Genomic DNA, 54730 nt, shown 5'->3' with positions numbered 1-54730 from the left:
CCCTGCGAGGAACACGGCGGCAATCGCCTCGTCCCCGTGCACATCCATCGCGAAGTCGACGCCGCTTTCGTCCATCGCATTGCGAATAGCGAGGACTTCCGGAGATCGCTCGGCGCTGGGATCGGCCCATTCGCGGTTGAGATTCACGCCATTGGCGTTGGTCCGCAGGTGGCCACGGAAGGAGCCATCCGGGTTGCAGTTGGGCACCACATGCAGGCGGCACTTCTGGCGCAGCGCACGGCCCACGACGTCGGCGGGGTCGGTGAGCACTTCGAGTGCGCCTTCCATCCACCACTCGGCCATCGATTCGCCGGGGTGCTGCCGGGCGTAGAACCACACCTGCTTGTCGCCTTCGCCCATTTCCAGGCAATCGATGGTGCGCCCGTCCAGCGTCTCGCCAAGGCGGCGATAGTCGACGCCGGGCATGGACGCGGCCTCGGAGACGAGGTCGTTGTGCCGTTCCATCGAATACGGCGCGAAATAGGCAAACCATGCGACATCGTTCGCAGGCACGTATCGGATGGTGAGCGTGCCGTTGCCCGCGTTCTTGTCGTAAGAGTTTTCGGTGCGGCCCCAGTAGGCGCGGTCTTCCGAGACGCAAGCGTTGTAGCCGGGCCAGCCTTCGGGATAGGCGCTGTCGGCCAGCTGATCGATTTTCAGCACCAGTTCCCGTCCGGCTGCGCCGGATACGCGGAAGTGGAACCACTGCGCGAATTCGCTGTTGCGGTCCTTGGGGATGCGCAGGTGCGCGGTGGCGCCGTCGATGGAGACGACTTCAATGTTGCCGCTGTCGAAAGCGGCGTCGATCACGATATCGTTGTGGGTCATTCTACCTCGATTGTTTCGCCCGAATTTCCGGGAAAGCCCGCGAACAGCGCATCGGCCATACGTGGCGCGGCGGCCGCATCGGCGGCATAATCGCTGTTGGTGGTGGCGATCATGCTGGCGCGTCCTTCCCATAGGTTCTGTGCGCCGCCCCTCTCGCGGATCGTCACAGCCAGTTCGCGCACCACGCGCTCTGCCGGCTGTCCGCCAAGGTTGATGCCGACGCCAAGGCCCACGCCGGAGCCGTAGGTGCCGGTCGATCCGCCAACGCCGACGTCCACAGGGCCGCGGCGGTGCCCTTCGTCGACCACGTACTGGTCCAGCGAAACCTGCGCGACCTGCGCGCCGTTCACCATCACCACGCGATATCCAAGATCTTCCAACTGCAAGCGCACGGCATCTTCGTAGAGGCCGTATTCTATGCTGCCGGGATCGATGCCGGATGCTGGCGTGATCTGCACCGTGCCTTGGGCAAGGAACGCAGGCTCGTCACCCACGAACCGGGTGACTTCCACAGGCGAGACATAGGCCGGTGTCGTGCATCCGCCCATCAGGGCGGCGGCTGCGGCCAGTGCCAGGGTGGACAGGAGGGGGGCGGGCTTTCTCATGGTGCATCAACGCTTAGGCCCGGCAAAAGGTGCCTACAAGCTGGCGCAAGGTTTATTGTCGTTTCACGCAAACGTGCTAACCGCGCGGCGATGGCCAACAAAGTCCCCGTTCTCGTCACCGGCGGTGCCGGTTATATCGGCAGCCACGCAGTCCTCGCCCTGCGCGATGCAGGCTGGCCGGTGGCGGTGATCGACAATCTCGTGACCGGCTTCCGCTTTGCCGTGCCGGACGACGTGCCCTTCTACGAAGGCGACATCGCGAACGCGGAACTGCTGGCGCGCATCTTTGCCGAGCAGGGAACCCGCGCTGTCATGCATTTCGCCGGCAGCGTGGTGGTGCCCGAGAGTGTGGAGAGCCCGCTCAAGTATTACGGGAACAACACGGTAAAGAGCCGCGCCCTGATCGAGGCCATCGTGACAGCAGGCGTGCCGCACATGATCTTCTCTTCCACGGCGGCGACCTACGGCATTCCCGAAGTTTCGCCCGTCACCGAGGATACGCCGAAGCAGCCGATCAATCCCTACGGCTGGTCGAAACTGATGACGGAGCAGATGCTGGCGGACACGGCGGCAGCGCACGGCCTCAACTATTGCGCCCTGCGATATTTCAACGTCGCGGGCGCCGATCCGCAGGCCCGCACCGGACAGTCCACGGCGGGCGCAACGCACCTCATCAAGGTCGCGGTGGAAGCCGCGCTGGGCAAGCGGGAGAGCGTCGGCGTGTTCGGCACCGACTACGATACGCCCGATGGCACGGGTGTGCGCGACTACATTCACGTCAGCGACCTTGCAGCCGCGCACGTGCTGGCGCTGGAGGCGTTGATCGAGCAGCCCGAGCGGAGCCTGACGATGAACTGCGGTTACGGTCGCGGCTTTTCGGTGCTGGAAGTGCTGGACGCGGTGGACCGGGTGACGAACCGCAAGATCAACCGCGTGCTCGGCCCGCGCCGCGCGGGCGATCCCGATTCGCTCGTCTCCGATCCCTCGCGCATCATGGCGACGCTGCCGTGGCAGCCGCAATATGCCGACCTCGATCAGATCGTTACCCACGCGCTGGCATGGGAGCGCAAGCTGGACGAGATACGGGAATAGGTTGACTCGAGGCAAGGCCCGGATTATCCGCGCGCCAACTTGTCAGCATTGAATTTCCGGCATCGGGGGCTATCTCCGGTGCCGATTATTTTTCGGGAACAGACCAATGAAGATCCGCAACAGCCTCAAGTCGCTGAAGAACCGCCATCGCGATTGCCGCGTGATTCGTCGTCGCGGTCGCACCTACGTGATCAACAAGACCAACCGTCGCTTCAAGGCCCGCCAGGGCTGATGAACGCCGTGCCGCTGCAACGCGGCACCGGTCTTTTGCAAAGCCCCCGCCACCACGGGGGCTTTTTGCATGTCTGACACAAACAAACCTACTGCCGTCGTTTTCGACATTGGGCGCGTCATCATTCGCTGGGACCTGCGCTATCTTTTCGCCAAGCTGATCGACGATCCGGCGGAACTGGACTGGTTCCTCGCCAATGTCGTGACAGAGCAGTGGCACCACCAGCAGGACGAGGGCCGTCCGCTGTCCGAAATGGTGCCCGAGCGGATCGCCCGCTTTCCCGAGCACGCCGCGCTGATCGAGGCCTATGCCACGCGCTTTGCCGAAACCTATCCCGAGCACATTCCCGGCACGCTGGATATCATCGTGCGGCTGAAAGCGGCGGGCGTGCCGCTGTTCGGCCTCAGCAATTTCGGCGCCGATTTCTGGCCCGAATTCATCGCGAACCAGCCCGTGTTCGGGGGGTTTCGCAATATCGTCGTTTCCGGCCACGAGAATGTCGCCAAGCCCGATCCCGCGATCTACGCGATTGCCGAGGATCGCTTCGGGCTGCCGCCATCGAACCTGTTCTTCATCGACGACAAGCCCGAGAACATCGCCGCCGCAAAGGCGCGCGGCTGGCACGGCCATGTGTTCACAGGGGCGGACGGTCTGGAAGCCGAACTATCGGCGCTGAACCTCTTGCCACCGCGATAGAAAAAGGCCCCGGCAGTCGCCTGCCGAGGCCTTGCTGAGTATCCGCCCTGATGGAGAGAGCGGGCGGAGAAGGTGTCAGCCGTTGCACCGCGCGAGGTGCTGATCGGAAAGCATCGTGCCACCCGCATTGAAGCTGGCGATGGTGCCCACTTCGCGACGCAGTTCGCTGCAAACGCGCAGGTCCCGGTCGCGGCTGCGCGGGGCCGTGCAGGTGGTGCCTTCGCAGCGGAACAGCACTCCGCCTGCAATAACCTCGTCATCGCTGGCAGGCTGGGCCAGTCCCACAGTGTAGAACGAGGCGCCCGTGCGCGCTTGGATCGAGGCAGGGGTCAGCGTGGCGGATACGGCGAGGGCGGCGAGCATCGCCGAGGAAACGAGACGGGTCATTGCATGGCTCCTATCGAGAGAATATGCGTTTCGATCAGCAACTAGTTGCAAATCGCCACCTAGATGCCTAGGTTTCATAACGCAACCCTTCTCGCAAATATTTTGGCATTCCCGCGTTTCGCTGTACGACACGCAAGGGACTACAGGATTCTTAATGGGCATCAGAGAACCGCTGAGAGAAATGGGTTGCGGCCTGCCGCATGCTCTTGAAGTGATGGGAGAACGCTGGTCGTTCCTTATCCTTCGCGCGGCTTTCAACGGCCTCTGCCATTTCGAGGAGTTCTCGCAGGAACTGGGCATTGCCCGCAATATCCTGTCGAACAGGCTGGCCAAGCTGGTGGAGAACGGCGTTCTCGTGCGAACCCCGTGCGAGGCGGATCGGCGCAAGATCGAATACCGCCTGACGGAGAAGGGCCTCGGCCTGCTGCCCGCCATGCTGGCGCTGCGCCAGTGGGGGGAGCGATACGTCGAGGATATCACGCCCAACCTCGTGCTGGTGGACTGCCGCGACGGCCAGCCCGTGCAGCCGATCACGATCCGCGCAAAGGACGGCCGCGAACTGAGCTGGCACGAACTCGGCTGGCAGACGCCCGACAAGATCGGCCAGCCGGTGGACCGCCACGACGGTGCCTACGTCAAGAGCGGCTTTCCTGACGAACCCGAAGGTTCCTGCTGAGCGCACCGCCTCTCAAGACGCCGGATGGCCGCTACATCGTGGTGCGCGGGCGATTGTGGCGCGCCAGCAATCCCGCATTGCCCGAACAGAAGCGGCAGGCGCTTGTCGACGAATTGATGGACGCACGCCGCGCCGTCCGCGATGCAAAGGGTGACAACACTGCTTTGCGCAAGGCCCGCGACAGGGTGCAGGCGGCCAAGGAAGAATTGGGCGAACGCGGCCCCGTGTGGTGGAACGACGGCGCGCCCGACTTCAACCGGCACCTCGCCAGGAACACGCCCTATGCGGACTGGTTCGTGGCGCAATCCGATTGACGGTCAGGTGGCCGCCACGGCGCTGGCGTGTACGCTGGTGGCCAGTTTGCGCGCAAGGTCCTCTCCCAGCAGCGCAGATAGGGCGATACCGATAGCGGGCTTCCTGTGCGAGAGGCGCGTGAGGTCGGCCACGTTCCAGGAGACATAGCGCGTCCCTTCCGGCGCGCGCACGGTGCCTGTCGCCGCTTCGCCCAGTACATAGCCGATCTCTCCGATGAAACGTCCCTCGCTCATCGGGAAGGTCGTGCCGTCCTTCTCGATCAGCACGTCGCCATCGAGGACGTAGTGAAGCTTCTCCGGTTTCTTGCCCGCTTCGGTGAGCACCTGGCTTCCGTCGGAATCGTGCCATTCCGCCAGTTTCAGCAGCCTGCGGAATTCGCCCGGCGTCAGCGTGTCGAAGCCGGCGAACAGGCGCTTCTCGTCGTCGCTCATCTGGAAGGTCGTCCGCTCCAGCAGGATCATGAAGATCACCACCACGTTGGCGGCGAGGAAGATCGTGCTGGTGATGATCGGGTCCCACAGCGGCTCGGGCGGGTACCAGAAATAGTATCCCATGTAGAGCAGCGTCCCGAGCACGGAGAAGCCCCGGATCAGCGCCTCGTCGCGGAAAAGGAATGCGATCACGTAGACCACCGCCCCGGCGTGGAGCAGGATTGCAGCGTCGAACAGGTCCATCGGCCCCTCCCTGTGCGAGCGGCACCCCCTGTCGCGCCGCCTTACGGCATCACAAGGTGCGCCGCGACGCGAGGCTCGTCAATCGCTTTCCCCGGCACCTTCATCCAGCGAAGTCGAGTCCCACTTGGCCGTGAACGGGCCGCTGGCGATCAGCAGCAACAGCACCAGCGCCGCCATGATCGCGCCCAGCCAGACCTCGCCCATGCCACAGGCAAGGCCGATCGCGCCAGCCGTCCAGATCGAGGCTGCGGAGCCTGCGCCCTGCACGAAGTTCCCCTGCCGGAACATGGCCCCTGCACCCAGGAAGCCGATGCCGGTAATCACGCCTTCCACCACGCGCGTCGGGTCGATGCGCGACTGCGGATCGGCGGTGGAGTGCAGCAGTTCGATAGAGGCCATCACCAGCCCCGCTGCGCCGACGGCGATGATGACGAAGGGCCGAAAGTCGATCGGCTTCTTGCGCAGGAATCGCTCCAGCCCGATCAGGAACGGCAGCAGAGCAGCCGCTGCCAGGCGAACGAAGACCTGTGTCCAGGTGAGGGTGTCGGGGCCGCCAAATTCACTCATGCGGCATCAATGACCGGCGCGTGCGAAGGTTTCTCTCAAAGCCATCCGGTGTGATCGGCGAGGATTTTCACGCCGAGGCCGATGAGCACCGCGCCGCCGACAATCTCCGCCTTCTTGCCCAGCGCCGGCCCGATGCGGGCGGCAAACCAGTAGGCAGGGGCGCACAGGGCCAGCGTGACAAGGCCGATCACGAGGCACGACAGCAGGACCGGCGGGCCGAACAGGTCGAGCGTGAGACCGGCAGCAGCGGCATCGATGGACGTGGCAACGGCGGCAACGAGCAAGGCTGCGAAATGCGACCTGCCCGAGATCTCCGCTGCATCTTCCGCGTCATCCGGATCAAGCCCTTCGCGGATCATGCGGTAGCCGAGGAACGAGAGCAGGACGAATGCCACCCAGTGATCGACGGCCTCAAGCCAACCGGCGAACAGCGCACCAAGCCCCCAGCCGACCAGTGGCATCACCCCTTGCGCGACGCCGAAGGCAAGGCCCGTCTCCAGCGCCCGCCAGCCCGAGTGCGGACCAGCCGCACCGCGCACCAGCGCGACGGCGAAGGCATCCATGGCGAGGGCCAGGGCAAGTATGAGGACAGCGATCATGCGCCGCGCCTTTGCCGTTCACAGCGGCAGGTGCAAGCCTTGCCTTATGCGCGTGGTGCCTGCCTGCGGTAGCTGAGCGCTTCCGCCACGTGGATGCGCCCCACCTCACGTGCCCCTGCAAGGTCCGCAATGGTGCGCGCCACGCGCAGCATCCGGGTATAGGCGCGGGCGGACAGGCGCATCCTCTCCGCCGCCTGCATCAGCAGCGTTCTGCCCGCCTCGTCGGGGCGGGCGTAGTTCTCCAGCGCCTCGCCTTCCAGTTCGGCGTTGGACCGCACGCCGCGCGCCACCTGCACCGCGCGCGCTGCGGCGACGCGGGAGGCGACTTCTGCGCTGCCCTCGGCAGGCGGGGGCAGGGCAAGATCGGCGGCGCTTACGGGATCGACCTCCACGTGCAGGTCGATCCGGTCGAGCATTGGGCCGGAAACCTTGGACTGGTAATCCACCGCGCATTTCGGTGCACGGCTGCACGCCAGCGCGGGATCGCCCAGATGTCCGCAGCGGCACGGGTTCATCGCCGCCACCAGTTGCACCCGCGCCGGGTACGCGACGTGGGCATTCGCGCGCGCCACGTCCACCTTTCCGGTCTCCAGCGGCTGGCGCAGCGAATCGAGCACGGCGCGCTGGAATTCGGGCAGTTCGTCGAGGAACAGTACGCCGAGGTGCGCGAGGCTCACTTCGCCGGGGCGCACGCGCAAGCCGCCGCCCGTCAGCGCTGCCATGCTGGCCGACTGGTGTGGCGCGCGGAAGGGACGGGTGCGGCTGATGCGCCCGCCCTCCAGCAGGCCCGCCACCGATTGCACCATGCTGACTTCCAGCGCTTCGGGCGGAGAGAGCGGCGGCAGAATGCCCGGCAGGCAGCTTGCGAGCAGGCTCTTGCCCGCACCGGGTGGGCCATTCATCAAGAGATTGTGACCGCCTGCCGCGGCGATCTCCAGCGCGCGCTTCGCGGTTTCCTGGCCTTTCACCTGTTTCAGGTCCGGCCCGTGGTGATCGTCATCCACTTCGCCAGGCTGCGGCTGTGGCAACTGCGTCTTGCCCGAAAGATGCGCCAGCAGGTCCACCAGGTTGGGCGCGGCGCACACGCGCACGCCGCTGGCCCAGCGCGCCTCCGGACCTTGCGTCGCCGGGCAGATCAGGCCGAGATCGCTCTCGCTGGCGTGGAGCGCGGCCAGCAGCACGCCGGGCGAGGCGACAACGCGGCCATCGAGAGCCAGCTCGCCCACGGCCAGCCACTCGCTGAGTTCCTCTGCATCCACCACGCCCATTGCACCCAGCAGCGCGAGCGCGATGGGCAAGTCGTAATGGCTGCCCTCTTTCGGCAGGTCCGCAGGCGAGAGGTTGATGGTGATCCGCTTGGGCGGCAGCGACAGGCCCATGGCGGCAAGCGCGGACTGCACCCGCTCCCTGCTTTCGGCCACGGCCTTGTCCGGCAGACCGACCACGGTGAAGCGCGGCATCCCGGCCGCAAGCTGACACTGCACTTCCACCTTGCGCGCGTCGAGGCCAAGGTAGGCAACCGTCTGTACTAAAGCGACCACGTGAAAACCCCCAATTTCAGAACGTGATAGCGCGCTTGGCCGCCATGTCGAGAGGCGCAGGGTGCGAACCCGTTGGCAATATCTTCCTCTGGTGAAATTTCAGCGGAGCAGGCTATGAGGCTGCCAATGGGCGGTAACGGGCAAGGCTCATGTCCCGCTTGCGAACCTTGACTCGGTGCCGGTCCTTCAGTAAGCGCGCGCTCCATGTGAGGCCGCCTCTCGATTGGCGGCCCTTTTTGTTCTGACTTTTGAAGGTTTGTACCATGAAGCGCACTTTCCAGCCGAGCAACCTCGTGCGTGCCCGTCGCCACGGTTTCTTCGCCCGCAAGGCTACCCCGGGTGGCCGCAAGGTGCTGCGCAACCGCCGTCGTCGCGGTCGCAAGAAGCTGTCTGCTTGATTCGCTCTCCGCTCGCCCCTCCGGGCGAGCGTCCTCGCTAGGCGCGCAGGCAAGCTGCGCCCGCTGCGGGCGGCCATTTGGCCTTGCGGGCTCCTTTCGGAGCCCGTTTTCGTGCCTGCCATCTTCCCGGGGGCGGGTGTTATCCCTATCTAATACACCATGACGATTTCCGTCCTCACCAGACGCGCGGATTTTCTCGCGGCGAATCGGGGGCTGCGCAATGCGCGGCCCGGTTTCGTGCTGTTGACGCGCCCGAATGAAGGGCAGGGTGTTCGCTACGGCATCACCGTCACCAAGAAGATCGGCAATGCCGTTGTGCGCAACCGGATGAAGCGCCGTTTCCGCGAATTGCTGCGCGCTGCCTTGCCCGAACACGGCCTGCCCGATCACGATCACGTGCTGATCGGACGCGAGGGCGGGGTCGAGCGCGATTTCGCGCAGATGGGCGTGGAACTCGGCTATGCCCTTGAAGCCGCACGCGAAGGGAAGGGCGATCCGGCCCGCCGCCCACGCCGCGGCAATAAGCAGAAGCCGCGATGAAGCGCATTCTCATCCTGATTGCGCGCGGTTGGCAGCTTGGCCCAAGCCGCATTCTGCCACCCACCTGTCGCTTCCAGCCATCGTGCAGCCAGTACGCGATAGAGGCGCTGGAGAAACATGGTGCAATCAGGGGTGGATGGTTCGCCATCAAGCGTATATTGCGCTGCCAACCCTGGGGGGGACATGGCCACGATCCTGTTCCTGAACGCGGCGCGCCGCACAACGATTAGACGCGACGGAAAATCACTTGGACAACCAGCGTAACCTTATCATCGCCGTCGTGCTGAGCGCGATCCTGCTGTTCGGCTTCGATTTCGTGATGCGGACCTATTATCCGGAACCGGAAGAAGCGCCCGCAAACATGGCGAGCCGCGAGGATGCGCCGGTAGCCCGCGTGGACGGCGAGATCACGCCCGATGCGCCGATCGTTCGCGACCTCGACACCGAACTGGCGACGACGGGCCGCGTGGCCATCGATGCGCCGGAAATCGCTGGCTCGATCAACCCCGTCGGTGCGCGGGTGGACGACATCACGCTCAAGACCCACCGCCAGACAGTGGAGGAAGACAGCGGCCCGATTCGCCTGTTCGCGCCGGGCGGCACCGATATCCAGCAGTTCGCCCAGTTTGGCTGGGTGGGTGAGGGTGTTTCGGTGCCCGATGCGCAGACCCCCTGGCAGGTTGTCGAAGGTGGCCAGCTTACGCAGGAAACGCCCGTCACGCTCGCCTGGGACAACGGCCAGGGCCAGGAGTTCCGTCTGACCTTCCGCGTGGACGAGCACTACATGTTCGATGTCACGCAAAGCGTCGCCAACACCGGCGACGGCTCGATCGCGCTGCGTCCCTATGCCTTCGTCAGCCGCACCAGCGCTAATGCCAGCCCCAGCACCTTCACCGTGCACTCCGGCCCGATTGCCGAGGGCAACGGGAGTGTGAACTTCGACTGGGATTATGACGAAGTGGCCGAGGAAGGGCCCGTCAATCTCAGCGGCAGCACGCAGTGGCTGGGCTTTACCGATATCTACTGGATGAGTGCACTGGTGGCCGACGATGCCAGCGCGGCTGAAGGCACGTTCCGCTCCACCGGTGCCGACACCTTCCGCGCCGACCTGATCTACGACGCCGTCACCGTGCCCGCGGGCGAGACCGTGTCGCGCACCACGCGCCTGTTTGCAGGGGCCAAGGAAAGCGCCGTGCTGGACCAGTACGAGGACCAGGGGATCGAGCGCTTCGGCCTCGCCATCGACTGGGGCTGGTTCCGCTTCATCGCCTGGCCGATGTGGCAGGTGCTGATCTTCCTGTTCGGGCTGGTCGGCAATTTCGGCGTGGCGATCATCTGCCTCACGCTGATCATCCGACTGCTGCTGTTTCCCATCGCGCAAAAGCAGTTTCACTCGATGGCGCAGATGCGCGCCGTGCAGCCGAAGATGAAAGCGCTGCAGGAACGCTACAAGGACGACAAGCAGCAACTGCAGCAGGAGATGGCGAAGCTCTACAAGGAAGAGAAGGTCAATCCGCTGGCAGGCTGCCTGCCGATCTTCGTGCAGATCCCCATCTTCTTCGCGCTCTACAAGGTGCTGTTGCTGGCGATCGAGATGCGGCATGAGCCGTTCTTCGGCTGGCTGCGCGACCTTTCCGCGCCCGATCCCGCGACGATCCTCAACCTGTTCGGACTACTGCCATTCGATCCTCCGGGCTTCCTCGCCATCGGCGTACTGGCGGTACTGCTCGGCTTCACCATGTGGCTGCAGTTCAAGCTGAACCCTGCCGCGATGGACCCGATGCAGCAGCAGATCTTCATGCTGATGCCGTGGATCCTGATGTTCGTGATGGCCCCGTTCGCCGCCGGCCTGCTGCTCTACTGGATCAGCAACAACATCCTCACGCTGGCGCAGCAGTGGTATCTCTACTCGCGTAATCCGGAGCTGAAGGCGCAGATGGCGAAGGAGCGCGAGGCGAAGGAGCGCGAGCACGAACGCAAGAAGGCAGAAGAAGGGTGACGCCCGAACAGGAAGAGCTGGCGAAAGAGGCGAGCAGGCTGTTTTCCGGCCGCGTGGAGTTCTTGCTCTCCGCGCCGCAATTGAAGCACCTGCCCGACCCGGACTACCCTGAGGTCGCCTTTGCCGGGCGTTCGAATGTTGGCAAGAGCTCGCTGATCAACGCGCTTACGGGCCGTAAGGCGATTGCGCGCACCTCTGTCACGCCGGGGCGCACGCAGGAACTGAACTTCTTCGAAGTGGGTGATCCCACGCAGTTCCGCTTCGTCGACATGCCCGGCTACGGCTTTGCCAAGGCGCCGCTGAAGGTGGTGGAGAATTGGCGCAAGCTGGTCCGCACTTTTCTGCGCGGACGCGTGCCGCTGAAGCGTACGCTGGTGCTGGTGGACTCGCGTCACGGCCTGAAAGATACCGACCGCGACATGATGACCATGCTCGACGAGGCGGCCGTCGGCTATCGCATCGTCCTGACCAAGGCGGACAAGGTGAAGGCGAGCGAACTGGAAACGGTGCGGGCCAAGGTGGAAGCAGAGGCGCGCAAGCATCCTGCGGCCTATCCGCAGATTCACGCGACGAGTTCCGAGAAAGGCATGGGCCTGGAAGAACTGCGCGCCGCCATCCTGAGCGATATCCGCGCCTGACGAGCGACTACGCCTCGCATTGCAGACACAAAAAAAGGCGCCGCGAGGGCGCCTTTTTTACTCTGTATGCTGGTTTCAGCTTAGCCGCTGCGGCCGCCGAAGAGCCAGTCCCAAATACTACGACCCATGACAAATCTCCTGTTGCGTCAGGTGATTCGTGCATTAACCAACAATGTTTGTAAAGTTTAAACCATATTTTTTAACCTGCCTATTTCCTTAGCCTTATGATATTGCAGGATTTTCTCGAAACGGACGGGTCGGGAAATCGCAAATCCCTGGGCTACGATGCAACCGGAATCACGCAAAAGGGTTAACGTTCCGGCGTCTTCAACCCCCTCTGCAACAACGATGATTCGCAGATCGCGGCCCATCTGGAGGATGTTCTTAACGATCCCCAATGCCTTCGCATCAGTGATCATCGGCGCAATGAACATTCGGTCGATCTTGAGTTCGGAGAAGGGCAATTTCAGCAATGCTTCGAGGCTGGCAGCGCCGACGCCGAAATCGTCCATCGAGATTTTCGCGCCCAGTGCTTTCAATTCGCCGAGAATCTCGGCCGCGAGGTCGAGGTTGGAGATGCGGAAGGTTTCGGTGATTTCCAGCGTCAGGCGACGCGGGTCGTAGGCGTGCCGGTCCAGCACGTCGGATACCATTGAGACAATCGAACGCTCGTGCAGCAGGGTGGCCGAAATGTTGACGGCGATCGGCAATACCAGCCCCTCTTTCTCGAAGGCGTTGCCAGCCTTGCAGGCTTCTTCCAGCACGAACCGGGTGAGCTGGCTCATCCGGCCTGCCGTCTCGCACTGGCGGATGAAGAAGTCGGGCGGGATGTGACCCTTCACCGGATCTTTCCAGCGCACCAGCGCTTCGGCTCCCACGATCTCACCCGTCTGCACCATGATCTTGGGCTGGAAAGCCAGGTAGATCTCGCCGTTGCTGAGCGCGGCATCGATCCGCGCCTGTAGCGAGATGTTCCAGATGAGGTCTTCCTGTGATGCGGAGTCTGCAATGCAGATCGGCTCGAAAGTCTCGTTGGTCTTCTCTGCGACAGCGACCGCGGAAGCGAGGCGACGCGCGACATTGGGGCTGGGGGCGATATCGATGCCAAAGGTAATGCCTACGTCGACCTGCTCATCACTCACCTTCAGCGGAGAGGCGAACAATGCGCGCAGGCCCTCCAGGTGTTCGCGCAAAAGGGCCGGATCTTTTTCGTGCATCGTCCAGGCGATCATGTGACCCTGGCCGATATAGATCTTGGCCTCCTGCGTTGCCGCACTCAGCCTGCCGGTGATCGCCAGCGTGTATTCGGCATGCAGTTCGACAGGCAGGGTGCGGCGCACCTCTTCGAATCGATGGATTCTCGCAACGATGATCGCCGGCACGTTCTCGCTGATGTCCTTTTCGGCTTCCAGCGCGGCGAAAGTCGGCAGGTTCGTATCCGGATCGACAAGCCGCAGCTTGCGCCGCATGGAAGTGCGCGCACGGTAAGCGCCAAAGACGATCAGGAGCACCAGTGCATCGGCTACGCTCATCCTGACTGCCACCACGGCGCTTGCCATGAGAGCAGCCGGGATCGCGGTGACAATGATTGCGTATGCCGCGTAGCGCAGCCCTTGCCTCGTAAAGGTGCTGGTCAGCAGCAGGGCAGCGAACGTCGCTATCAGAACCAGCAGTCCGTTTATGAATTGCGTGTACCCTGCCTTCAGCGTCTCCGCCCCGTAGATCGAGACAATTGATGCAGGAACCGAGATATGCCCCGGAATGTTGCGCCCCGCTGCCTGTCCGAGACCAGCTTCGCCTATGACGACGGATTTGCCGGCGAACTCTGAAAGGTCCGCACTGGCCGTTTGCAGATCAGCAAAGCGGTATGTCGGAATAGAGCTGCGTGAAAATACGTAGCTGACCGGATGCCTTGTCCCGACAGGCTTTGTGTCGCCGGCGAGATGGGCGGCGAGATTGGGAAGGGTGCGGCCTCCGGATGTAACCTCGTAAGGCATGTCCCAGGTAAAACCGGCAATGTTCATCCACGTATCTGCCGCGACTTCGCCCACTCCCTCTGCCACTTCAGGCGCATTGCCGACCAAGCGAAGTTCTCCGTCGAGCCCGGAACGAAGCGGCAGGCTCATGAAGCTGTCGCCCGAGAAGTTGCGAAGGCTTTCGTTCAGGCGGCGGTCGGTTGCCGGATCGGAGGCCTGTTCGAACGTGATGTCGATGTAGATCGCTTTCGCCCCGGCAGCATCGAGCCGGTCGACAAAATCGGCGAGCTGCCGACGCCCGAAGGGTTCTTCGGGGTCGGAGAGATCCGTCATGGTGCCGACGAACACGATATCGCCCGAAGCGGGCTCCGAAACGGCACGCGACTGGATGGTCCAACCGAGTTGGTCGAGTGGAACGAAAAGGGTAAGCACGTGCAGCACCAGCGCGATCAGGCCCGCCCACGCTACGTGGCGGACCCGTTCGAGCCACTTGGCCTTATGCCCGGTTTTCGAGGTCTTCTCGACCACTCCTGCCCTTTCGTCGCGCCGATCCAGTTTGCGGCATTCAACCTCCTGCCAGAGGATGGTTAACAAACCGGCAAGACAAAGCCTTTGATTTGGAATTTTGCGCCAGCCGCGATCTCGCCGGGGCAAGCGCGGCGTTCAGGCTCGACAGCTTCAGGCTGAACCGGTAGGCCCCGCATCAGACAGGGAAACCAAACGCCTATGAAGCTGATCATCGGTAACAAGAACTATTCCAGCTGGTCGCTGCGCGGCTGGTTGGCGGCGAAGCAGAGCGGCCTCTCGTTCGAGGAGCTGACTGTCCATATCGACGGTGACGACTGGCAGGCGATGAAGACCCAGGGCGGTGAATTCCAGCCCTCGGCTGGCAAGGTGCCGGTGCTGTGGGATGGTGACGTGGTGGTGTGGGACAGTCTCGCCATTCTCGAATACCTGGCAGACAAGGTGGGCCGCGACAGGTTCTGGCCGAAGGACGACGCCGCGCGCGGCATGGCGCGGGCGATGGTGGCGGAGATGCACTCCTCCTACCTGCCGCTGAGGCGCAATTGCCCGATGAACATCCGCGCCCGCGTGGCGGTGGACCTGACTGACGATTGCAAGGCGAACATCGTGCGTATCCTGGGCCTGTGGGCAGAGGCGCGCGCCCGCTTCGGCAAGGGCGGTCCGTTCCTGTTCGGGACGTTCAGCGCGGCGGACATCTTCTACGCGCCCATCGCCAGCCGCTTCATCACCTACGGCATCGGCGTGCCCGGCTTCGCCCAGGCCTACATGCAGGCGCTGTGGGAGCATGACTGGATGCAGCAATGGGTGGAGGCCGCAATGGCAGAGGAATGGACGATTTCCCAGTTCGAGGTGGGCAGCCAATCGTGAGTGCTGATCCGCTCGCCAACGCCCGCCACCTGATCGCCTGCGAAAGCGTGACGCCGGCGCGCGGGCCAGTATTCGACATGCTCGAGGAAATGCTCGTTGGCCTCGGCTTCGAGGTGGACCGCTTTACCCGCGGCGAAGGGCCGGAGGGCAGCGACGAGGAGCCGGTCGAGAACCTGTTTGCCATCCGTCGCGGCCCGGCAGGATCGCCGCACTTCGCCTTTGCGGGCCACGTCGACGTGGTGCCGCCGGGCGAGGGGTGGTCGAGCGCGCCGTTCGGCCCCGAAATCCGCAGCGAACCGGGCGGCGACCTGCTCTACGGACGCGGCGCGGTGGACATGAAGGGCGCGATCGCCTGCATGGTCGCCGCCGTCGCCGAAATTCCGACAGATGCGGGCACGCTCAGCTTCGTCATCACCGGCGACGAGGAAGGCCCGGCGCTGCACGGCACCCGCGCCCTGATCGACCGGATGCGGACACGCGGCGACATCCCGGACCTGTGCCTTGTCGGTGAGCCGACGAGCGTGAACCGGCTGGGCGACATGATGAAGATCGGGCGGCGGGGTTCGGTGAACATCTGGCTGGAGGTGGAGGGCACGCAGGGCCACGTCGCCTACCCGCATTTAGCCGACAACCCGATGCCCAAGATGGTCGCCATCCTGGCAGAGCTGGATGCGCTGGAGCTGGACGCCGGCACCGACTGGTTCCAGCCCAGCAATCTCGAGATTACCGAATTCGACGTGCCCAACCGCGCGCACAACGTGATCCCCGGCAAGGCGACGGCGCGCATCTCCATCCGTTTCAACGATCAGCATTCCGGCGCCTCGCTGTCCGAGAAAGTGATTGCCGTTGCCGAAAAGCACGGCGGCACCGCGCGACCCGTGATCAGCGGCGAACCGTTCCTGACGCCGCCCGGCGCGTTCTCGCAGATGATTGCCGATGCGGTAAAGGCGGAGACGGGCATCGATCCCGAGCCGTCCACCACCGGCGGCACGTCGGACGCGCGGTTCCTGAAGGACCTGTGTCCGGTGATCGAGTTCGGGCTCGTCAACGCAACCATGCACAAGACCGACGAGGCCGTGGCGGTTGACGATCTCGCCACGCTCACGGCAATCTACCGCCGTGTCGCAACGGCCGCGCTTGCGGCCCCCGTCCCGGCGACCAAGGAGAATTCGCCTACATGAAACGCTGGCTTGCCATTCCGCTGTGGCAGCGGGTTATCGCTGCCCTGATCCTTGGCATCATCGCCGGGCGCATGTGGGGGCCGGGTGCGGAAAGCATCAAGATCATCGGCGATATCTTCGTCGCCTTCATCAAGATGCTGGTAGTGCCGCTGATCTTCTTCAGCCTGGTGGCGGGCGTCGCCTCCATCGGGGACATCCGCAAGCTGGGCCGCATCGGCTGGCGCGCGCTGCTGCTGTTCGTGGTGACGGGGCAGATGGCCGTGTGGCTGGGCCTGTTCCTGGGCACCGTGATCGCGCCGGGAGCGGGGGTGGACACCTCCTCCATCGAGATGGGCGCGGTGCCCGAACCCAACGAGACGACCTGGCGCGAGATGCTGCTGGGCATGGTGCCGCAAAGCCCGGTGCAGGTGATGGCGGACGTCAACGTGCTGCCGCTGATCATCTTCTCGCTGCTGCTGGGTATCGGCATCCTGATGGCGAAGGAGCAGGGCGAACCCGTTCTCAAGGTCTTCGATAGCGGCTCCATCGTCATGCAGAAGGTGACGATGGTGGTAATGGAACTCACCCCGTTCGGCGTTTTCGCGCTGATGGCCTGGGTGGCAGGCACGCTGGGGCTGGAGGCGTTGGCCGCGCTCGGCAAGCTGGTGTTCCTGAACTACCTCGGTTGCCTGCTCATCATCCTTCTCATCTATTCGGGCATGATCAAGTTCATCGCCCGCCTGCCGGTGCGCGATTTCTTCCGCGGCATCGTGGATGCCATCGCGGTGAGCTATTCCACTGCCAGTTCCAACGCCACGCTGCCCGTCACCCTGCGCTGTGCGGAGAGGAACCTGGGCATCAGCAACTCGGTCGCCAGCTTCGTGATTTCGCTGGGCGCGACAATCAACATGAACGGCACGGCCATGTATCTAGGCCTCGCCACCCTGTTCGGCGCGCAGATCTTTGGGGTGGACCTGTCGTGGGGCGACTACTTCATGATTTCCATCCTTGGCACGCTGGGCGCCGTGGGCGCGGCGGGCATTCCGGGTGCGGGTCTTATCATGATGGCGCTGGTGTTCGGCGCGGTCGGCGTGCCGCTGGAAACGATCGCTTTTGTGGCAGGCGTGGACCGGATCATGGACATGATGCGCACCACCACCAACGTTTCGGGTGACGCGGCGGTGGCAACCACGGTCGCCAGCCTCACCGATGATATCGACCGCGAGGAAATGATCAGTGCAGACGATGTGTAGGAACGACCGTTGACCCTGGATTGCCTTTGCGGCGATATTCGCATCACCGTGTCGGACAGGCCCGACTTCGTTCACGCTTGCAACTGCACGCTGTGCGCCAAGACCGGTGCGCGGTGGAGTTATTTCCACCCCGATCAGGTGCAGGTCACGGGTTCCACGAAGGGCTATCGCCGAACGGACAAGAACAGGCCAGCCGCGGAAGTGCATTCCTGCACCAACTGCGGGGCCACCACCCATTTCGTGCTGACTGAAAGCGCCATCGCCGCGCACGGCAACACCATGATGGGCGTGAACATGCTGCTGGCCGAGCCTGCCGACCTCGCCGGAGTGGAGCTACGCTATCCAGATGGGCGCAACTGGCAAGGCGCGGGAGAATTCGGTTACGTGCGCGAGGCGGAGACGCTCTAGCGCGCACCGCGTCGGTCAAATCTTCGGTCGCCCTTCTTCCTTGCGCTCTTCCTCTGCTTCCTGACGGCGCATTTCCTCCGCCTCCTTGCCCTCTGGCGTGTCCATGGGATGGCGATTGGATCGCTTGCGCAAGAAATAGAGGAAGAGACCCGCAGCAATCACAAGGATTGCGACAAGGGTTACGATATTGAGTGACGATACGAGGCCGGTCTCGGTCATGATGCTACCTTCCGACGGCGGAGCCGTCATTTCGGTTTGCGGCTAACGGTCTGATAACGTTCGGGTTCCGGCATTGTTCCCAGAGCGCCCGTGGGCGCAATGGTCAGGGCGACGCCGTGATCGTCCTTCGGTAAAGGTGCCATGTCGCATGGCCGAGCACCGGCAGAACGATCAGCAGGCCGATGAACAGCGGTATCATCGCGGCGAACAGGCTGGCTGCGATGATCATTGCCCAGGCGAGCATCACGCCGGTGTTGGCGCGTACCACGCGGATGCTGGCGATGATGGCGGTGATGAAATCGACGTCGCGGTCCACCAGCATCGGCAGGCTGATCACGGTGATGCAGTAGAAGCCCCAGGCCAGCAGTGCGCCGACCGCCGTCCCCACCGCCAGCATCCACAGGCCCGCCTGCGTCTGGAAGACGGCTAGCGATTCCCCTCCCATGCTCTCGGCCATGAAGATGGAAAAGATGGCGTGGGCGATGATCACCCAGAAGCTGAAGGCGACGAAAACGAAACCGCCCATCATCAGCAGTTGCTCGTCCCCGCGGCCGCGCAGCGCGCCAAACACCGAACCCCAGCCAATAGGCTCGCCCAGTTCGCGGCGGCGGCTGACTTCATAAAGGCCGACGGCCGCAAAGGGCGCGATCAGCGGAAAGCCTGCCGTCACGGGCACCAGCCAGCCCGCTTCACCACGCCAGAACAGGGCGTAGGCAACGGCCAGGCCCGTCACGACGTAGATCGCGCCGAAGAAAAGGCCATAGAGCGGGCAGGCCAGGAAATCTCGAAGGCCAGCGGACAATGCCGCGCGCAGGTCTGCGGCGGTCAGTTTGTCAGCGACGATCGGCGCCGCATTTGCCGGATGTGTTGCCATGGTAATCCTCCCCGGACCTTTCATGGCGCGGGGGAGGGGCGGAGACCATGCGCCAGATCAAATTTGCGCGCCTATCGCCCCTTGGGCTTCTCCAGTACCTTCTTCCGGTAGCTGCACAGGTCCACGACCTTGCAGCGCCAGCATTCCGGCGTGCGCGCCTTGCACACGTAACGCCCGTGCAGGATCAGCCAGTGATGGGCGTGCAGGCGGAAGGGTTGCGGCACGCGCTTTTCCAGCTTGGCCTCGACCTGTTCCGGCGTCTTGCCCTTGGCGAGGCCTGTGCGATTGCCGACGCGCAGGATATGGGTGTCGACTGCGAAGGTTTCCTGCCTGAACCAGCAGTTGAGCACCACGTTGGCCGTCTTTCGCCCCACGCCGGGCAGGCGGACGAGGTCTTCGCGGGTATCGGGCACGTTGCTGTCGTATTCGTCCACCAGCAGTTGCGAGAGCGCTATGACGTTCTTCGCCTTGGAATTGAACAGGCCGATGGTCTTGATGTGCTCGATCAGTCCATCGAGGCCCAGTTCCAGCATCTGTTCGGGCGTTTCCACCTTGGCGAACAGCGCGCGGGTGGCCTTGTTCACGCCCACGTCGGTCGCCTGCGCGGATAACGCCACGGCGACGACGAGCTGGTAGGCGTTGCCGTATTCCAGCTCTGTTTCCGGCTCGGGATTGTCCTCCGCCAGACGGCGGAAGAATTCGAAGATTTGGTCCTTGGTCATGCGGCTGCGGTCATGGCCCCGGATTGCGCGTGCGTTCAAGCGCGGCAAGCTTCGCTTCCACCGCTTCGTCCACTTCGTCCAGCCGTTCGAGGTGCTGGCGCATCTCCTCGATCCGCTGGTCGCGGCGGCGCTGCATGGCCTCGGAAAAGGCGGCGGCGATGATGCCCGTCGGCATGGCCACCAGCGCGATGCCCGACAGCGCGACCATGGAGGCGAAAACCTTGCCGAGCGCCGTGATGGGCGCGGCATCGCCATAGCCCACCGTGGTGAGCGTGATGACCGACCACCACAGCGCGCGCGGGATGGAGCCGAACTCCTCGGGCTGGAGCTCGCCTTCCGTCAGGTAGAGCGCGGTCGCGCCGAACAGCAGCAGTACGCCCGCCAGCGCCATGGTCACGATGAGATCGTCCGCCCTGTCCGAAACTGCCCCCCAAACCTCTTTCAACGCCTTGCTGAACCGCCCGAACTTCATCACCGCGAAGACGCGCAGCAGGCGCACCGTGCGCAGCATGGCCGCATTGGCCGTGACCAGCGGCATCAGGGTGGAGACGACCACGACAAGGTCGATCAGGCCGAGCGGAGACCGGATGAAACGCCACCGCTTCTTCCATGCGCCGTCTTCGCCGGGCTGATCCGCCGCAGCATAGATGCGCGCGAGGTATTCGAGCAGGAAGACGACGCCGAACACCAGCTCGGCCATGACCAGCGCATCGTGCCAGCGCGGCGAGAGGGTTGGCTCGGTTGCCAGCGCGGCTGCCCCCACGGCCAGCAGGATTACCAGCACCAGTAGCTTGTTCGTGATCGTCAGCCGCCCGTCAGGGTGGGCGCCGACGAACAGTTCATTGTGCAGCTTCTTGCGCAAGTCCCCCATGGTCCCCCTTCCACTCGTCCATGCAAGGTGAGGGCTATCCTGCCACGGTTTGTGCCGCCTGTCGCCCCCACCACGCGGAGGCTGGGCAATCGATCACCTGTTGGCGGCCTTCCATTCCATCGCCGCGCGGATGCGGTTCTCCACCGTGGGATGGGTGTAGAGCAGCGCCTCCTCCACCGGCCCCGCCAACGGATAGCGGTATTCGGCGGTCTTGATGAGCGCGCCGGATAGGGCATCGGGCAGGCCGACATGGGTGAGCGAATAGGTATCGGCCTCGCGCTCTCCCACCCGCGTCATGGTGTTGGTGATCGGCTGGGCAAGGATGAGCAGCAGGCTCAGCACGAACGTGAACACCGGCAGGCCGCGCGGGTCCGACAGGTCCGCATCGGTGCCGAACTTTCGCGCAAACCACGGATAGAGCCGAGCGGTCAGCCAAAAGACCGCGACCGCCAGCAGGCTGAGGACGATGATCGTGCGCCAGACGTGACCCAGCACGTAGTGGCCGATCTCGTGTCCGGTCACGGCTTTCACCTCGTCCAGCGATGCCTCGTCCATTGCCACGTCAGATATGGCGATGCGGGCATTGCTGCCGACGCCCGAGACGTTGGCGGTGAAATTGTTCGACTGGCGCGACCCGTCGAACATGAATACGCGGTCTTCCGGCACGCCGGCTTCTGTCGCCAGCTCCAGCACGGCATCGCGCACCTCGCCTTCGGGAATGGGTTCGTAGCGGTTGAACAGCGGCTCGATCAGCACGGGGCTCAAGAGCAGCATGAAAGCGACACCCGATGCGACCAGCGCGCCGCCCCAGGCCCACCACCAGCGCCCGGTCCTGCGGATCAGCCAGTAGACGCCGAGCAGGAACAGCCCGCCCAGCAGTGCGGTCAGCACCAGCGAAATGCCGCTTTGCGCAAGGTAATCGCCCAGCGGCTGGCTGGTGCGGCCGTACTGCGTCTCGCGCCACCAGCCACTGTAGATGGAATAGGGCAGCACGATCAGCGTATCGATGACGATGAACACCGCCGCGATCAGAAAGGTGCGCAGGGCAAAGCCCCGCTTGCCCAGCCGGGCGGCGAGCTTGTCCAGCACGCCGCTTCGCACGATGAACCACGTTGCGATTGCGGAAACCAGCAGGCCGACCAGGATCAGCCAGTGGTTGCCGGTGGTGTAATCGCGCGCCAGCGCCAGATCCTCGGCGCTCAAGGTGTCGATCCAGGCCCTTGTCTCGCTCGCTACCGTGCCTGCCGTCATGTTTTCCCCTCCCGACCGGGGCTGCTAGTCCAGCCCCAGAACGTCCTTCATCGAATAGCGCCCCGGCGGCTTGCCGATCAGCCAGGCCGCGCCCTTCACCGCGCCGCGCGCGAAGATCATGCGGTTTTCCGCCGAATGGCTGAGCGTGATGCGTTCCTGCTCTCCCGCAAAGATCACCGAGTGCTCGCCCGCCACGGTGCCGCCGCGCAGCGCCGCAAAGCCGATCGCGCCCTCGGCCCGCTCGCCGGTATGCCCGTCGCGCCCGCTTTCGGAGTTTTCGGCAAGCTCGATGCCGCGCGCCTCCGCCGCCGCTTCTCCGAGCAAGAGGGCGGTACCCGAGGGGGCGTCCACCTTCATGCGGTGGTGCATCTCCAGCACCTCGATATCCCAGTCCGGCCCCAGCCGCGCCGCGGCCTCGTGTACGAGGTGGGCGAGCAGCGTGACGCCGAGCGAAGTGTTGCCGGTTTGCAGGACAGGAACGTGCTGCGCGGCAGCGTCGATCGCGCCATGCTCCCGCTCACCCAGGCCGGTGGTGCCGATCAGCATGGGGATGCCCGCGCCCTGCGCGGCGGCAAGATTCTCCGCCAGTGCGACGGGAGCGGAGAAATCGACCAGCACGTCGCTCGCCTTCGCCAGTTCGACCGGGCTCTGTCCCTTGTCGACCCCGCCCGACCCCTCGTGCTCTCCGCTCGCCAGTACCTGCGCGATGGCCTGTCCCATGCGCCCCTCGCTGCCGATGATCCCGATACGTGCCATTGATACTCCTGTTGGTTGTGTGCTTCATGCGCGTCATGACAGCCATCCGCAACATCGTGATCCTGACAGGCGCCGGAATATCGGCCGAAAGCGGCCTCAGGACCTTCCGCGCCGAGGACGGCCTGTGGGAAGATCACCCGGTGGAGGAAGTAGCAACGCCCGAGGGTTTTGCCCGCGACCCGGCGCTGGTGCAGCGATTCTACGACGAGCGGCGCGCGCAGATCCGCGCGGCCTTTCCCAACCCCGCGCACGAGGCACTGGGCCGGTTGGACCGCGAGTTTGCGGGCGAGCTGCTGATCGTCACCCAGAACATCGACGACCTGCACGAGCGCGGCGGAGCGCGGCGCGTGCTGCACATGCACGGCGAGGGTCTCTCCGCATGGTGCCAAGCCTGCGACGCGCGCCATCGCTGGGAAGGGGCGCTGGGGGATGGCCCTGCCTGTCCAGCCTGCGGCGAAGTGGCCATGCGGCCCGATATCGTGTGGTTCGGAGAGATGCCCTACCGGATGGACGAGATTTTCGATGCGCTGGCATCGGCGGACCTGTTCGTCTCCATCGGCACGAGTGGCGCGGTCTATCCTGCCGCCGGGTTCGTGCAGCAGGCCAGCGCGAACGGCGCGCGCACGCTGGAGCTGAACCTGGAAGAAAGCCTCGGCAGCCGAAATTTCGATGAAACCCGGCTGGGCACGGCGAGCGAGCTGGTGCCCGCGTGGGTGGACGAGATTTTGCGAAGCTGATGCCGCCGAGCCGCCAGACGGCCCGGCGGCGCTGGGATCAGTCCATGTTAATCATGATTTCGCGCGTCAGGTAGACGCCTTGGAGCTCGCGGATCTCGTTGTAGACGTTGAGCACCGTCTGGTTGGAATTCTCCATGTTCGCTTCGCCCCAGGCTTCCATGAACGCGTCATAGCGTTCGCGCGAGGGTTGCAGGTTTTCGCCGGGAAACTCGATCACCAGCAGCAAATGGAAGTCGCCGCTGCCCGGTGCCATGTTGGCATAGATGCCGTAATCGATGACGTGGCCCATTTGCTTCGCCACCTCGTTGCTGGCCACCCAGGTCTGCCGCAAACCTTCGAGATAGGTGTCCATCTGGCCCGGATCGACTCGCACCGTGGTCAATTCCACCACCGAGTCGGAATATTCGTAGTCCTCGTATTCGCGAAGTTGCGCAGAAGCGGGCGCCGAAACGGTCGTAAGCGCAAGTGCAGCGACAATTCCGCCAAGCATCAGTTTTTTCATGGTATTCCCCTGTATGTCCGCACGCGCGCCACCATGACGCGCGTGACCATCAGGGCGAGCGACCCATACGACCCACTTGTATTGATCGCCCCTCGGTATGGTTATGTTCGCCTATCGCGGCGCGGAGTCAAATAAGGTCTGGCGGATCAGACCGCCGAGCACGCGTTGCACGCCGGATCCTTGGCGATGGCGAGCGTTCGCATTCCGGGTTTGAGGCCGTCCATCAGGTGCAGCTTGCCATATTGCGGATCGCCCATTCCACCGCTGCCGCTCACCAGCAGGCGGATCGCCTGCATCGCGGCGAAAGTGCCGACCCAGCCGACCATCGCGCCCAGCACGCCGTCCTCGGCGCAGGTGTCGCAATCCTCGGCATCGAAGGCATCGCCCACGAAGCAGCGGTAGCACGGCTGATCCGCCCGGTGCCCGGCAAAGGCGCCGACCTGGCCCTGGAACCGGCCCACGGCGGCGGAGAGCAGGGGCACGCCTGCTGCAACGCAGGCGTCGGATACGGCGAGGCGGGTGGCGAAGTTGTCGGTGCCGTCCAGCACGAGGTCCGCGCCTTCGACCAGCGCGCCGACATTGTCCGGGGTGATGCGCCGGTCGTGGATGCTGACGGTCAGCTTCTCGTCGAAATTGGCGAGCCATCGCCGCGCGGAAACAGCCTTGCCGTGGCCGATATCGCGGGTGGTGTAGATCGTCTGACGCTGGAGGTTGCTGGCCGAGACCTTGTCGTCGTCGATCAGGGTCAGTTGCCCGATCCCGGCGCCCGCAAGGTATTGCAGTGCCGGTGCACCGATCCCGCCCAGGCCCACCAGCACGACATGGGCGCGAGAGAGCGCCGCCTGACCCGCGCCGCCGATCTCGGGCAGCACGATGTGGCGCGCGAAGCGGTCGAGCCGTTCTTCGGAGAGGGGGTGGGGGGTGTCGCTCATTGGACAGCCCTGTTGGACTCTTTTTGCTTCGGCCTCAAGCGCCGGCGTTCGCGTCCGCTCACTTGGCTTTCGCCCTACCGGGCGGCGCGCAATTCGCGCGCTGTCGGTCGCTGATGGCGACCGAGACTTCGGCCAAATTTCACAATTGCGCGTGAACCGGTCGGCGATCAGCCGACCGCAAGGGCGAACGCCCGCCCGCAGCGGGCGCAGCTATGCTGCGCGTCGAGCGAGGACGAACCCGCGGATGCGGGTTCATGAGACAAACTAACTCTCCAGTTGCCGCAACAGGCTGCGTACGTCGCCGTCCATGTCGGCATCACGCTGGCGCAGGTCCTCGATCAGGCGCACCGCGTGGATCACCGTGGAATGATCGCGCCCCCCGAACTTGCGGCCGATTTCGGGATAGCTGCGCGGGGTCAGCACCTTGGCGAGATACATGGCCACCTGGCGCGGACGCACGACGGCGCGGGCGCGGCGCTTGGAGGACATTTCGGCGCGGTCGATACGGTAAAACTGGCAGACCGTGCGCTGGATCTCGTCGATGGTGATACGGCGGCGGTTGGCCGAGAGGATATCGGTAAGCTGTTCCTCAGCCAGTTGCAGCGAAACTTCCTGCCCGGTCAGCTGGGCATAGGCGATCAGCTTGTTGAGGCCGCCCACCAGTTCACGCACGTTGCGCGACACGGTGCGGGCGAGGAAATCGATCACGTCGCCGGGCACTTCGAGCGGGGCGAACTTGGTCAGCTTCGACTCGAGAATCGCGCGGCGCAGTTCGATGTCGGCAGGCTGGATATCGGCAACAAGGCCCATCGACAGGCGCGAGAGGAGGCGCGGTTCCACGCCGTCGAGCGCCTGCGGCGCGCGGTCGGCGGCGAAGACCAGCCGCTTGCCCTCGGCCAGCAGTGCGTCGATCGTGTAGAGCAGCTCTTCCTGCGCAGATGCCTTGCCGATGATGAACTGGATATCGTCCACCAGCAGCAGGTCGAACCCGCGCAGGCGAGACTTGAACTCCATCATCTCGTTGGCTTTCAGCGCCTGGACGAATTCCACCATGAACCGCTCGGCGCTGCAGTAGAAGATGCGCGCCCGAGGGTGCGTCTGCAGGTAGGCGTGACCGATGGCGTGTAGCAGGTGCGTCTTGCCCTGGCCGGTGGCGGCTTTCAGGTAGAGCGGGCTGAACTGCGGCTTTTCCGCCTTGGCCATGCGCTCCGCTGCGTTCTTCGCCAGCACGTTGGTGCTGCCGGTGACGAAGGAAACGAAGGTCTGCGACGGATCAAGGCCCACGCTGGCCGTGAAGCCATCGTCGCCGATCGATTCCATCGCCAGGCTGGCATCGTTGGCGGCGCGATGGCCGAAACCATCATGGCCGCGCAGGTCAAGGTCGGCGATCTTGCGGCGACCGGGATGCACCTTGATGGCAATGTGGCGCACGTCGCTGCTGGCGATCTTCCATGCGAGCGAGAGACGATCGTGATAGCGGTCCTCGACCCAGTCGGCGGAGAACTGCGTGGGCAGGAACAGGTCCAGCGTGCCGGTTTCGTGGTTCAGCTTGCCCAGCTGGATCGGCTTGATCCACTGGGTGAAGAGCTGGTGCCCGAGATCCTTTCGCAGCCCCTGGCTGATGTCAGCCCAGTCCGCCGCGAGATCGATCGCTTCCTGCTCTTCCATATTCTTTTCTGCATCCTCATTTTTCGCTGCGTTGCCGCGCCCGCTGTGCGGTCCCATCCGGATCATCTTTTACCAACCCCAAAAAAGAACGAATGCCGGCCTGCCCGACGTCGCGTGAATGCTACCAACAGAAGGCAAAACGACCCCCGTCCCGTGAACGCATGCTGCGCCCACCGGTGCCCCCGTTGATAACTCGTTTGTTGATGGCTGCGACGGCATGCGTCGCGGCCGGAAGACTGTTATGAAGGACTGCTTGGGAACCTCAAGACTGCCCGCCCAAATAATTTCAAAAAATGGTCATTGACAGCGCGCAAGGCCGCAGACTTCCGTTCATATATTTGAAAAATAACGATAGTTTTGTGACAGTCTCGCGAATCGCGAGATTCCCTACACTTAGCCGCAAGACCTCGCGGCTTCTTTTGCACATGCGAAAAGGGCCGGCGGATTTACCGCCAGCCCCTATCGAAATCTGTTCCGATTTCGTTCTGCTGAAAGCCTTTCGATCGGGGCGAATCGAGTCGCCCCGAAAGCGAATCAGAGAGCCGAAACGCGCTTGCTCAGACGGCTCATCTTGCGAGCCGCAGTGTTCTTGTGCAGCACGCCCTTGGAAACGCCCTTGGCGATTTCCGGCTGCGCAACCTTCAGCGCATCCTCGGCGGCCTTCTTGTCGCCTTCGGTGACGGCCGTCTCGACCTTCTTGATGAAGCCACGGATGCGGCTCTTGCGGGCACCGTTGATTTCGGCGCGCTTGTTGTTGCGACGGATGCGCTTCTTGGCTTGCAGCGTGTTGGCCATGTCTGTCCTTGTTTCGAGCAGCGGCGCCGCCCGTCTGATCCTGTTCTACGTAAAGCTGAGTCGGTGGTAGACCCACCGGAAAGCGGCGCAACTAGTGTGTCCGAGCCGAAAGGTCAAGGATTCTCCTACTTCTGGCAAGCAGGACAGAACCAGGTGCTTCGACCGCCTTGTGTTATGCGCCTGATATGGGCCTCGCCGCAGGAAAGGCAAGGCTCGCTCTCGCGCCCGTAAACGAGGAAGCGCGTGGCGAAGTAACCGAGTTCGCCCGATGGCGCAGCGTAATCTCGCAGGGTCGAGCCGCCGTCGCGAATCGATTGTGCCAGCACCTGCTTGATCGCGGGCACCAGTTTTTCGAGCGCGGGGCGATAGACGCGGCCGCCTGCCTTGCGCGGATGAATGCCTGCGCGGTGCAACGCCTCGCATACGTATATGTTGCCAAGGCCCGCCACCACGTGCTGATCGAGCAGCAGCAGCTTGATCGCCTGCTTGCGCCCCCTGATAGCGGCGCGCAGGTGATCGACCGTCAGATCGTCGCCCAGTGGCTCCGGGCCCATCGCGGCGAATGCGGGCCAGCGATCCAGCGCCGCCGTCTCCACCAGGTCGACATAGCCGAAGCGGCGCGGGTCGTTGAGCGCGAAACGGTGGTCGGCAGTCTCCAGCACGAGGTGATCGTGCCGGTCCGGCTCCTCGGGATCAATTCGCCAGCGGCCGCTCATGCCCAGATGGAAGATCATCGTCTGTTCGCGGTCGGTATCTATTAGGCCGTATTTGGCCCGCCTGCCGAGCGAGAGGACACGCGCACCCGTCAGCGATTGGCCGAGCCCGGCGGGGAAGGGGAAGCGCATGTCTGGCCGCCCCAGCGTCACGCGCTCTATCCGCGCGCCATCGAGAAAGCGCGCCAGGCCGCGTACGGTTGTCTCTACCTCGGGAAGTTCCGGCATGGCCCAGCCCTTTAACACCCTTTGCGCCGCGGGCAATTGCCCCTAAGTGCACCGGCATGAGCGAGCCAAAACCCGACACCGTCTCCTTCGGTTACGAAGATGTCGCCCCGGAAGAGAAGACCCAGCGCGTGGGCGCGGTCTTCTCAAATGTCGCGCGCAAGTACGACATCATGAACGATGCCATGTCGGGCGGGATGCACCGGCTGTGGAAGGACCAGTTCGTGCGCCGCGTGAAGCCGCAGCCGGGCGAGGCGATCCTCGACATGGCAGGCGGCACGGGCGACATCGCCTTCCGCATGGCGAACAGGGGCGCCGAAGTGGTGGTGGCCGACATTAACCAGGACATGTTGGACGTCGGCATAGAGCGCGCGATGGAGCGCGGCATCGATGGCCTCTCGTGGTCGTGCCAGAACGCCGAGACACTCACCTACCCGGACAAGCAGTTCGATGCCTACACCATCGTCTTCGGCATCCGGAACGTGACCCACATCGACAAGGCGCTGGCAGAGGCGCACCGCGTGCTGAAATACGGCGGGCGGTTCTACTGCATGGAATTCAGCACCACCGAATGGCCGGGCTTCAAGGAAGTCTACGATCTATATTCACACAAGCTGATGCCCAAGATCGGCAAGGCCATCGCCAACGACGAAGAGAGTTATCGCTACCTTGCCGAATCCATCCGCCGCTTTCCGAAGCCGCCCGAGTTCGAGGCGATGATCCGCAAGGCAGGCTTCGTGCGCACGCGGGTAGAGAAGATTCTCGGTGGCGCGGTGAACATCCATTCGGGCTGGAAAGCCTGACGAAGTGACGCGCCCCTCGACGCATATCTGGCGGCTCCTCAAATGGGGCCGCATCCTTGCACGGCACGGCGCGCTGCGCGGTATCGAGCGCGATCCCAACACGCCTGCGCCCGTCGTGCGGCTGTGCCGGATTGCCCGGTTCGGGACGATCCAGCCCGCCGAACCCGACTATGCCGGCGCCTTTCGCGAGATCGGCCCTGCGGCGATCAAGCTGGGTCAGACGCTGGCCACCCGGCCCGACCTTGTGGGCGACGAGGCGGCGAAGAACCTCCTCAGCCTGCAGGACAGCCTGCCGCCCGTGCCCTTCGCCGCGATCCGCAAGCAGATCGAGGACAGTTTCGAGCGGCCGCTTGAAGACATCTTTGTCGAAGTCGATCCGGAGCCCGTAGGCGCTGCCTCCATCGCGCAGGTGCACAAGGGCGTCACCACCGACGGGCGCACCGTCGCCATCAAGGTGCTGCGCCCCGGCATCCGCGAGAAGTTCGAACAGGACATTGCCACCTACGAATGGGCGGCGGCGCACCTTGAGGCCATGGGCGGAGAGGCCAAGCGCCTGCGCCCGCGCCTCACCATCGCCAACTTCAAGCGCTGGAGCAATTCGGAGCTGGATTTCCGGCGCGAGGCCGCCTCCGCCTCCGAACTCGCCGACGAAATGCGCGGCGTGCACGGCTACGAAATCCCCGCCATCGACTGGGATCGCACCAATGGCCGGGTGCTGACGATCGAATGGGTCGACGGCGTCAAGATCAGCAACATGGCCGCACTGGCCGAAGCCGGGCATGACCTGCCCGACCTCGCCCGGCGGCTGGTGCTCGCGTTCCTGACGCAGGCGATCAGCGGCGGGTTCTTCCACGCCGACATGCACCAGGGCAACCTGTTCGTGAAAGCCGACGGCACCATCGTCGCCATCGATTTCGGCATCATGGGCCGTATCGACCGGCGCGCCCGGCAGTGGCTGGCGGAAATCCTCTACGGCCTCATCACCGGCAACTACAAGCGTGTGGCCGAGATACATTTCGAGGCGCAATATGTGCCCAGCTATCACTCGGTGGACGAATTCGCGACCGCCCTGCGCGCCGTTGGCGAACCCATGCGCGGCAAGCCGGTGAGCGAACTGTCGGTGGGTCAGATGCTCGACGGGCTGTTCGCCATCACCCGCGATTTCGACATGCAGACGCAGCCGCACCTGCTGCTGCTGCAAAAGACCATGGTGATGGTGGAAGGCATTGCCACCCAGCTTCACCCGCAGATCAACATGTGGGACGTTTCCGCCCCCTATGTGCGCAGCTGGATACGCGACGAGCTTGGCCCCGAAGCCGCCATCGCCGATCGTATTCGTAACGATTTCGAGACGCTGCTGCGCCTGCCCGATCTCGTGCGCCGGATAGAGGATCGCTACCCGGCCAAGGGCGGCGCGCCCGAACCGCCGCCGCTGCCCGAGGTCGAACTGTTGTGGGAACGCCGCCGCCGCCGGGCCGAGGCCGGGCAGCGCGGCTGGCTGGGCTATCTCGCGGCTGCCGCTATCGGCGGCGCGGCGACCTGGGGCATGATCGCGGCGGGCCTGATCGGCTAAGCCTTGGGGAAATCCCGGCGGTGCAGTTGAGCGCCGGCGATTCCCGGTCCAGACACTTGGCATGACCAATCCGCTCACTTGGTGGGGAAGCCTCGGCCGCCCGCTGGCGCGCCTGCCGCGCTGGGGTGCGATCGCCCTGCTCTCCCTACTGACCGCGCTGATGGCGTGGAGCGCGATAGCGGTAGCGCCGGTGGACGAGGTCGAGAGCGCGAGAGTCGAGGCAAGCGTCAGCGAGGAGACTGACCCCTCTAAGGGCGACCTCGCACTTTACGCCCGCATTTCGCAGCGCGTGACGGCGGGCGAACCCTATTATGCCGTCGCGATGGAAGAACAGCGGGCCGGAAACTATCCCACGCGCCCCTTCGTCACCGTGCGCCTGCCGACGCTGGCGTGGCTGCACCGCTCCATCGGCGTGGACGGCGTAAGGATGCTGGGCGCGGTGCTGCTGCTCGGCTCCGTGCTGATGCTGCACCAGAAGCTGCCGGGCACCATGCCGATGGCGGAGCGCATCGGCGCGCTGGTGCTGCTCGCCGTCGGCGGCGCGGCGCTGGCCGTGCCGCAGGCGGGGCTGATCCACGAATTGCTGGCAGGGCTGCTGCTGACGCTGGCTTTCGCCATGTATTCGCCGCAGCGGTGGTGGCCCAGTCTGCTGGCAGCGGCCCTGGCCGTTGCCGTGCGCGAGCTGGCGGTGGCCTTCGTGCTGCTGTGGCTGGCCTTTGCCGTGTTCGAGCGGCGCTGGCGCGAAGTGGCCGCGCTGGTCGGCCTGCTGCTGCTGTTCGCCGTCATGATGGGCCTGCACTATCACTACGTCGAAATGCGCCGCGCTTTGGGCGATCCGGCATCGCAGGGGTGGGACGTGATGGCGGGGCTGGCCCTGCCGCTGATGGCGCTCTCCCGCCTCACGCCGCTGCTGGTGCTGCCCACCGCGCTGGCCGCGCCGCTCGCAATCCTGCCATTTGTCGGCTGGCTTGGACTGGGCGGGCGCATGGGCCTCTTCGCCGTGCTGTGGTTTGCCGGTTTCTTCGGCGCGATGGCGCTGTTCGCGCGCCCGGAGAATTTTTACTGGGTGCAACTCACCCTGCCCGCCTATGTCGCGGGCCTCGCCTTCGCGCCGCGCGCGCTTGGCGAACTTTTGGGAAAAGCTTGTCGCGCAAAGGAAAGGCAACCTTAACCAAGATTTGCGAAAGGGCGTGCTTGGACTATTAGCGGGCCTTGAGAACCGATGCTTGAGCAGCGGATTGATGTTTTGGAACAGGAGGGACAGTCGACCAGTCCTAGAATCCTGCTTGTGGTGGGCGGCGGTATCGCTGCCTACAAGTCGTGCGAACTCGTCCGCCTGATTGCGAAGGGCGGGGGCGAGACGAACTGCGTCCTGACGAACGGGGGGGCGCAATTCGTCACGCCCATGGCGCTGGCCGCGCTGTCGGGCAACCAGGTCCACACCTCCTTGTGGGATCTGAAGAACGAGGCCGAGATCGGCCACATCCAGCTTTCGCGCGAGGCGGACCTCGTGGTGGTCTGCCCCGCCACGGCGGACCTGATGGCCAAGATGAACGCCGGTATCGCCGACGATCTGGCGACCACGCTGATCCTCGCCACCGACAAGCCGGTGCTCACCGTGCCCGCGATGAACGTGAAGATGTGGGAGCATCCCGCCACCCAGCGCAACATCGAGATGCTGCGGCAGAGCGGTGTCCAAGTGATGACGCCGGACGAGGGCGCGATGGCCTGCGGGGAATTCGGCCCCGGCCGACTGCCCGAGCCGGAAATGGTCTGGCTGGAAATCGCCGACATGCTGGGCCTCGATCCCGGTATCGTAGGGCAGGATATCGAGGATTACCTGCGCGCCGTGGAAGCGGGTGCGGAAGAGGAAGACTACGAGGACGACAGCGACTTCGGCAGCGACAAGCCCGGCGGCCTTGCCGGAATGCTCGCCAGCATCATCCCGCGCTCCACCCCGCGCCGGATCGAGGACGACGAAGTCACCTACGATGGCGAGGAAGAGGGTTACGAGGAACTGGAAGGCGAAGTCGCCTGGGCAGGATCCGACTTGCCGGACGAGCCCGACTATACCGGCGTCGAACACCTGATGGCGACCAAGGGCAAGGCCAAGGCCGCTCCGCCGACCGACCGCGAGGCGATCAACCACGAGGTGAACGCGCGGCAGGAAGCGCCGCAGCCGTTCGAGGGCGAGGAAGCCGCAGCGCCGGTCAATCCGCTGGAGCCGGGGCACGTGCAGTCGCCCGAACTCGACCCCATCGACACTTTCGATCCGCTGGCAGGACAGCCGGGGTTCGAGGAAGATATCGAGCACCGCCCGCTCTACGGCAAGCACGTGCTCGTCACCGCCGGGCCGACGCACGAGCCAATCGACCCGGTGCGCTATCTCGCCAACCGTTCCAGCGGCAAGCAGGGCTTTGCCATTGCCGCTGCGGCGGCTGCTGCCGGTGCGCGGGTGACGCTGGTGACAGGCCCCGTCCACCTGCGCACGCCGCTGGGCGTGGAGCGGATCGATGTGGAAAGCGCCGAGGAAATGGCGCGCGCCGTGCGCGAGGCGTTGCCGGTGGATGCCGCCATCATGGCCGCTGCCGTCGCCGACTGGCGCACGAAGGAATACAACGACATCAAGATCAAGAAGCGCGGCGCCGCGCCGCCCGCGCTGGTGCTGGCCGAGAATCCCGATATCCTCGCTAGCGTTGCCGCCAATCCCAAGCGGCCCGAGCTGCTGATCGGCTTCGCGGCGGAAACCAACGACGTGGTCGACAACGCCCGCAAGAAGCGCAAGAGCAAGGGTGTCGACTGGATCGTGGCGAACGACGTTTCCGGCGATGTCATGGGTGGGGACAACAACACCGTGCATCTCGTCAAGGAAGGCAAGGTCGAGCATTGGGACCCGATGACCAAGCAGGATGTGGCAACGAGGCTCATCCAGGAAGTGGCCGAGAAACTGAACGTCGATGCCTGAGCACATCCCTGTGAAACTGAAGCGCCTGCCTCACGGGCAGGGGCTGGACCTGCCTGCATATGCCACCGCCGGTGCCGCGGGCATGGACGTGGTTTCGGCAGAGGACGTGGTCCTGCGCCCCGGTGCGCGGCAGGCCGTGGCGACTGGCTTTTCGGTCGCCATTCCCGAAGGCTACGAAATCCAAGTTCGGCCCCGCTCCGGCCTTGCACTGAAGCACGGCATCACCGTGCCCAATTCGCCCGGCACCATAGACAGCGACTATCGCGGCGAGCTGAAGATCATCCTCGCCAATCTGTCAGGCGACAATTTTTCTATCCGTCGCGGCGACCGGATCGCGCAGCTGGTGCTGGCCCCGGTCACGCTGGCGGCATGGGAAGAGGTGGATGACCTCGATGCCACCGCGCGCGGCGAAGGCGGCTTCGGCTCCACGGGCGGACACGGCGCGCTCTAGGCGCGGGTCAGTCGTAAATGATCATCATGTAGGACACGCGCAGCAGGCTGGGCACGGCCTCGCCCGTGCGGCCGCGCGCGGGCGTGAATTCGCCCTCCCGGGCAAGGGTACGGCACATGTCCTCGGCAACGTCTTCGCCGAAATTCGGAGCTTGCAGCGCGCAATCCGTCAGCTCTCCATCATCGTCGATAACGAGGCGCAAATTGATAATCTGGCTGCGGCGATTGATGACGATTGAGGGCGGCAGGCGAAGCTGGCGAATGAGGGGCAGCGGATTGGTTACGGAAGCGGGCGTCGCAACTTCAGCCTCATCGACAATGTCGAGGCCCCAGCCATCGAGCAACTGGCTCTCGCATGTCGCCAGATCGGCGAGGGCCGATTGCATCGGACCTATTTCCAGAGTGAGCGGCTCCATCCGGGGAACCGCGATCGTGAAGCTTGTGGCGAGCGGATCGAGCGGGATGGTAACTTCCGTTTCACGGTCGGAGGCGGACCATGTGAGGGCTAGGCTCAGCCCGCTGCGCCTGTTCGCCTGCAGTGCAATCTCGCCATCGTCGCCCCGTTTGCCGACAATGACGTGCAGGTCCTCTAGGTCCCCGGCATTGCCGAAGACAGCGCGGCCCTGCTGCACGGCATCGTTGTTGCGCGGTAGACCGGCACCGCTCAGCACGATCCGGTAATTGCCCTGCGGCCCGTAGGAATAGATCACCATCCGCACCGCGCTTCCGGCGTCGCCAAAGTTGCGCACTAGGCCGCAATACTCGCCAGTCTTGCCCCAGTTCCAGTCGTCGATCGGTGCGAGAACGCGCGATTGCGCTTGTGCGGGAGGTGAGATGGTGGCCAGCGCAGCGCAGACCCCGGCAAGAATCCAGAACTTCCCCATCCCGACCCCCATAATTTGCCCGGTGATGTTACGCACGCAAGGTGCGGAAAGAAAGCGGGAAATTCACAAGGAACGCTGGCGCGAGCCGTGGCGCAAAGCCAGCGAGACGCCGAGCCACAACAGGGCGAGCAAAACCAGCACGCCCCATTCGACGGCGTGACCCGGCATGGCCTGCGTGGCGGCGAGTCCGAGCCCCAACTGGCTTACGGCCATGACACCGGCAATGGCGGACATGGCGCCCCGCCGGAAACCGAATGCGGCGGCGGCCACCAGACCGCACGCCAGCACGGCTAAGAAGCCGAGATTGATCGGCTCGTGCTCGGCGCCGATGATGCCGACGGCGAGGTTGCTCCACACCGTGAGGAACGCGGTCGCAATCGCCAGGCCGAGGCCGATCAGGTCCAGCCAGCTGCGCGCCATTCTCAGCGCGAACTCCGCCGCAAGCCCGGCGGCGAGCAGCAGCAGGCCCGCGAAGACGAAGTCACCGGCGGTCCAGTCCACTTCATCGGTGAACTGCATGGCAATGGCGGGCAGCGCCAGCAGCGCGGCGGCGGCGCTCCACCCGGCGATGCGCCACCCGGCAAGGCGGCGGTGAAAGGCGATGGTATCGGTCATGCTCGATTCTCCTGCGTTTGAATGAGCCACAACCATGCGTCTTCCCCAGGGTGAGCGGCATGAGCAATTCGTGAGCAATGGCTGAAAAGCTTCCGCTGGCACGGCCACTGGCTTAGGAATGCGGCCACGATGCCGAGCGATCCCGCTATCCTGCACTTCGACCGCTTCGCGCTCGACCGTACGAATCGCCGCCTGTTGCGCGGCGAGCAAGAGGTGGAGATCGGCAGCCGCTATTTCGACGCGCTGGCCATGCTGGTGGAAGCGCGTGGTGACCTGGTGACGAAGCAGCGCTTCATGGACGAGGTCTGGCGCGGCATTCCGGTGACGGACGAGGCGCTGACCCAGTGCATCCGCACCCTGCGCCGCGCACTGGACGACGATGCCGCCTCGCCGCGCTACATCGCCACCGTCCCAAAGCACGGCTACCGCTTCGTGGGGACATTGGGCGACCAATCGGAAAAGGCGCCTGCCGGTGTCGTTAGTCTCGGACACGGCGGGCGGATTGCCGCTGCTGCCACCATCGGCGGCGCGCTGGCCGGGCTGGGCGGCGGGCTGCTCTATGCCATGCTGCTATCTGCCGGATCGACCGACGCAAGCGGTTTGGTGCTGACCGTGCTGGCGCTGTGCGTCGCCGTGGGCGTGCTGGGCGGAGCAGGCGTGGGCATCGGGATGGGCCTCGCCACGGCGCTGGGCGGGATGCGGCCTGTGATGCTGGTAGCGGGCGGCGCATTCGGCGGGCTGGTGATCGGCGCGGTCGGGCGGTTGGTGGGGCTGGACCTGTTCAACGTGCTCGCGGGCGTGGGGATCGGCCCCGTTACGGGACTTCTGGAAGGCGCGGCAGTCGGAGCATTGGCTGGTGGTGGCTGCGCTGTCGCTGTCCGTCTGCGGGGCTGGTGCGGAAGCGCGCTCGCGGCGATGCTCGGCGCTGGCGGAGGCGCGTTTGTCGCGCTTGCCGGGGGACGCCTGATGGCAGGCAGCCTCGCCTTGCTTGATGCGACGGTGGCCGACAGCCGCTTGCAGGTGGGTACGATGGGGCGCTGGCTGGGAGAGGACCGCTTCGGTCCCGCGACCCTGCTCGCCAGTTCGGCGCTGGAAGCGGCGATTTTCGTTGCTCTCGTCGCGCTGGCGGTTCGGCGGGCCTAGCAACCGGCAAAGAAAAAGGCGGGAACCTTGCGGCCCCGCCTTCCCCCGTTTGATGCTGTCGCTGCGCTTAGCGTTCGGCGCGCACCGGCTGGTCTTCCGGAGCGATGGAGATGCGCACGGTTTCGCCCGAGTTGCCGGGGAAGTCCGTGAACATCGCCTCGATCAGGTTCGGCACCAGATACTGCAGCCGGTCGGAGCGCGAGGCTGCTTCGGCCTTGCCTTCGAACAGGCGCTCGCCTGTCGAAGCGTCGTCGATCTTCAGGTCGATGCCGCTGGTATAAACGGTGTAGCTGTCGATATCCGGCCCGCCAAAGAACGGATCGTGCCAGCCGAAGCCCCATGCGCGGTCACGCACGTAGGCGACACGGACATTGCCGTCGCGGTCGCGGAACGCCACGGGGCGGACATAGCTGCGCCACGGGCTGTAGAACGGATCGCGGTAGCCGTAGCCGAAGCCGCTGGAACGAATGCGCTCGCGACCCTGGTCGACACCGTAATCGAAGCGCACCAGCAAGGTGGCCTCTTCGGGCGATGCGGCCTGGACGTAGCCAAGCTCTGCCATCTCGGCTTCGACGTGATCGGCGTAGAGCGCGAATTCGAGGCCGCCTGCCAGGGCAGGATCGTCGGCCAGCACGTAGAAGCTCTGGCCCTGCGGCGCAGGCAACTGGCTTTCGAAGCGCGACACGTCGGCGCGGAACGGCGTGGCGCAGGCGGCGAGGCCCAGCGCGAGGGCGGGCACTGCCGCCCACCTGGCCGTCTTTCGGGCGCCTTTGAGGTTGAACAGGGATTTCATCATGGCGACTCTCTCAATCATCTTGGCTGCGCGCGAGGCTCCTCAGCTCCAGCGGGCAGGAATTTCTGCGATGATTGGTGCAATAGCAAGGACAGAGTGAACCGCGGTTTAACCGCCGTCAGCGGAAAACCCTGCAAATTCAGTGAGATTGCCCAAAAATGGCGGGTTTTAGCCGCGCACCAGCCCCAGTGCCTCGTAGGCTGCATCCAGGGTCGGCGCGCTGAATTCGCGGGCCTTGGCTGCACCGCGGGCAAGGATGGCATCCAGTTCCTCACGGTCTTCCTTCAGCTCCACGAAGCGATCGCGAATCGGGCCGAGGACCTCGACCATCTTTTCCGCCAGCGCGGGCTTGAACTGGCCGAAGCCCTGTCCGCCGTGATCGGCCAGAACGGCTTCCGGCGTGGTTTCCGCCAGCGCCGCGTAGATGGTGACGAGGTTCAGCGCTTCGGGCCGCTCGGCCAGTCCCTCGATCTCGCTCGGCAGCGGTTCGGGATCGGTCTTCGCCTTCTTTACCTTCTGCGCCATGGTGTCGGCATCGTCCGCCAGCTCGATCCGGCTCATTTCCGAAACGTCCGACTTGGACATCTTCTTGGAGCCATCGCGCAGGCTCATGATGCGCGCGGCCTTTGGCGGAATGAACGGCTCGGGCAGAGTGAAGACCGGGTTCTCTTCAGAAGCGAAATCGTTGTTGAACTTCTGCGCGATGTCGCGGGCCAGTTCGAGGTGCTGCTTCTGGTCCTCGCCCACGGGCACGTGAGTGGCCTGATACAGCAGAACGTCGGCAGCTTGCAGGACGGGGTAGCCGAACAGCGCGACGGACTGGCCCTCGCGGTTCTTGCCGGCCTTGTCCTTCCACTGCGTCATCCGGTTCAGCCAGCCCATGCGGGCCGTGCCCATCAGCAGCCATTGCAGCTCGGCATGGGCGGGCACCTGGGCCTGGTTGAACAGCACGCTGCGCGCCGGATCGATCCCGCAGGCCACCAGCGCCGCGGCCATTTCCAGCGTGTTCGATTTCAGCTCCGCCGGGTCGTGCGGCATGCTGATCGCGTGCAGATCAGCGAGGAAGAACATGCACCTTGAGTCGCCGTCCATCTCGTCCTGCATCTTCACCCAGTTGCGGATTGCGCCGAGGTAGTTGCCAAGGTGCAGGTTCCCGGTGGGCTGGATTCCCGAAACGACGATCATGATACTCAGGGCTCTCTTTTCTTCGTAAGTGCAGCGATACGCTGGCGATCGATGGCGCCGACCGCGAAGGCGACGCCGAAATAGACGATGGCCGAGCACAGCACGAGCGCAAGCAGTGCGCCCAGTCGTGCCAGCAGGCCGGCGTCAAACCAGCCGGTTAGCAGGTCACGGGCGAACCACAAGGCAGCGCCCATGGCGGCGGCGGCGACAAGCTGGCGCGCGATGCGGCCCACCAGCGCCAGCGGAATGACGTAATAGTCGCGCTTCACAAGTACCGCGTAGAGGAAGCCGACGTTGATCCACGCGCCGATCACGCTGGCAAAGGCCACGCCGACGACGCCGTATTCGGTCAGGAAGGCAACGTTGAGCGCCACGAACACGAACAGCGAGATGAATGCGGCGTAGACCGGCGTTCGCGTGTCAGAGCGGGCGTAGAAATTGGGCACCAGCACTTTCACCAGCACATAGGCGGGCAGGCCCAGCACCAGCGCGGCGAGCACGTTGCCGGTCATGGCAGCGTCGGCTGCGTCGAAGCGTCCGCCCTGGAAGATCATGGTCACGAACGGCACGGCGCAGATCGCCAGCGCCACGGCGGCGGGGATCGTCAGCAGCATGGCGAGTTCGATCGCGTCGGACTGGATGCGGTCCGTTCCCTCACGGTTCTTCGCGCCGACGAACTTGGAGAGCGTCGGCAGAATGGCGGTGGACAGGGCAATGCCGATGATGCCCAGCGGCAGCTGGTTCAGCCTGTCGGCATAGTTCATGTAGCTGACCGAGCCGCTTTCCAGCTGGTTCAGGAAGTAAAGCTGCACCAGCGTGTTGATCTGGTAGGCCCCGCCGCCGATCGCTGCGGGCAGGGCGATGATGGACAGGCGCTTCACCTCCGGCGTGATGCGCGGCCACAGCAGCTTCGGTCGAAAGCCCTCGACGCGGGTCCAGTAGAACAGCCAGGCGAGCTGGATCACGCCGCCCGCCGTTACGGCCCAGGCCTGCGCATAGGCGACCTCCACCAGCGTCGCGCCCATCGTGTTCATCGCGTATTCGCCGCCCAGCAGGCTGGCGATCAGGACGAGGTTGAGGATGATCGGGAAGCTGGCGCCCGGCGCGAAGCGGCTTACCGAATTGAGCATGCCGGTGAACAGCGTCACCAGGCTGACCAGCACGATGTAGGGGAACATGATCCGCCCGAAGTCGACTTCCATCGCGAAAGTCGCCGCGTCGCTTTCCCCGCCGCCCAGCACCCTGATGACCAGTGGCATTGCCAGCATCATCACCGCGCACAGGCCGATCAGCACCGGCAGGAACACGCTGAGCACGTCGTTCGAGAAGCTGCGCGCCTCGTCGATGCCGCCCTCGCCGTGCAGGCGCTTTGAGAACATCGGCACGAAAGCGGCCGAGAACGCGCCTTCCGCGAACAGGCGGCGGAAGACGTTGGGGATGATGAACGCCTGGAACCAGGCGTCGGTCACGCCATTCGCACCGAGCACGCGCGAGAAGATCATCTCGCGCGCCATGCCCGCCACCCGGCTCACCATGGTGAGCGAGCCGATCGTCCCTACGTTCTTGAGCAGGCTCATGTTCTAACCGCCCGCCTTCTGAAAGTGGCTCAGCCTTCGCCGCCCGCAGGGGCGCTCGCTGCCGGAGCCGCGCCGCCCTGACCTTCCTCGGCGCGCTTCTGCTGCATGCGCTGGATGTAGAGGCCGTTGAAGTCGATGGGATCGAGCATCAGCGGGGCAAAGCCTGCATCGCGGATGGCATCCGACACCACGCGGCGGGCGAAGGGGAACAGGATGCGCGGGGCTTCTGCATAGATGAAGGCGTGGCTCTGCGCCTCGTTCATGTTGCGCAGGCCCACGAGGCCGCAATAGGCGAGGTCCACGATGTAGGCGGTGCCTGCCTCCGCCTTGGCGGTGACGGTGATCTTCAGTTCCACCTCAGTCACGTCCTCGCTCGCGGCCTGGGCACCGATGTTGAACTGCACGTCCATCTTCGGCGCATCCTGCCAGCGATAGGCGGCGGGCGCGTTGGGGTTCTCGACCGAGAGATCCTTCACGTACTGCGAGATGATGCCGGCCACGGGTGCATTGTCGTCACCGTTCGGGGCAGCTGCGGGATCGAGGTTCTTGAGGACGTCGCCTTCGTCGGCCATGATCTTTCGTCTTTCACTGATAGTGCGCGCAGTGGAATCCGCGCGGGGAGAAAACTGCGCGCGCGCCTATCACCCCTTGCCGCCGCCCGCAATGGGATGGACGAGGTGTGCCGTGCCCTCGTCAGGGTACCTTAAGGCGCGGTTGTTCATTTGATATTGGTGCCTATCTCGGCCACAATGCGTTATACAGCTTGCGATGCTTGCAGACTCCGCAGGCAGAATGGGAAAATTGCGTGATTGTAGAAATCGTCATCCTCGCCATGATTGCCGCCTTTCTCGGCATGCGCCTCTATTCGGTGCTTGGCCGGCGGGCAGAGCATGAAGAAGAGATTATCCCCACCAACCGGTTTGACCGGGGGGACGAACAGTCGCAGCCGCGGCCCGTGGCCCAGCAGGGCAATGTAGAGAACCCGCAGACGGAGCGCGCCCTGGCCGGTTTCCCGCCCGCGATCGAACGCGGCCTGCGCGAGATCTCCACTGCAGACCGCAGCTTCGCGCTGCTCAGCTTCCTCGAAGGCGCCCGCTCGGCGTATGAAATCGTGCTGGAGGCCTTCTGGCGCGGCGACAAGGAAGAGCTGCGTGAACTGTGCGACGACGATGTGTACGAAAGCTTCGCCGCGGTGATCGACGAGCGTGACGAGGCCGGGATCAAGATGGACAACCGCCTGATCCGGGTGGAAGACGTGACCGTCTATTCCGCCCAGCTGGACGGCAAGATCGCCCGCATCGCCGTGCGCTTCGTGTCCGACATTGCCAGCGTCAGCTACGACAAGGACGGCAACCTGGTGGCCGGATCGCTGGACGATGCCGTTGAAAGCCGCGACATCTGGACCTTCAGCCGCGACATTCGCAGCGACGATCCGCAGTGGCTCCTCGACGAGACCGACCAGGGCTGATAGCGGCCCGGCGCGTGAAACAGGCGCGCCTTCTTTCCTGCATCGCGGTGCTTGCCCTGCTGGCAGGTTGTTCGCGCATCATTCCCGAAGACGCGGGGGAGCAGCCGGTGCCGGTGGCCCCCAACGCGGCGATCCTCGGCGTGTCTGCCGGGCCATCGCTGGCCAGCCTGCCCATTCGCGACGTCGATGCCAGCCACGCGCTCGATGCCTTCGTCGCCAGTTGCCACGTGCCGCAGCAGCGCGAGGACCTCTCCGGCCTGACGCAGGTGCAGGACTGGTCCGCCCCGTGCGACGCCGCCGCGACATGGCCCCGCAACGATGCGCGCCGTTTCTTTGTCGAGAACTTCACCCCCGTCGTCGTCGGTAACGGGCGGGGCTTCGCCACCGGCTATTTCGAACCGCAGATTGCGGGCGTTCGCACGCGCCGCGCGGGTTTCGACGTGCCGGTCTATGGCGTGCCAGACGACCTGGAGCGGTGCTGGCGCGAGGATATGCCCGAAAGCGAACGCGAGGGGCGCGCGCCGCTCTCCCGCCGCCTGCCGGACGGACGCTGCGTGGAATATTACACCCGCGCAGAGATAGAGGACGGCGCGCTTGCGGGGCGCGGGCTCGAAATCGGCTGGGCGGCGGATCCGGTGGAATTCTTCTTCCTCCAAATTCAGGGCAGCGGCCAGCTTATCAGCCCCGAGGGCGACGTGCTGCGTATCGGCTATGCCGGGCAGAACGGGCAGGCGTACACAGGCATCGGGGGCCTGATGCGCGAGCGCGGCCTGCTGGGTGACGGGCCGGGGCAATACGCAGGCTCCATGCAGGGCATCATGCAATATATCCGCGAGAACCCGGAGGCGGGCGCGGCGCTGATGCACGAGAACGAGAGCTGGGTTTTCTTCCGCGTGCTGGACGGTGCCGGGCCATTGGGCTCCATCGGCGTGCCGGTGACGGCGGAGAATTCCGTGGCGGTGGACCCGAACTTCGTGCCCTACGGCGCGCCCGTGTTCCTCGATTTCGACCGTAACGAAGCCGACGGCCTGTGGGTGGCACAGGATACCGGCGGCGCGATCAAGGGGGCCAATCGCTTCGACACCTTCTGGGGCGCGGGTGAACGTGCCCGCGAGGTGGCAGGCGGCATGAGCGGGCGCGGGCAGGCCGTTGTGCTGCTGCCCACGGCTTCTGCGCGCAGGCTGGGCCTATGAGCAGGGCGCCGCGCGGCCTGTCGCCGGAAGAATCCGAGTTGTGGAACAAGGTGGCGGCAACGGTGAAACCGCTGCACCGAAACCTTCCGCGCAAGGAGCCTGCCAGCGCCCAGCCCGAACCGCCGCCGCCGGTCGCGAAGCCCAAGAAGCTGGTGCAACGAAAGCCTTCCGTGCCGCTCGCGGCGCCGAAACCGACGCCTGCGCCTATCTCCTCACCCGGTTTGGATTCGCACTGGGAGCGCCGCCTCGGCCGCGCGGACATGCATCCCGATTTCACGCTCGACCTGCACGGCCACAATCTCGACCAGGCCTACCATCGCCTCGACAGCGGGCTGACGCAGGCCAAGGCCATGGGCGCGCGGCTGGTGCTGGTGGTGACGGGCAAGCCGCGGCAGGTCGCCGCCGCCGACCGGGGCGAGAAGCGCGGGGCGATCCGCGCGAAGATCCTCGACTGGCTGGCCGCCGGAGCCCACGCCTCGGACATCGCGGCCATAAGGAACGCGCACCGCCGCCACGGGGGCGAGGGTGCGCTCTACCTCGTGCTGCGGCGGCGGCGTTAGGCTCACCCGAACAGCATCGTGTGCATCAGCCGCCCTTCCACCGCGAAGGCCCAGACGGCGGGGATCATCAGCGCGCCCAGGAACAGGCTGACGATTTCGGAGCGGTGGCCCCTGATATCGCCCCGGCGCGCCTTGGCCACGATCAGCCATGCCGCGCGGTAGGTGACGGGCACGAAGATGTGGATCCAGCTGAACGTGCCGAGACCGTGGATGAACAGCGTGCTGGTGGCGGTAATCACCATCAGCGCCACCCATAGCTTGCCCAGCTGCTTGTGCATTGCCGTGCCCTTGGGCGCCAGCAGCAGGTAAAGGCCCAGCGGCACGCAGGGGATGACCGTGGAGACGTGGAATGCAACCGCAAGGTTCTGCAGGTGCGGCAGGTCCGGCGCGAAGCCGAGCACGGCGCGGGCCACGGCCAGCAGGCACAGCGCCGTCATCGCGGTGCCAGCTACCATCACGAGGCCGCGCGTCAGCGGGCCGAGGTCGAGAGCGCCTGCGGGGCGGTGAAACGGGTTGGCAAAGGCAAGTGCGGACATGGGAAAACTCCGATTTCGGGTTCGTGTTGCCTCCTTCCTGCCGCAGGCCCGTTTGCCCGCAATCTCCTGTTCGCCAGCGGCCATACGCGTTCGCGAAACGCGCGCTTTCCCGGCGCTTTGCCACTTTACGAAGCGCGAACGGGCGCTAGTCTCCCCCTCCGATGACCGCCACCGTACAGCATAAGGCCCGCCGCTTGCGCAGCCTGATCGTAGACCTGTCGATCATGCTGGTGATCGGCGTGGTGCTGGCGCTGCTCGGGCCGTTCGGCAGTTACGCAGACCCCATCGAGATGCGGCTGGTCTACTGGGTCGGCCTCGCGCTGGCGGGCTATGCCTTCTACTCGCCCATCAGCGCGCTGGTGGTACCGTGGGGCAAGGGCCTGGACCTGCCCGAATGGGCGCTGTGGGTGGCCGCGGTGCTGACTGCCACGGTGCCGATGAGCTTGGCGATCTGGGCGCTGGGCTTCCTCGGCGGCGATTTCCGCTGGCCCCGGCTGGACGAGTTCTTCGCCCATTACGTCAACGTGCTGGTGATCGGCGCAGGCATCACCGCACTGTTCCACGTGCTGGACCGAAAGCCCGCAACGCACCCGCCAGAGCAGGTGGAGCCGCAGACAGCAGCGCCGCCGGAGCAGGCTCCCGCGCCCCGCTTTCTCGATCGCCTGCCCGCCGCAATCGGCACGGACCTGATCGCGCTGGAGATGGAGGACCATTACGTCCGCGCCCACACCGCGCTGGGCAGTGAACTGGTGCTGATGCGGATGCGCGATGCCGTGGCGGAACTTGACGGAATCGTCGGCGAGCAGGTCCACCGCAGCTGGTGGGTGGCGCGCGGCGCGGTGGCCGACGTGAAGCGCGACGGGCGCAACGTCCGGCTGGTGCTCGACAACGGACTGGAGGCGCCGGTGAGCCGGGCGAACGTATCGCTGCTGAAAGAGCGCGGCTGGATCTAGTTCCCGCCGCGCTCTCTGAAGCTTACTCCGCTGCTTCGCGCAGGCGGGACGGGCCGCCGATGCTTTCGGCGCTGGCCATGCCGGGGGCCTTGCTCTCTCCGCCGATCATGTCGCGCACCTTCTTCTCGATTCGGTCCGCAATACCATCGTCCACCGCGCGCCAGTAGGCGATGGCGCGTTGCAGGATGGGTTCGGAAACCCCGTCCGCCAGGTGGCCGGAGACGTTGGAGACGAACCGGTCGCGCGCGGCATCGTCGAACACCTCCAAAATCAGGGCACGGGCCTGGCTCACGTCATCGTCGTCCTCGCGCAGTTCGTAGGCGCGGCGCACCATGTCGCCATCGGCGTGCCACAGCCCCGCCTCGCCGCCGGTGTCGGGATAGGCCGTCGCCCCGCCGTAGGAGTTGGGCGCATAGACGGGGTCCACCGAATTCTCGACCCGCATGTGCCCTGCGCGCGAATAGCTGTGCACCGGACACTGCGGCTTGTTCACCGGGATTTGCTTGTAATTGACGCCGAGGCGCGCGCGGTGCGCATCGGCATAGGCAAAGCCGCGGGCCAGCAGCATCTTGTCGGGCGACAGGCCGATGCCGGGCACCATGTTGTTGGGCTCGAACGCCAGCTGCTCGATCTGCGTGTCCCAGTCGACCGGGTTCCTGTCCAGCACCAGCTTGCCTACCTCGATCAGCGGATAGTCCTCGTGCGGCCACGTCTTCGTCAGGTCGAACGGGTTGATGCGATAGGTCTTTGCATCTTCGAACGGCATGATCTGCCACTTCAGCGTCCAGCTGGGATAGTTGCCCTCGTGGATGGCGTTGAACAGGTCGCGGCGGTGGTAGTCGCTGTCCTCGCCTGCCTTCTTCACCGCCTCGTCCTGCGTGAAATGGGCGTTGCCGCCCTCCTCACCCACGTCGGTGTGGAAGTGGAACTTCACCCAGAACTTCTCGCCGTCCTCGTTCACCAGCATGTAGGTGTGGCTGGAATAGCCGTTCATCTCGCGCCAGTTCTTCGGCACGCCGCGATCGCCCATCAGGTAGGCGACCTGGTGCGTGCTCTCGGGCGAGAGCGTCCAGAAATCCCACATCATGTCGTGATCGCGCAGGCCGTTGTCCGCCCGGCGTTTCTGGCTGCGGATGAAGTGCTGGAACTTCAGCGGGTCGCGGATGAAGAAGATCGGCGTGTTGTTGCCGACCATGTCGAAATTGCCGTCCTCGGTGTAGAACTTGACCGAGAAGCCGCGCGGGTCGCGCCAGGTATCGGGGCTGCCGCGCTCGCCCGCCACGGTGGAGAAGCGCATCGCCACGTCCACTTTCGCGCCCGGCTGGAACAGCTTGGCCTTGGTATACTTGCTGACGTCCTTCGTCGTCTCGAAATAGCCGAAGGCGCCGCTGCCCTTGGCGTGCGGCTGGCGCTCGGCAATGCGTTCGCGATTGAAGTTGGCCATCTGCTCGATCAGGTAGTGATCGTGCAGCACGATGGGGCCATCGGAGCCGACTGTCAGCGAGTGCTCCTCGCTCTGGACGCGGATACCGGCATCGGTGGTGGTGGGGGGTGCGCTCTTGCGGTCGGCCATGGGGAATCTCCTGTGGGGGTCTGGAGACTACGGCCCGGATGATCGGCAGGTTCCGATCAAACATCCGCAGATGCGCGATTTTTCCGATCAAGCGTTGAGAGAAAACGAAAAGGCCCCCGACATCGCTGCCGGGAGCCTTCTCTGCGAGCCTCGTGGGGGGATGGCTCTGGGGGTTCCTACTTGTGATACTTGGCGCAGGTCAGATCGAAGCGATCTGCGTCCATCACCTTGATCCAGGCGGACACGAAGGTTTCGAGGAACTTCGCCTCGCCACCGTTCTCGGCAAACACTTCCGAGATCGCGCGCAGCTGCGAGTTGGAGCCGAACACCAGGTCGGTGCGTGTGGCGCGCCACTTTTCCTCGCCGGTCTTGCGGTCGGTGCCGACGAATTCCTCGTCGCCGCTGTCGTCTACCGTCTTCCACTTCGTGCCCATGTCGAGCAGGTTCACGAAGAAGTCGTTCGACAAGGTGCCGGGACGATCGGTGAGAACGCCGATCCGGTCGCCATGATCGGCATGGTGGCTGACAGCACCCAAAGCACGCATCCCCCCGACCAGCGCGGTCATTTCCGGGATCGACAGGCCCAGCAGGTGCGCTCTGTCGACCAGCAGTTCCTCGGTCTTCACGGTGGCCTTGGTCTTCAGGTAGTTGCGGAAACCATCGGCGAGCGGTTCCATCGGCTCGAAGCTCTCGGCATCGGTCTGCTCGTCCGTGGCATCGCCGCGACCGGTGGTGACGTTGACGTTTACCGAATGGCCGCCATCCTTCGCCGCCTTCTCGATTGCCGCTGCACCTGCCAACACGATGGCATCGGCCATCGACAGGTTGCCGCGGATCTCGTCCAGCTTGGACAGCACCTTGGCCAGTTCCTCCGGATCGTTGACCGCCCAGTCCTTCTGCGGAGCAAGGCGGACGCGGGCCCCGTTGGCACCGCCACGATGGTCCGAATTGCGATAGGTCGAGGCCGAAGCCCAGGCTGCCTTTACCAGTTCGGCAACGGACAGGCCGCTGTCGAGGACCTTGGACTTGAACGATGAAACGTCGCTGTCGGAAGGCTTGGTGCCAGCGGGCACCGGGTCCTGCCAGATCAGGTCTTCTGCCGGCACTTCGGGGCCGATGTAGCGAGCCTTGGGACCCATGTCGCGGTGGGTCAGCTTGAACCAGGCGCGAGCGAATGCATCTTCGAAGGCCTTGGGGTCCTTGCGGAAGCGCTCGGAAATCTTGCGATATTCCGGGTCGCGCTTCAACTGCATGTCCGCCGTGGTCATCATCGTCGGCACCTTCTTGGAAGGATCGCGGGCGTCGGGCGCCATGTCCTCTTCCTTCTGGTTGATCGGCTGCCACTGGTTGGCACCGGCCGGCGACTGGACCAGCTCGTAGTCATAATCGAGCAGCAGGCGGAAATAGTTTTCCGACCAGTGGTCCGGCGTGTTGGTCCACGCGCCTTCGAGGCCCGAAGTGGTGATGTGACCCTTCTCGATCTGTTCGGGATCGGTGGCCCAGCCGAAGCCCATCAGTTCCAGCGCCTCGCTCTCCGGAGCCTGGCTGAGCTGGTCGGCCGGAACGGCACCGTGGCACTTGCCGAAGGTGTGACCACCTGCGGTCAGGGCGACGGTTTCCTCGTCGTTCATGGCCATGCGGGCAAAGGTTTCGCGCATGTCGCGGGCCATGCCCTCATCGTCGTGCGGGTTGCCCTGCGGACCTTCCGGGTTGACGTAGATCAGGCCCATCTGGATCGCGGCAAGGGGGGTTTCCAGCGCCTTGCCCTCATCGGGAATGATGCGGGTTTCGACACCCTCGTTGACCCATTCTTCCTCGGTGCCCCAATAGACCATTTCCGGCTCGTACACGTCCTTGCGACCGCCGCCGAAACCGAAGGTCGGGCCGCCCATGCTTTCGATGGCGACATTGCCGGCCAGCACGAACAGGTCGGCCCAGCTGACGTTCTTGCCGTACTTCTGCTTGATCGGCCAAAGCAGGCGACGCGCCTTGTCGAGGTTGCCGTTATCGGGCCAGGAATTGAGCGGGGCGAACCGCTGCTGACCGCTGGAGGCGCCGCCGCGGCCGTCGCTGGTGCGATAGGTGCCGGCGGCGTGCCAGGCCATGCGGATCATGAACGGGCCATAGTGGCCATAGTCTGCCGGCCACCACTCCTGGCTATCCGTCATCAGGGCCGTCAGGTCGGCCTTCAGCGCCTTGTAATCGACCGTGTTGAACGCTTCGGCATAGTCGAAGTCCTCATCGTGCGGATCGGCCCGGCGACCGTTTTCCTTGAGGATGCCTAGCTCGAGCTGATCGGGCCACCAGTCGCGGTTGGTGCGGCCCAGCAGGCTGCGGGTTCCTCCGTCGCCGTGGAAGGGGCAACCGCCTGAAATTGAACCGGTCTTCGCGTCCATCTTGTCTCTCCTCTCGCAGATGTTCGATTCTTCAATGCGAGGAAGATGCGCCTGATCCCCTAATAGGTCTAATTGATAAGTTGGCAGTTATTGATCGGTTTTGGCGTTCACGCGACGGGCCGTTGCAGGAGGACACCGATACGAATGGCCCCGCCGCTGCGGGTGGCAGCGACGGGTCCGGGTCGTGTCAGGTTTGTGGCGCTGCGATCAGGCCGCGACGAGTTCCTCGACGGTCTCGTTGCGGATCAGGTAATCGAAGGCGGAGAGCGCCGCCTTGGAACCTGCGCCCATCGCAACCACGATCTGCTTGTAGGGCACGGTGGTGCAATCGCCCGCGGCAAAAACGCCGGGCAGGTTGGTCGCACCCTTGGAATCGATCACGACTTCGCCGTGCTGAGAGAGTTCGATACCGCTGTCCGCCAGCCACTCGGTATTGGGGACAAGGCCGATCTGCACGAACACCCCTTCGAGATCGACGGTCTGCTCGTCACCGCTCGCACGGTCCTTGTAGACAAGTGCGTTCACCTTGCCGTCGGCGCCGGTGATCTCGGTCGTCTGTGCGTTCACGAGAATGTCGACGTTCTTCATCGAGCGAAGCTTGTCCTGCAATACCTGGTCGGCGCGCAGCTTCGTGTCGAATTCCACCAGCGTCACGTGGCCCACGATGCCCGCAAGGTCGATCGCGGCTTCCACGCCGGAATTGCCGCCGCCTATTACGGCCACGCGCTTGCGCTTGAACAGCGGGCCGTCACAGTGCGGGCAATAGGCCACGCCCTTGTTGCGGTATTCCTGTTCTCCCGGCACGCCGAGTGCACGCCAGCGGGCACCGGTGGAGAGGATCAGGCTGCGCGCCTTCAGCACGCCGCCGTTTTCCAGGTGCAGTTCGTGCATGCCGCCGGGGCGGTCCGCCGGGACCAGGCGCTTTGCCGTGGCGAGGTTCATCAGGTCGATGGATTCCTGCGCCTTCACCTGGCGTTCCAGGTCCGCCGTCAGCTTCGGACCTTCGGTGTACTCGGTACCCGGCAGATTCTCGATGCCCAGCGTATCGTTCAGCTGGCCGCCGAAGCGTTCAGCCGCGATGCCGGTGCTAAAGCCCTTGCGCGCGGTGTAAATGGAAGCAGCCACGCCGCCGGGCCCGCCGCCCACAACCAGCACCTCGAACGGGTCCTTGGCGGAAAGCTTGGCCGCGGCCTTGTCGCTGGCGCCGGTGTCGACCTTGGCCAGCACTTCCTCCAGGCTCATCTTGCCGTTGTAGAACGGCTGACCGTTAAGGAAGGTCGCGGGCACGGCCATCACGTCGCGCGCGTCGACCTCATCCTTGAAGGTGCCGCCCTCGATCAGCGTTGCGGTGATGCGCGGGTTCACCAGCGCCATCAGGGTGAGGGCCTGCACCACGTCCGGGCAGTTGTGGCAGGAGAGGGAGAAGTACATCTCGAACTCGAGATCTTCCTCCAGCGCGGCGATCTGGTCGATCACCTCCTGCTCCACCTTGGGCGGGTGGCCGCCGGCCCACAGCAGGGCCAGCACCAGCGAGGTGAATTCGTGCCCCATCGGCAGGCCGGCGAAGCGCACCCACTTGGTGGCGTCGCTGGCACGGCGGATGATGAAGCTGGGGCGGCGGTCGTCGGTGCCGTCGAAGCTGGCAGAGACCTTGTCACTAAGCGCGGAAATCTCTTCCAGCAGCTCGCGGGTCTGGTGGCTTTTGTCGTCATCGCCCAGCGAGGCGACGAGTTCGATCGGCTCGCGCAAGTTCTCAAGATAGGCCTTGAGCTGCTGCGTCATCGTAGCGTCGAGCATTGGTGTCTCCTTCGAAGGGGATGGTTGAAACGTTGGAGGCCCGGAGCAGGGGGGAGGGGGGGGGAATGCTCCGGGCCTCTTCGCGACCCGAGCCAGGTTAGTGGTTCGGGAAGGATGCGGGCAGGCGGGGGAACCGACCTGCCCGCAATCGGGTCGTGCTTAGATCTTGCCGACGAGGTCGAGCGAGGGAGCCAGTGTGTCGCTACCTTCTTCCCACGCGGCCGGGCAGACCTGGCCGGGGTTCTCGCGAACGTACTGTGCGGCCTTGATCTTGCGGGTCAGTTCGTTGGCATTGCGGCCAACGCCTTCGCAGGTGATTTCCATGATCTGGATCACGCCGTCCGGATCGACCACGAAGGTGGCGCGGTCGGCCAGACCCATTTCCTCGCGCAGCACGTCGAAGTTCTTCGACAGGGTGTGCAACTGGTCGCCGAGGAACGGGAACTTCAGCTTGCCGATCTTGTCGGACGTGTCGTGCCATGCCTTGTGGCTGAAGTGCGTGTCGGTGCTGACGGCATAGACTTCGACGCCCATGTCCTGCAGCATGGCGTACTTTTCGCCCATGTCTTCCAGCTCGGTCGGGCACACGAACGTGAAGTCCGCCGGGTAGAAGAAGAACACGCTCCACTTGCCCTTCAGGTCTTCGTCGGTAACGTCGAAGAAGTCCTTGCCGGCCTGGAATGCGGTGGCCTTGAACGGTTTGATCTGGCTGCCAATGATACCCATTGCTGTAATCCCTTTCGGTTGTGTGCGTTTGTGAATTCAACGCTCCAGTTAGGGATTGTTGCGATGCGAAAAAGCGATTTTGTGCGATTGCTAACATCGAAATAATCGATCATTCGGCGGCAAGTTTCGAAAAGTGCAACAGGTGTTGCAATTTTTGCATGATCGCTTTGCTAAGCCGCCTCCGCGGCTTCATCCTCGCTAGACGCGCTCCGCTTCGCTACGCGCCCGCTGCGGGCGGGCCTTCGCCCTTGCGGCTCGCCGCTGGCGCGCCGTTGGGGTCGTCCTTCGGCTTCTCCCCGATATGCAGCCACTTGGCGATCCGGTTGATGCTCGGCCCCTGGATCACGCTGGATACCAGCACCACGAAGAACACCACGTTGAAGATGGCGAAGGCGCCTTCCACCCCTGCCACGATGGGGAAGATGGCGAGCACGATCGGCACCGCGCCGCGCAGGCCCGCCCACGATACGAACAGCATCGTGCGGGCGCTGAAACGGCGGAAGGGCAGCAGGCAGGCGAACACCGCCAGCGGGCGGGCGACAAGGATCAGCACAACCGTCACCGCCAGTCCCGCGCCCATGATCGGCAGGAGGTTGGAGGGGGTGAGGAGCAGCCCCAGCGTCAGGAACATCACGACCTGCGCCAGCCAGGCGAGACCATCCTGAAACGTTCGCACGATAGGCTTTGCGGCAAAGGTACGCGTGCCCGCGAGAACGCCCGCGACGTAGACGGCAAGGAAGCCGTTGCCGCCCAGCAGGCTCGCCGCGCCGAAAGCGAGCAGCGCAGCAGCGATGGACACCACGAAGGCAAGGCCGCCCTGGCGCAGGCTCATGCGTTTGAGCATCTCGGGGAACAGGAAACCTATGGCGAGGCCCACCAGCGCGCCGACCACCATCTGCTGGCCGAATTCCGGCAGCAGGGACAGCGGCGCGGGCTGCGTCGCGGCGGTGAAGGTGAGGAGCGCGGTGACGAGGAAGATCGCCATCGGGTCGTTGGACCCGGATTCAAGCTCCAGCAGCGCGGGCACGTCGTCCTGAATGTCGAGATCGCTCGACCGCAGGACGGAGAACACCGCCGCCGCATCGGTGGAGGCCACCACCGCGCCGAGCAGGAAGGCCTGCAACGGCGCGAAATTGAGCAGCCAGATCGCTGCCAGTGCCACCACGCCTGCGGTAATCCCCACGCCGAACGTCGCCAGCACCAGCGCCGGGCCCAGCATCGGGCGCACGGCGCGCCAGTTGGTGTCCAGCCCGCCCGAAAACAGAATGAAGGCAAGGCACACCATGCCAACGCCCTGCGTCAGCAGATAGTCGTCGAAAACGATCCCGCCCGGCCCCTCGACGCCCGCAAGGATGCCGAGGCCGAGGAAACCGACGATGGCGGGAAAGCCGATGCGCGAAGTTACCAGGCCCGCAAATACCGTCAGCACCAGCAGCAGGCCGGTCAGCAGCATGGCAAACTCGGGTTGGAAAAGGGCCTGCAACATCGATCAGCAACTAGGTGGTGAGACCACCCTTGCCAAGCTGCCAATCTACCGGGGCGCAGGCTCCGTGCGCGATACCGGCGCCGCCCGGCCCCATTCGCTCACCATCTGGTCGGCCTCCCGCAGCAGGCCGAGAAACGCGGCATAGTCTTCGTCCATGCAACCGGAATTCCAGGCGATCTCGGTCGTCGTGGCGGCGCGCGTCAGGCGGACGGTGCCATAGGCCATGTCGGTCATCATCTGTTCGCACTCGGCGCTGTCGGGCGCGGGATCGGGCAATTGCCGCATGATGTTCTCCAGCGCGATGTACCGTTCGGCGGCCGCCTCAAGCGGGTGGAATTCGAGAGTGTAGTCGCCCAGCGCGGCGCCGTCCTCGCTCACCGCCTCGATCCATACCCCGCCATACTGGGGCGTGTATTGCCAGCGCCACCGCGGCGCGCCCCAGCTTTTAACCTCGAAAGCGATCGTGTCCCAGTCCGGCGCGGGCGGCGGCGCCGCCTCGACGCCCTCCTGCGCAGCCGCGCCCATGCTGGACAACAGGGCGCAAAGGGACAAGACTACTGCACCGGATCGGATAGGCAATCGGGGGGTGTCGCTTGCCATGAAATGGGTCCTGATCATTTTCGTCGCTCTCTACGCGATTGCGCTGCTGTTGCTGGCGATCGGAACGTTCGGCTGGTTTGGCCAGGAGCGGGACCCGCTTTCCGCCGTGTTCCTGCTGCCGCTGGGGCTGCCCTGGAATATCCTGGCCGACCGCGCAGGCTTCGCCAATGCCGCCGTCGCCATTCTGGCGCCGCTGGTGAACGCCGCCATCCTCTACGCGATCTGGAAGCGCTTTTCGTGACGCAATTCGCTGCAGCGTGAGAGGGCGGACGCCCCGCGCGGCACCCGCCCCGACATTCTTCAGCCGCCCGTGACCATCGCATCGACGATGACGTAGGTTTCAGGGCCGTAGCTGATCGTTACCCTGTCACCGTCACGCGAAGTCTCGAAATCCCAGCCGGCGGAACCATCGGCCTGCGCACTGTCGGCGCCATATGGCTCGGTTCCATTGAGGAATATGGCGCGCTTGCGCCCGTCCGGCTTCTCGACCTCGATCAGGTGCGTGCCGTCCTCTCCCCAGTTGCGGACTATCCCCGCGTTGCAGCTCTGGGTCGGCGGGCCGCCGTCGAAGCCGCAGGAAAGGATCGTGGTGGCGTTGTAATTCGTACCCGCGACGAGGGCATCCTCGCTTTCCACGGGTGATTGCATGCCAGCATTCTCGTCTCCCATGGGGATCGAGACCAGCGTCACGCCATCGACCTCGTCGACGATCTCTCCGCCAAGTTGGCCTGCCTGCTCGGCTGTGGGGCAGCCCACCAGCATGGCGCTGGCATCGAGCCAGTTCGAAGTCGCCGCGCTTTCGCCCAGGCGTCGGCAGGGATCGCCGGCTTCGGGATAGCCTTCCCCGAAGGCCGCCACGCTTTCGGGCCAGAGGAATTCGTCCGCCTCGCCCTCGGCCATCGTGTCGCCTTCGGCAGCTTCGCCGCCGCAGGCCGCGAGGGGGAGTGCGCACAGTGCTCCCGCCAGTATCAGTCTACGCATGACAAGCTCCCTATCGGCACTGCGGATGGGTCTGGATGTCGCGGATGTCGTAGATGTGTCCGTCCGCAATGGTCATCTGCAGGCACTGGCGCGTGTCGTCGTTCCACTGGATCGAGTAGCGCGTGTTGCCAGAGGTGAAGTTGTCCACCTGCTCGAACCCGCGCCGTTCGATCTCGCTCATCGCACCGGCGGCACGGGCGCCCTGAAGATCGCCGAAGCTGACAGCCGGATG

Annotated in this window: 60 protein-coding genes (2 of these 60 only partly in view); 26 read left to right on the top strand and 34 right to left on the bottom strand. The window is 64.7% G+C overall.

Annotation, left to right across the window (positions count from 1 at the left end; translation table 11 throughout):
* Both D4Q51_RS07940 and D4Q51_RS07935 read right to left on the bottom strand, forming a co-directional pair.
* A protein-coding gene (locus D4Q51_RS07940; protein WP_120077215.1) for a M14 family metallopeptidase crosses the window boundary here: on the bottom strand, positions 1-828 show its 5' portion. 312 nt of this gene lie to the left of the window's left edge; the window shows 828 of its 1140 coding nt (coding positions 1-828); it begins with the start codon at positions 826-828; the stop codon falls past the left edge of the window.
* Positions 825-1433 carry a DUF4136 domain-containing protein gene (locus tag D4Q51_RS07935; protein ID WP_120077214.1) on the bottom strand — a complete coding sequence of 203 codons (609 nt, stop codon included), beginning with the start codon at positions 1431-1433 and terminating at the stop codon, positions 825-827. The genes D4Q51_RS07940 and D4Q51_RS07935 overlap by 4 nt, the downstream gene beginning before the upstream one ends.
* 90 nt (positions 1434-1523) lie before the next feature.
* On the opposite strand from D4Q51_RS07935, the gene galE reads away from it, so the two are divergent.
* From galE to D4Q51_RS07920, 3 genes are all read left to right on the top strand, one after another.
* Positions 1524-2525, top strand: coding sequence for a UDP-glucose 4-epimerase GalE (gene galE, locus D4Q51_RS07930; protein WP_120077213.1), 1002 nt, complete (start codon positions 1524-1526; stop codon positions 2523-2525).
* Positions 2526-2631: 106 nt separating this feature from the next.
* The gene (gene ykgO, locus D4Q51_RS07925) at positions 2632-2757 is read left to right on the top strand and encodes a type B 50S ribosomal protein L36 (RefSeq protein WP_007165381.1); all 126 of its coding nucleotides are present in this window, start codon (positions 2632-2634) and stop codon (positions 2755-2757) included.
* 69 nt (positions 2758-2826) lie between these two features.
* Complete coding sequence (locus D4Q51_RS07920) at positions 2827-3453, top strand: HAD family hydrolase (RefSeq protein WP_120077212.1); 627 nt, start codon at positions 2827-2829, stop codon at positions 3451-3453.
* 75 nt (positions 3454-3528) lie between these two features.
* Here D4Q51_RS07920 and D4Q51_RS07915 read toward each other — a convergent pair whose 3' ends face one another.
* Complete coding sequence (locus D4Q51_RS07915; protein ID WP_162925224.1) at positions 3529-3840, bottom strand: CC_3452 family protein; 312 nt, start codon at positions 3838-3840, stop codon at positions 3529-3531.
* A gap of 154 nt (positions 3841-3994) precedes the next feature.
* Here D4Q51_RS07915 and D4Q51_RS07910 point away from each other — a divergent pair, with 154 nt between their 5' ends.
* Entirely contained in the window at positions 3995-4516 is a 522-nt protein-coding gene (locus D4Q51_RS07910; RefSeq protein ID WP_120077210.1) for a winged helix-turn-helix transcriptional regulator, read from the top strand.
* 53 nt (positions 4517-4569) lie between these two features.
* The gene (locus D4Q51_RS07905; protein WP_338068464.1) at positions 4570-4830 is read left to right on the top strand and encodes a hypothetical protein; all 261 of its coding nucleotides are present in this window, start codon (positions 4570-4572) and stop codon (positions 4828-4830) included.
* A gap of 3 nt (positions 4831-4833) precedes the next feature.
* Here the strand turns inward: D4Q51_RS07905 and D4Q51_RS07900 are convergent, their stop codons facing one another.
* The 4 genes from D4Q51_RS07900 to D4Q51_RS07885 form a co-directional block, all read right to left on the bottom strand.
* Positions 4834-5505, bottom strand: coding sequence for a cyclic nucleotide-binding domain-containing protein (locus tag D4Q51_RS07900; protein ID WP_120077208.1), 672 nt, complete (start codon positions 5503-5505; stop codon positions 4834-4836).
* Positions 5506-5583: 78 nt separating this feature from the next.
* Positions 5584-6072 (bottom strand): MgtC/SapB family protein, encoded by a 489-nt coding sequence (locus D4Q51_RS07895; RefSeq protein ID WP_120077207.1) that lies wholly within the window; start codon positions 6070-6072, stop codon positions 5584-5586.
* Between the two features lie 35 nt (positions 6073-6107).
* Positions 6108-6671, bottom strand: a complete 564-nt coding sequence (locus D4Q51_RS07890) for a manganese efflux pump MntP (RefSeq protein ID WP_120077206.1) — start codon at positions 6669-6671, stop codon at positions 6108-6110.
* Positions 6672-6715: 44 nt separating this feature from the next.
* Positions 6716-8212 carry a YifB family Mg chelatase-like AAA ATPase gene (locus D4Q51_RS07885; protein ID WP_120077205.1) on the bottom strand — a complete coding sequence of 499 codons (1497 nt, stop codon included), beginning with the start codon at positions 8210-8212 and terminating at the stop codon, positions 6716-6718.
* A 263-nt stretch (positions 8213-8475) separates the two neighbouring features.
* On the opposite strand from D4Q51_RS07885, the gene rpmH reads away from it, so the two are divergent.
* From rpmH to yihA, 5 genes are all read left to right on the top strand, one after another.
* The gene (rpmH, locus tag D4Q51_RS07880; RefSeq protein WP_120077204.1) at positions 8476-8610 is read left to right on the top strand and encodes a 50S ribosomal protein L34; all 135 of its coding nucleotides are present in this window, start codon (positions 8476-8478) and stop codon (positions 8608-8610) included.
* 159 nt (positions 8611-8769) lie between these two features.
* Positions 8770-9150 carry a ribonuclease P protein component gene (gene rnpA / locus D4Q51_RS07875; protein ID WP_120077203.1) on the top strand — a complete coding sequence of 127 codons (381 nt, stop codon included), beginning with the start codon at positions 8770-8772 and terminating at the stop codon, positions 9148-9150.
* Positions 9147-9380, top strand: a complete 234-nt coding sequence (yidD, locus tag D4Q51_RS07870) for a membrane protein insertion efficiency factor YidD (protein WP_120077202.1) — start codon at positions 9147-9149, stop codon at positions 9378-9380. Before rnpA ends, yidD begins: the two co-directional genes overlap by 4 nt.
* A 17-nt stretch (positions 9381-9397) precedes the next feature.
* Positions 9398-11149, top strand: coding sequence for a membrane protein insertase YidC (gene yidC / locus D4Q51_RS07865; RefSeq protein ID WP_120077201.1), 1752 nt, complete (start codon positions 9398-9400; stop codon positions 11147-11149).
* Positions 11146-11787: a ribosome biogenesis GTP-binding protein YihA/YsxC gene (yihA, locus tag D4Q51_RS07860; RefSeq protein ID WP_120077200.1), complete on the top strand. Its 642-nt coding sequence runs from the start codon at positions 11146-11148 to the stop codon at positions 11785-11787. Before yidC ends, yihA begins: the two co-directional genes overlap by 4 nt.
* Positions 11788-11972: 185 nt before the next feature.
* On the opposite strand, the gene D4Q51_RS07855 is transcribed toward yihA, so the two are convergent.
* Positions 11973-14291: an EAL domain-containing protein gene (locus D4Q51_RS07855; protein WP_162925223.1), complete on the bottom strand. Its 2319-nt coding sequence runs from the start codon at positions 14289-14291 to the stop codon at positions 11973-11975.
* A 198-nt stretch (positions 14292-14489) separates the two neighbouring features.
* Between D4Q51_RS07855 and D4Q51_RS07850 the strand changes: the two genes are divergently transcribed.
* Genes D4Q51_RS07850 through D4Q51_RS07835 form a run of 4 tightly spaced genes read left to right on the top strand, consistent with a single transcriptional unit; the run spans position 14490 to position 17976 of the window.
* Positions 14490-15155, top strand: coding sequence for a glutathione S-transferase family protein (locus D4Q51_RS07850; RefSeq protein ID WP_120077198.1), 666 nt, complete (start codon positions 14490-14492; stop codon positions 15153-15155).
* Positions 15152-16336, top strand: coding sequence for a succinyl-diaminopimelate desuccinylase (dapE, locus tag D4Q51_RS07845; RefSeq protein ID WP_240624623.1), 1185 nt, complete (start codon positions 15152-15154; stop codon positions 16334-16336). The genes D4Q51_RS07850 and dapE overlap by 4 nt, the downstream gene beginning before the upstream one ends.
* Positions 16333-17568: a dicarboxylate/amino acid:cation symporter gene (locus D4Q51_RS07840; RefSeq protein ID WP_120077196.1), complete on the top strand. Its 1236-nt coding sequence runs from the start codon at positions 16333-16335 to the stop codon at positions 17566-17568. The genes dapE and D4Q51_RS07840 overlap by 4 nt, the downstream gene beginning before the upstream one ends.
* A gap of 9 nt (positions 17569-17577) precedes the next feature.
* Positions 17578-17976, top strand: a complete 399-nt coding sequence (locus D4Q51_RS07835) for a GFA family protein (RefSeq protein ID WP_120077195.1) — start codon at positions 17578-17580, stop codon at positions 17974-17976.
* A 15-nt stretch (positions 17977-17991) separates the two neighbouring features.
* Here the strand turns inward: D4Q51_RS07835 and D4Q51_RS07830 are convergent, their stop codons facing one another.
* The 6 genes from D4Q51_RS07830 to dapB all read right to left on the bottom strand — a co-directional run bounded on the left by D4Q51_RS07830 (position 17992) and on the right by dapB (position 22669).
* Positions 17992-18195 carry an LPXTG cell wall anchor domain-containing protein gene (locus tag D4Q51_RS07830; protein ID WP_162925222.1) on the bottom strand — a complete coding sequence of 68 codons (204 nt, stop codon included), beginning with the start codon at positions 18193-18195 and terminating at the stop codon, positions 17992-17994.
* A 103-nt stretch (positions 18196-18298) separates the two neighbouring features.
* Positions 18299-19069: a DUF2189 domain-containing protein gene (locus D4Q51_RS07825; protein WP_120077193.1), complete on the bottom strand. Its 771-nt coding sequence runs from the start codon at positions 19067-19069 to the stop codon at positions 18299-18301.
* Positions 19070-19140: 71 nt separating this feature from the next.
* Positions 19141-19791: an endonuclease III gene (gene nth / locus D4Q51_RS07820; RefSeq protein ID WP_120077192.1), complete on the bottom strand. Its 651-nt coding sequence runs from the start codon at positions 19789-19791 to the stop codon at positions 19141-19143.
* Positions 19792-19801: 10 nt separating this feature from the next.
* Positions 19802-20653, bottom strand: coding sequence for an ion transporter (locus tag D4Q51_RS07815; protein WP_162925221.1), 852 nt, complete (start codon positions 20651-20653; stop codon positions 19802-19804).
* Between the two features lie 102 nt (positions 20654-20755).
* Positions 20756-21913: a M48 family metallopeptidase gene (locus tag D4Q51_RS07810; RefSeq protein WP_120077190.1), complete on the bottom strand. Its 1158-nt coding sequence runs from the start codon at positions 21911-21913 to the stop codon at positions 20756-20758.
* 24 nt (positions 21914-21937) lie between these two features.
* Positions 21938-22669, bottom strand: a complete 732-nt coding sequence (gene dapB / locus D4Q51_RS07805) for a 4-hydroxy-tetrahydrodipicolinate reductase (protein WP_120077189.1) — start codon at positions 22667-22669, stop codon at positions 21938-21940.
* A 35-nt stretch (positions 22670-22704) separates the two neighbouring features.
* Between dapB and D4Q51_RS07800 the strand changes: the two genes are divergently transcribed.
* Positions 22705-23406 carry an NAD-dependent deacylase gene (locus tag D4Q51_RS07800; protein WP_120077471.1) on the top strand — a complete coding sequence of 234 codons (702 nt, stop codon included), beginning with the start codon at positions 22705-22707 and terminating at the stop codon, positions 23404-23406.
* A gap of 37 nt (positions 23407-23443) precedes the next feature.
* On the opposite strand, the gene D4Q51_RS07795 is transcribed toward D4Q51_RS07800, so the two are convergent.
* From D4Q51_RS07795 to mutM, 5 genes are all read right to left on the bottom strand, one after another.
* The gene (locus tag D4Q51_RS07795; RefSeq protein ID WP_162925220.1) at positions 23444-23908 is read right to left on the bottom strand and encodes a hypothetical protein; all 465 of its coding nucleotides are present in this window, start codon (positions 23906-23908) and stop codon (positions 23444-23446) included.
* Positions 23909-24054: 146 nt separating this feature from the next.
* Positions 24055-24840, bottom strand: a complete 786-nt coding sequence (locus tag D4Q51_RS07790) for a HesA/MoeB/ThiF family protein (RefSeq protein ID WP_120077187.1) — start codon at positions 24838-24840, stop codon at positions 24055-24057.
* 264 nt (positions 24841-25104) lie between these two features.
* On the bottom strand, positions 25105-26508 hold the full coding sequence (gene dnaA / locus D4Q51_RS07785; RefSeq protein ID WP_240624622.1) for a chromosomal replication initiator protein DnaA: 1404 nt from the start codon (positions 26506-26508) through the stop codon (positions 25105-25107).
* A 534-nt stretch (positions 26509-27042) separates the two neighbouring features.
* On the bottom strand, positions 27043-27303 hold the full coding sequence (gene rpsT, locus D4Q51_RS07780; RefSeq protein ID WP_120077185.1) for a 30S ribosomal protein S20: 261 nt from the start codon (positions 27301-27303) through the stop codon (positions 27043-27045).
* A gap of 125 nt (positions 27304-27428) precedes the next feature.
* The gene (gene mutM / locus D4Q51_RS07775; protein ID WP_120077184.1) at positions 27429-28244 is read right to left on the bottom strand and encodes a bifunctional DNA-formamidopyrimidine glycosylase/DNA-(apurinic or apyrimidinic site) lyase; all 816 of its coding nucleotides are present in this window, start codon (positions 28242-28244) and stop codon (positions 27429-27431) included.
* 56 nt (positions 28245-28300) lie between these two features.
* Here mutM and D4Q51_RS07770 point away from each other — a divergent pair, with 56 nt between their 5' ends.
* From D4Q51_RS07770 to dut, 5 genes are all read left to right on the top strand, one after another.
* Complete coding sequence (locus D4Q51_RS07770) at positions 28301-29044, top strand: class I SAM-dependent methyltransferase (RefSeq protein WP_120077183.1); 744 nt, start codon at positions 28301-28303, stop codon at positions 29042-29044.
* A 4-nt stretch (positions 29045-29048) separates the two neighbouring features.
* Positions 29049-30617, top strand: a complete 1569-nt coding sequence (ubiB, locus tag D4Q51_RS07765; RefSeq protein ID WP_120077182.1) for a 2-polyprenylphenol 6-hydroxylase — start codon at positions 29049-29051, stop codon at positions 30615-30617.
* Positions 30618-30678: 61 nt separating this feature from the next.
* On the top strand, positions 30679-31788 hold the full coding sequence (locus D4Q51_RS07760; RefSeq protein ID WP_120077181.1) for a hypothetical protein: 1110 nt from the start codon (positions 30679-30681) through the stop codon (positions 31786-31788).
* A gap of 75 nt (positions 31789-31863) precedes the next feature.
* The gene (locus D4Q51_RS07755; RefSeq protein ID WP_240624621.1) at positions 31864-33582 is read left to right on the top strand and encodes a bifunctional phosphopantothenoylcysteine decarboxylase/phosphopantothenate synthase; all 1719 of its coding nucleotides are present in this window, start codon (positions 31864-31866) and stop codon (positions 33580-33582) included.
* Positions 33575-34033: a dUTP diphosphatase gene (gene dut, locus D4Q51_RS07750; RefSeq protein WP_120077179.1), complete on the top strand. Its 459-nt coding sequence runs from the start codon at positions 33575-33577 to the stop codon at positions 34031-34033. The genes D4Q51_RS07755 and dut overlap by 8 nt, the downstream gene beginning before the upstream one ends.
* A gap of 7 nt (positions 34034-34040) precedes the next feature.
* Here dut and D4Q51_RS07745 read toward each other — a convergent pair whose 3' ends face one another.
* Complete coding sequence (locus D4Q51_RS07745) at positions 34041-34916, bottom strand: hypothetical protein (RefSeq protein WP_120077178.1); 876 nt, start codon at positions 34914-34916, stop codon at positions 34041-34043.
* A 63-nt stretch (positions 34917-34979) separates the two neighbouring features.
* Positions 34980-35531, bottom strand: coding sequence for a hypothetical protein (locus tag D4Q51_RS07740; RefSeq protein WP_120077177.1), 552 nt, complete (start codon positions 35529-35531; stop codon positions 34980-34982).
* Between the two features lie 129 nt (positions 35532-35660).
* Here D4Q51_RS07740 and D4Q51_RS07735 point away from each other — a divergent pair, with 129 nt between their 5' ends.
* Positions 35661-36674, top strand: a complete 1014-nt coding sequence (locus D4Q51_RS07735) for a winged helix-turn-helix domain-containing protein (protein ID WP_120077176.1) — start codon at positions 35661-35663, stop codon at positions 36672-36674.
* A 67-nt stretch (positions 36675-36741) separates the two neighbouring features.
* Here the strand turns inward: D4Q51_RS07735 and D4Q51_RS07730 are convergent, their stop codons facing one another.
* The 4 genes from D4Q51_RS07730 to secB form a co-directional block, all read right to left on the bottom strand.
* A complete protein-coding gene (locus D4Q51_RS07730; RefSeq protein ID WP_120077470.1) occupies positions 36742-37467 on the bottom strand; it encodes a DUF4136 domain-containing protein in 726 nt (241 codons plus the stop codon).
* 168 nt (positions 37468-37635) lie between these two features.
* On the bottom strand, positions 37636-38652 hold the full coding sequence (gene trpS, locus D4Q51_RS07725; RefSeq protein WP_120077175.1) for a tryptophan--tRNA ligase: 1017 nt from the start codon (positions 38650-38652) through the stop codon (positions 37636-37638).
* 5 nt (positions 38653-38657) lie between these two features.
* On the bottom strand, positions 38658-40229 hold the full coding sequence (murJ, locus tag D4Q51_RS07720; protein WP_120077174.1) for a murein biosynthesis integral membrane protein MurJ: 1572 nt from the start codon (positions 40227-40229) through the stop codon (positions 38658-38660).
* 29 nt (positions 40230-40258) lie between these two features.
* Entirely contained in the window at positions 40259-40801 is a 543-nt protein-coding gene (gene secB, locus D4Q51_RS07715; protein ID WP_120077173.1) for a protein-export chaperone SecB, read from the bottom strand.
* A gap of 233 nt (positions 40802-41034) precedes the next feature.
* Here secB and D4Q51_RS07710 point away from each other — a divergent pair, with 233 nt between their 5' ends.
* From D4Q51_RS07710 to D4Q51_RS07700, 3 genes are read left to right on the top strand one after another with little or no spacing between them, the layout of a single operon-like run.
* Entirely contained in the window at positions 41035-41697 is a 663-nt protein-coding gene (locus tag D4Q51_RS07710) for a Tim44/TimA family putative adaptor protein (protein ID WP_120077172.1), read from the top strand.
* A gap of 14 nt (positions 41698-41711) precedes the next feature.
* Entirely contained in the window at positions 41712-42890 is a 1179-nt protein-coding gene (mltA, locus tag D4Q51_RS07705) for a murein transglycosylase A (RefSeq protein WP_120077171.1), read from the top strand.
* The gene (locus D4Q51_RS07700) at positions 42887-43450 is read left to right on the top strand and encodes a Smr/MutS family protein (RefSeq protein WP_120077170.1); all 564 of its coding nucleotides are present in this window, start codon (positions 42887-42889) and stop codon (positions 43448-43450) included. Before mltA ends, D4Q51_RS07700 begins: the two co-directional genes overlap by 4 nt.
* A gap of 2 nt (positions 43451-43452) precedes the next feature.
* Here the strand turns inward: D4Q51_RS07700 and D4Q51_RS07695 are convergent, their stop codons facing one another.
* Positions 43453-43986 (bottom strand): DUF2306 domain-containing protein, encoded by a 534-nt coding sequence (locus D4Q51_RS07695; RefSeq protein WP_120077169.1) that lies wholly within the window; start codon positions 43984-43986, stop codon positions 43453-43455.
* 161 nt (positions 43987-44147) lie between these two features.
* On the opposite strand from D4Q51_RS07695, the gene D4Q51_RS07690 reads away from it, so the two are divergent.
* The gene (locus D4Q51_RS07690) at positions 44148-44939 is read left to right on the top strand and encodes a LytTR family DNA-binding domain-containing protein (RefSeq protein ID WP_120077168.1); all 792 of its coding nucleotides are present in this window, start codon (positions 44148-44150) and stop codon (positions 44937-44939) included.
* A 22-nt stretch (positions 44940-44961) separates the two neighbouring features.
* Here the strand turns inward: D4Q51_RS07690 and D4Q51_RS07685 are convergent, their stop codons facing one another.
* The 6 genes from D4Q51_RS07685 to D4Q51_RS07660 form a co-directional block, all read right to left on the bottom strand.
* On the bottom strand, positions 44962-46512 hold the full coding sequence (locus tag D4Q51_RS07685; protein WP_120077167.1) for a catalase: 1551 nt from the start codon (positions 46510-46512) through the stop codon (positions 44962-44964).
* 176 nt (positions 46513-46688) lie between these two features.
* Positions 46689-48908: a catalase/peroxidase HPI gene (gene katG / locus D4Q51_RS07680; RefSeq protein ID WP_120077166.1), complete on the bottom strand. Its 2220-nt coding sequence runs from the start codon at positions 48906-48908 to the stop codon at positions 46689-46691.
* A 207-nt stretch (positions 48909-49115) separates the two neighbouring features.
* Positions 49116-50705 (bottom strand): alkyl hydroperoxide reductase subunit F, encoded by a 1590-nt coding sequence (ahpF, locus tag D4Q51_RS07675; RefSeq protein ID WP_120077165.1) that lies wholly within the window; start codon positions 50703-50705, stop codon positions 49116-49118.
* Positions 50706-50864: 159 nt separating this feature from the next.
* Positions 50865-51431, bottom strand: a complete 567-nt coding sequence (ahpC, locus tag D4Q51_RS07670; RefSeq protein ID WP_120077164.1) for an alkyl hydroperoxide reductase subunit C — start codon at positions 51429-51431, stop codon at positions 50865-50867.
* Between the two features lie 217 nt (positions 51432-51648).
* Positions 51649-52917, bottom strand: coding sequence for a potassium/proton antiporter (locus D4Q51_RS07665; protein WP_120077163.1), 1269 nt, complete (start codon positions 52915-52917; stop codon positions 51649-51651).
* A 45-nt stretch (positions 52918-52962) separates the two neighbouring features.
* Positions 52963-53451, bottom strand: coding sequence for a hypothetical protein (locus D4Q51_RS07660; protein WP_162925219.1), 489 nt, complete (start codon positions 53449-53451; stop codon positions 52963-52965).
* A 64-nt stretch (positions 53452-53515) separates the two neighbouring features.
* Here D4Q51_RS07660 and D4Q51_RS07655 point away from each other — a divergent pair, with 64 nt between their 5' ends.
* Positions 53516-53758 carry a hypothetical protein gene (locus D4Q51_RS07655; RefSeq protein WP_120077469.1) on the top strand — a complete coding sequence of 81 codons (243 nt, stop codon included), beginning with the start codon at positions 53516-53518 and terminating at the stop codon, positions 53756-53758.
* A 59-nt stretch (positions 53759-53817) separates the two neighbouring features.
* Here D4Q51_RS07655 and D4Q51_RS07650 read toward each other — a convergent pair whose 3' ends face one another.
* Complete coding sequence (locus D4Q51_RS07650) at positions 53818-54498, bottom strand: hypothetical protein (RefSeq protein WP_120077161.1); 681 nt, start codon at positions 54496-54498, stop codon at positions 53818-53820.
* A gap of 10 nt (positions 54499-54508) precedes the next feature.
* Positions 54509-54730, bottom strand: partial view of a hypothetical protein gene (locus D4Q51_RS07645; protein WP_120077160.1) — the 3' end only. It continues 567 nt past the right edge of the window; 222 of the gene's 789 nt are visible here — the last part of the coding sequence; the start codon falls outside the window, past its right edge — the gene reads right to left on this strand; it ends in the stop codon at positions 54509-54511.

Source organism: Aurantiacibacter odishensis (genome assembly GCF_003605195.1).
GTDB lineage: Bacteria > Pseudomonadota > Alphaproteobacteria > Sphingomonadales > Sphingomonadaceae > Alteraurantiacibacter > Alteraurantiacibacter odishensis.
Note: the sequence above shows the minus strand (reverse complement) of the source record. Positions and strands in the feature narration are given on the sequence as shown.

What these genes read in the sequence shown, in the direction of transcription:
- D4Q51_RS07935 (WP_120077214.1), bottom strand. Translation starts at nt 1,433, where the DNA reads ATGAGAAAGCCCGCCCCCCTCCTGTCCACCCTGGCACTGGCCGCAGCC.
- galE (WP_120077213.1), top strand. Translation starts at nt 1,524, where the DNA reads ATGGCCAACAAAGTCCCCGTTCTCGTCACCGGCGGTGCCGGTTATATC.
- ykgO (WP_007165381.1), top strand. Translation starts at nt 2,632, where the DNA reads ATGAAGATCCGCAACAGCCTCAAGTCGCTGAAGAACCGCCATCGCGAT.
- D4Q51_RS07920 (WP_120077212.1), top strand. Translation starts at nt 2,827, where the DNA reads ATGTCTGACACAAACAAACCTACTGCCGTCGTTTTCGACATTGGGCGC.
- D4Q51_RS07915 (WP_162925224.1), bottom strand. Translation starts at nt 3,840, where the DNA reads ATGACCCGTCTCGTTTCCTCGGCGATGCTCGCCGCCCTCGCCGTATCC.
- D4Q51_RS07910 (WP_120077210.1), top strand. Translation starts at nt 3,995, where the DNA reads ATGGGCATCAGAGAACCGCTGAGAGAAATGGGTTGCGGCCTGCCGCAT.
- D4Q51_RS07900 (WP_120077208.1), bottom strand. Translation starts at nt 5,505, where the DNA reads ATGGACCTGTTCGACGCTGCAATCCTGCTCCACGCCGGGGCGGTGGTC.
- D4Q51_RS07895 (WP_120077207.1), bottom strand. Translation starts at nt 6,072, where the DNA reads ATGAGTGAATTTGGCGGCCCCGACACCCTCACCTGGACACAGGTCTTC.
- D4Q51_RS07890 (WP_120077206.1), bottom strand. Translation starts at nt 6,671, where the DNA reads ATGATCGCTGTCCTCATACTTGCCCTGGCCCTCGCCATGGATGCCTTC.
- rpmH (WP_120077204.1), top strand. Translation starts at nt 8,476, where the DNA reads ATGAAGCGCACTTTCCAGCCGAGCAACCTCGTGCGTGCCCGTCGCCAC.
- rnpA (WP_120077203.1), top strand. Translation starts at nt 8,770, where the DNA reads ATGACGATTTCCGTCCTCACCAGACGCGCGGATTTTCTCGCGGCGAAT.
- yidD (WP_120077202.1), top strand. Translation starts at nt 9,147, where the DNA reads ATGAAGCGCATTCTCATCCTGATTGCGCGCGGTTGGCAGCTTGGCCCA.
- D4Q51_RS07850 (WP_120077198.1), top strand. Translation starts at nt 14,490, where the DNA reads ATGAAGCTGATCATCGGTAACAAGAACTATTCCAGCTGGTCGCTGCGC.
- D4Q51_RS07840 (WP_120077196.1), top strand. Translation starts at nt 16,333, where the DNA reads ATGAAACGCTGGCTTGCCATTCCGCTGTGGCAGCGGGTTATCGCTGCC.
- D4Q51_RS07830 (WP_162925222.1), bottom strand. Translation starts at nt 18,195, where the DNA reads ATGACCGAGACCGGCCTCGTATCGTCACTCAATATCGTAACCCTTGTC.
- D4Q51_RS07825 (WP_120077193.1), bottom strand. Translation starts at nt 19,069, where the DNA reads ATGGCAACACATCCGGCAAATGCGGCGCCGATCGTCGCTGACAAACTG.
- nth (WP_120077192.1), bottom strand. Translation starts at nt 19,791, where the DNA reads ATGACCAAGGACCAAATCTTCGAATTCTTCCGCCGTCTGGCGGAGGAC.
- D4Q51_RS07810 (WP_120077190.1), bottom strand. Translation starts at nt 21,913, where the DNA reads ATGACGGCAGGCACGGTAGCGAGCGAGACAAGGGCCTGGATCGACACC.
- dapB (WP_120077189.1), bottom strand. Translation starts at nt 22,669, where the DNA reads ATGGCACGTATCGGGATCATCGGCAGCGAGGGGCGCATGGGACAGGCC.
- D4Q51_RS07800 (WP_120077471.1), top strand. Translation starts at nt 22,705, where the DNA reads ATGACAGCCATCCGCAACATCGTGATCCTGACAGGCGCCGGAATATCG.
- D4Q51_RS07795 (WP_162925220.1), bottom strand. Translation starts at nt 23,908, where the DNA reads ATGAAAAAACTGATGCTTGGCGGAATTGTCGCTGCACTTGCGCTTACG.
- D4Q51_RS07790 (WP_120077187.1), bottom strand. Translation starts at nt 24,840, where the DNA reads ATGAGCGACACCCCCCACCCCCTCTCCGAAGAACGGCTCGACCGCTTC.
- dnaA (WP_240624622.1), bottom strand. Translation starts at nt 26,508, where the DNA reads ATGGAAGAGCAGGAAGCGATCGATCTCGCGGCGGACTGGGCTGACATC.
- rpsT (WP_120077185.1), bottom strand. Translation starts at nt 27,303, where the DNA reads ATGGCCAACACGCTGCAAGCCAAGAAGCGCATCCGTCGCAACAACAAG.
- mutM (WP_120077184.1), bottom strand. Translation starts at nt 28,244, where the DNA reads ATGCCGGAACTTCCCGAGGTAGAGACAACCGTACGCGGCCTGGCGCGC.
- D4Q51_RS07770 (WP_120077183.1), top strand. Translation starts at nt 28,301, where the DNA reads ATGAGCGAGCCAAAACCCGACACCGTCTCCTTCGGTTACGAAGATGTC.
- D4Q51_RS07760 (WP_120077181.1), top strand. Translation starts at nt 30,679, where the DNA reads ATGACCAATCCGCTCACTTGGTGGGGAAGCCTCGGCCGCCCGCTGGCG.
- dut (WP_120077179.1), top strand. Translation starts at nt 33,575, where the DNA reads ATGCCTGAGCACATCCCTGTGAAACTGAAGCGCCTGCCTCACGGGCAG.
- D4Q51_RS07745 (WP_120077178.1), bottom strand. Translation starts at nt 34,916, where the DNA reads ATGGGGAAGTTCTGGATTCTTGCCGGGGTCTGCGCTGCGCTGGCCACC.
- D4Q51_RS07740 (WP_120077177.1), bottom strand. Translation starts at nt 35,531, where the DNA reads ATGACCGATACCATCGCCTTTCACCGCCGCCTTGCCGGGTGGCGCATC.
- D4Q51_RS07735 (WP_120077176.1), top strand. Translation starts at nt 35,661, where the DNA reads ATGCCGAGCGATCCCGCTATCCTGCACTTCGACCGCTTCGCGCTCGAC.
- D4Q51_RS07730 (WP_120077470.1), bottom strand. Translation starts at nt 37,467, where the DNA reads ATGAAATCCCTGTTCAACCTCAAAGGCGCCCGAAAGACGGCCAGGTGG.
- trpS (WP_120077175.1), bottom strand. Translation starts at nt 38,652, where the DNA reads ATGATCGTCGTTTCGGGAATCCAGCCCACCGGGAACCTGCACCTTGGC.
- murJ (WP_120077174.1), bottom strand. Translation starts at nt 40,229, where the DNA reads ATGAGCCTGCTCAAGAACGTAGGGACGATCGGCTCGCTCACCATGGTG.
- secB (WP_120077173.1), bottom strand. Translation starts at nt 40,801, where the DNA reads ATGGCCGACGAAGGCGACGTCCTCAAGAACCTCGATCCCGCAGCTGCC.
- D4Q51_RS07700 (WP_120077170.1), top strand. Translation starts at nt 42,887, where the DNA reads ATGAGCAGGGCGCCGCGCGGCCTGTCGCCGGAAGAATCCGAGTTGTGG.
- D4Q51_RS07695 (WP_120077169.1), bottom strand. Translation starts at nt 43,986, where the DNA reads ATGTCCGCACTTGCCTTTGCCAACCCGTTTCACCGCCCCGCAGGCGCT.
- D4Q51_RS07690 (WP_120077168.1), top strand. Translation starts at nt 44,148, where the DNA reads ATGACCGCCACCGTACAGCATAAGGCCCGCCGCTTGCGCAGCCTGATC.
- D4Q51_RS07685 (WP_120077167.1), bottom strand. Translation starts at nt 46,512, where the DNA reads ATGGCCGACCGCAAGAGCGCACCCCCCACCACCACCGATGCCGGTATC.
- katG (WP_120077166.1), bottom strand. Translation starts at nt 48,908, where the DNA reads ATGGACGCGAAGACCGGTTCAATTTCAGGCGGTTGCCCCTTCCACGGC.
- ahpF (WP_120077165.1), bottom strand. Translation starts at nt 50,705, where the DNA reads ATGCTCGACGCTACGATGACGCAGCAGCTCAAGGCCTATCTTGAGAAC.
- ahpC (WP_120077164.1), bottom strand. Translation starts at nt 51,431, where the DNA reads ATGGGTATCATTGGCAGCCAGATCAAACCGTTCAAGGCCACCGCATTC.
- D4Q51_RS07665 (WP_120077163.1), bottom strand. Translation starts at nt 52,917, where the DNA reads ATGTTGCAGGCCCTTTTCCAACCCGAGTTTGCCATGCTGCTGACCGGC.
- D4Q51_RS07655 (WP_120077469.1), top strand. Translation starts at nt 53,516, where the DNA reads ATGAAATGGGTCCTGATCATTTTCGTCGCTCTCTACGCGATTGCGCTG.
- D4Q51_RS07650 (WP_120077161.1), bottom strand. Translation starts at nt 54,498, where the DNA reads ATGCGTAGACTGATACTGGCGGGAGCACTGTGCGCACTCCCCCTCGCG.